The following is a 55,429-nucleotide window of genomic DNA, read 5'->3' as shown; positions in this document are numbered from 1 at the left end:
CTCGTCGGCCAGGTCCTTGGCCTCGTTGTCGTTGTCTCCCAGGTCGGCGAGATCGTCGCTATCGAGGACCTCTTCGGCTACGTCCTCGGCGCGCAGGGCGGTCTCGCCCTCCGCGAACACGACGATCTTGGTCTCCTGTCCGGTCCCGGACGGGAGGACCACGTCCTGGTCGACGCGGTTCGACGGATCGTCTAAGTCGATGTCGCGCAGATTTATCGCGAGGTCGACCGTCTCCCGGAAGTTCCGGGGCGGTGCGTCCTCGAGTGCACGAGTTACTGCGTTCTCTATTTCCTGATCTGCCATTGTTCACCTCCGTAGTACGCCAACGGCTCCTACGGGTCAGTGAAACAGGCAAAGCCTGTCTCACCTGTGGGGACGCCGATGCGAAACTTAAACCCGTCGAAGCGAACGAAGGCCGTCACTCCGTGCCAGCCCCGGGCGCGGCTCCGGACCGACGAAAACCGCCGAAGAAAACCGAACCGCTCGTTTTGGGAGCCTTCGCCTCGAAGCGGCCTGTGCGGCCGCTTCGTCGGCAAAAACACCGTCAGACTCGCAAAACTCGTCTGACGAGCCTTTGCGTCCTCACCCGCTGCTTACGCAGCGGCCTCGTCCGCAAAGACGTCGTCGTACTCGCCCTCGTCGATCCGCTCTTTGAACTCGCGGGGGTTGTTGCCCTCGATGGTGACGCCCAGCGAGGTGCAGGTCCCGACGACTTCCTTCGCGGCGTTCTTCAGGTCGTAGGCGAGCAGGTCCGGGTGTTTCTGCTCGGCGATCTGCTTGACCTGTTCGGCCGAGAGGTCTGCGACGAAGGTCTCCTGGGGTTCGCCGCTACCCGTCTCGAAACCGGCCTCGTCTTTGATGAGCTCGGCCGTCGGCGGGACGCCGACCTCGATCGAGAACGAACCGTCGTCCTCGTAGTCGACCGTGACGGGGACTTCGGTGCCGTCGAACGCTTCGGTCTGGTCGTTGATCTCCTGGACGACTGCCTGCACGTCCACGGGAGTCGGACCGAGTTCCGGTCCGAGGGGCGGGCCCGGGTTGGCCTGCCCGCCGGGGACGAGCACTTCGATAGTTCCAGCCATACACGTGGAAACCGTCGGGGCGGGTTTAAGAATTGCTTTTCCCGGACGCTCCGTGGCACACCCACACATGTGGGTATCACGCCCATTGTCCCGTCGTCCCTGCCGTACGTACTGCCGGTGATATCGGCTGGAGGCCGTTCCGCCGCCCGGACGACACCCGGGCCGCCGCGTCGAACGAAGGCCGATTGCGTGCTGTAACTACTCTCGTAACAACTAGACAGTACCTATTTCAGTGCTCAGAACAAAGAGGCGAGTGCTGAACGCGGGCCGGTGGCCAAACGTCGCCGGTCCGGGACCACAATGACAAGTACGAACCAGCGAGTCACCGGCCGTCACGTCCAGCCATCCGAACGCGAGGGCGAGGAGTCCGAAGCCGAACGCGACGAGACCGGGGGCGAACGCGAGCGGAACGAGTGTCCAGAGTGCGGCGCGGCGGGGATCACCGACGAGAAGCGCGGGGAGACGGTCTGTCGGGACTGCGGCGTGGTCCTGGAAGAGGACGTCGTCGACCGCGGGCCGGAGTGGCGGTCGTTCGACGCCAGGGACAAGGCCCAGAAGAGCCGGGTCGGGTCGCCGACGACGGGGATGCTCCACGACAAGGGGCTGTCCTCGGTCATCGACTGGCAGAACAAGGACGCCAACGGCCAGGCCCTCTCGGCCAAAAAGCGCGAACAGATGTCGCGTCTGCGTACGTGGGACGAGCGGTTCCGTTCCCAGAGCGCACAGGACCGCAACCTGAAGCAGGCCCTCGGCGAGATCGACCGGATGGCGTCGGCGCTCGGCGTCCCCAAGGACGCCCGCGAGACGGCGAGCGTCATCTACCGACGCGCACTCGACGCGGAACTCGTTCCCGGTCGGTCCATCGAAGCGATGGCTACTGGTTCTCTTTACGCGGGCGCGCGTCAAGCGGGCGTCCCGCGCACGCTCGACGAGTTCGAAACGGTCAGTCGCGTCGAACGCAAGGAGTTCGCGCGCGCCTACCGGTACATCGCTCGCGAACTCGAACTCGCGATGGAACCGACGGACCCCGAGCAGTACGTGCCTCGCCTCGTCTCGGACCTGGGTCTCCCGGACGAGACCGAACAGCGCGCCGTCGAACTGCTCGCCGCCGGCAAGCGCGAGGCGGTCCACTCCGGCAAGAACCCGGTCGGCCTCGCCGCCGCGGCCATCTACGCGGCGGGCCGGCTGACGAACGTCGACGTGACCCAGCATCAGGTCGCCGACGCCGCGGACGTCTCCGCCGTGACGATCCGCGACCGCTACACCGAACTCCTCGACGCCGACGACCAGGTCGTCTGAGGTGGTCCCCGTGTGGCCAGCCGACGCCCTCGTCCCCGTCGCTGTCCATACCGCTCGAATCGATCGTTCGCGCCGCCACGTAGTCGACCGGCGTCAACGACCACCGTTATGCCACCGTCGGTTCAATGTCCGCTGAGAGACCCCCCGAATCTATGTCAAACGACGAGTCCGCCGCCGGCCCCGACGGAGACGACATCGTCGCCGAGACGACGTCGCTACTGGAGACGTTCGGGTTGACGACCTACGAGGCGAAGTGTTTCGTCGCCCTGACGCGCATCCGCCACGGTACCGCCCGGGAGCTCGCCGAAGTGGCCGACGTACCGCGCCCGCGCGTCTACGACAGCGTCGAGTCACTGCAAGAGCGCGGCCTCGCCGACGTCCAGGACTCCAAACCGCGGCAGTTCCGCGCACCCGAGCCGCGCGACGCGGTCGAGACCGTCCGCCGGGAGTACGGCGAGCGACTCGACCGACTCGAAGGACTGCTCCCGCGGTTGCGGTCGCCGGAACCGCGCGACGAGCGGGCGGGCGTCTGGGTCGTCGAGGGGAACGACGCGGTCAGCGACCGCCTGGCAGGGCTCGCGGACGACGCGACCGACGAACTCCTGGTCGTCGTCGCCGTCGAGAGCCTGCTGACCGACGAACTGCGCGCGTCGCTGTCGGCCGCCGACGACCGCGGCGTGGCGGTCACCGTTGGTTCCCCGAGCCGGGCGATCAGGGAGACCGTCGCCGACGTCGCGCCCGGGGCGACCGTCGTCGAGACGTGGACGTGGTGGGAGGACCACCCGATCCGCCCGGGCGAGATCAGTTCGATCCTCATGGCCGACGGGAGTCAGTTGCTCGTCAGTTCCGACCTCGAGACCGACCTGCCGGGCGTCGATCGACACAGCGCCGTCTGGACGGACGACGAGCGCGCGCCGCTGGTCGGGCTGATGCGACCGCTCCTCGCGAGCGCTATCCGGTCCGGTTTGGTAACTGACGGATCGACGGCCGACGGTTCGGCGTAGCCGACCCGATCCGGTGTCGTCCGCAACGGCCGTATCGACACGAAAAACGATCGTTCGACAGACCGATCAGGCGACGGAGATCCCGTTGCGCGCCAGGAAGTCGCTCGCGCCCTTGATCTCGACAGGGCTCCCGATGATACGCACCCGACACTCCTCCTCCCGGATCGTCAGCGTGAACCGCCGTTCCAGGTCGTCCTGCAGTCCGTCGACTGCACCCGCCGGCAGGAGGATCTCCGTGCTGTCACGGAGTCGCGTCGGGTCAGGCATGATCGATCCTGTTCGGCTCTCGTCGTATTAGTTTGTCGAAGTGATTCATCCGCGCGCGAAATTAGTTCTCGCGGACACGACCGGCTATGCGACCGCGACGAGGACGGAGACGCGACCGCGGTACCGAGGGGACCGCGTCCGCTCCGGAAGAACACCTTTTTCGGTACCGCTTGCCGACTCACTCCTAATGGGGCTCGAAGAGGAGATCCGCGAGATCGAGGAGGAGATCGCGACCACGCCCTACAACAAGTCCACCGAGAGCCACATCGGTCGACTGAAAGCGAAGCTCGCGGAGAAAAAGGAGAAACTGGAGAACCAGTCTTCGGCCGGCGGCGGGTCGGGGTACGCCGTCGAGAAGACCGGCGACGCGACCGTCGCGCTGGTCGGTTTCCCCAGCGTCGGCAAGTCCACGCTCCTGAACGCCCTCACCAACGCCGAGAGCGAGGTCGGCTCCTACGAGTTCACGACGCTCGACGTCAACCCCGGCATGTTGCAGTACAACGGCGCGAACATCCAGATGCTCGACGTGCCCGGCCTCATCGAGGGCGCCGCGGAGGGGCGCGGCGACGGGCAGGCCGTCCTCTCGGTCGTCCGCACGGCAGATCTGGTCGTCTTCGTCCTCTCGGTCTTCGAGATCGACCAGTACGCGCGCCTGTCCGAAGAGCTGTACAACAACAAGGTTCGCATCGACACCGAACCGCCGCGCGTCACCGTCCGGAAGAAACACAAAGACGGGATCAACGTCACCGCGAGCGCCGATCTCGACCTCGAAGAGGAGACGATCAAGAGCGTCCTGCGCGAGCGCGGATACGTCAACGCCGACGTGAACATCGGCGAGCAGGTCGACATCGACCGCCTCCTCGACGGCGTGCTCGACAACCGCGAGTACCTCCCCTCGCTGGTCACCGTCAACAAGGCCGACCTCATCGAACCCGACTACCTCGACACCGTCCACGAGCAACTGCGCGAACACGACATCGACCCCGAGGAGACCATCTTCATCAGCGCCCAGGAAGAGAAGGGCCTCGACGCGCTCAAGGAAGCGATCTGGGAGGAACTGGGGCTCATCCGGATCTACATGGACAAGCCCGGGCGCGGGGTCGACTACGACGAACCGCTCGTCCTGCGCGAGGGCGACACTATCGAGGACGCTTGCGAGAAACTCGGCGGCGAGTTCGAGGAGCGCTTCCGGTTCGCCCGCGTCTCCGGCCCGAGCGCGAAACACGACGAGCAGCAGGTCGGGATGGACCACGAACTCGCCGACGAAGACGTGCTCCGAATCCTGACAACGCGATGAGTCGACGGTTCGGTGCCTGGCCGACCGAAGCCGCGTCACCGCGAGTCCTCGCCGTTCTCGCCGCCGGGCTCGTTCCCTGGCTGGTCGTGCCCTACGAGGGCGGCGTCAGTCTGACCTTCTCCGTCGCGCTCGTCGCGCCCGAGACCCTCTCGGTGACGTCCGTCTACCACTACGTCTTCGTGTACACGCGCGACATCCCTCGGGCGCTGCTCGCCTGGCCGATCGCGACGCTGCTCTACGGCACCGGTGTGGTGAGCGCGACACTGGCACGCGTCGACCGCGAAGACCGGCGCGTGACCGCCGGGCTGTTCGCCCTGGCGGCGTTCGACGTGTGCTACGCCGCGATCGGCTTCTCCTCGGCCCGCGCCGGCGTCTTCGCCATCCCCCTTGGGTCCGCCTTTCTCGCGCTGGCGGCGTGGACGAGCCGGCCCTGAGTTCCGGGTTCGGTATCCTTTTCGAACTGGCTACCCAGAATTCGGACATGGACGGAACGCTTGACCACGTAATGATGCGGGTCGAAGACCTCGACGAGTCGCTCGAGTGGTACCAGACGCACCTCGGCTACGAGGAGAAGGGCCGCTGGGAGGCCGACACCTTCACCAACGTCTTCCTCGGTCCGGAAGACGTCCACGACGACGGCGCGCTGCTCGAACTCACGTACAATCACGACGGCCGGTCGTACACGATGGGCGACGGCTGGGGCCACATCGCCGTCCGCGTCGAGGACGTCCACGACGCCTACTACGAACTGATGGACGCAGGCGTCGAGGACTATCGCCGGCCCGAGGACAACCCCGGGTACGCGTTCGTCAAGGACCCGGACGGCCACGAGATCGAGATCGTCGAGCGCGACTTCGGTGCCCGCTGGAGCATCGACCACACGATGGTCCGCGTCGAGGACGCCGACGAGCACCTCGGGTGGTGGACCCGGAAGTTCGAGTACGAGCACACGGGCCGCTGGGAGGCCGACACGTTCGCGAACTACTTCATGGAACCCGCGGACGCCGCCGACGAAGCGATGGCCGTCGAACTCACGTACAACTACGACGGGCGCACGTACGAACTGGGCGACGCCTGGGGCCACCTCGCCGTTCGCGTCGACGACCTGGACGAGGGCTGGGAGTCGCTGATGACTCGCGAAGCGGAGGACTACCGCGACCCCGAGAGCTGCGACAACAACTACGCCTTCACCAAGGACCCCGACGGACACGAAGTCGAGATCGTCACGTCGTAGGGGAGATTGAACGGCCGCGAACGAAGTGAGCGGCCGCCTTTTTGCCCCATCTTTTTGCACGAGTGGGTCGCGAGCACAGCGAGCGACCCCGAGTGGAAAAAGGTGGTCGGGAAGGACCCCGACGGACACGAAGTCGAGATCGTCACGTCGTAGACCGGCTCGGTTCCCCGCCGCGAACGACCCGAGTGGAAAAACGGGGCCGGGTCGGAAAGGGAGTCCCCATCGGCGACTCCGGTTGACTCGTCGACAGACACCATATCCATCCGGTAAGCCCTACTTACGGGGCGATCTCGGTACTTAATACCCCTGCCCGTCATCCCCCTGTGGGACAGGCGTCTGACACATCTCTGGGTGCACGTGAATGTGTCACATACGCGTTCTACGGGCCGATTTGCGGGGCGAGACGCCCGTTCCTCCCGGTGCCGTGACCACAAAGCATTTATAACATCCGACGCTCGTTCATACCGTACCCCTACCCATGGCTGCAGTATCGAGTACACCACTGCTGGTTCGGCGCGGCCGACTACCGGTCGCGTGTCCGCGTGGTAGGAAAGTTGCTGTGGCCGCTGACAGAAGTTCAAACAAACTATGACAGGAACCAACGACAAACTTCGCAGTTTGTTCCTGACGGTGCTGATGGTCGTGTCCGTATTCGCGGGCACCGTCGCACTCACAGGAACAGCCGCTGCCGTTGCCAACGCTCCTGGCGTTAACTCCGCCATCGAGGACGAAGGCAGCGACAACGGTGATATTCGTATCGAATTCAACCAGAGCGTGAGGAAGTCCAGTTCCGCCGGTGCGACCGCACTTGACGAGAACGACTTCACCGTCTACGTCCGCCAGGCTGGGACTGACGACTTCACGGAGTACAACGCCTCCACCCGCGACGAGGTCGACGAGCAGTTAGACAGTGCCGATGTCACGCACGACATCAACACTGACGACACCGTCGTTACCCTCGAGGGTGACAACACTTGGGGCGACCTGAGCCCGGCCGACGAGGTCGTGGTCAACGTTGGCAACAACAGCGAGATTGCCAGCTTCGACGGTCCGCTCGGTAACACGGACAAGAGCAACTACATCGCGAACGCCACGATCGGCAACATCACGGTCGAGACGGCGTCCGGCGAGCTCGACCAGAGCGATGCCAGTTCTCACAACTCCCGAAGTAGCGCCCAGCGCGTCTACCAGGGTCAGAACGTCCGCTTCAACGCGGAATCTGCAGACACGCCGATCCTGCTCCGCAACGTCGAGACCGGAGAGATCGTCCTCGACGGTAGCACGGGCGAGAGCAGTTCCATCGTCTTCGACAGTGCCGACCTCGAATCGGGCACGACGTACCGCCTGATCTTCGACGAAGGCGACGCGACTGACGAAGCCTCCAAGTTCTTCAACGTGACGTCGCTCCGTCTCTCGGCCTCGCTGGACGAGGACGGAACGATGTTCGAACACAACGAGGACGCGGAGATCACTGTCAGTGGCAGTGCTATTCGCGGCGACGCGCCCGTCGCCATCACCGTTGAAGGTGAGGACACGGAGCGCGAGCGGATCAGCTTCGACAACCGCGGCGAGTTCGAGGAGACCTTCAACTACCAGACTGACCTCAGCGCCGGTGACTACTCGGTCACCGTGACCGACGTCCGAACCGGTGCCGAAGTCACCGCTGGTGAGTTCTCCGTCGACAGCTTCCCGACCGCGAGCTCCGCCTCGTTCGGTGGCGGTGTCTTCGAGGAGGAACGCGGTGACGTCGTCGAGATCCCGATCAACCTTCGCAACAGCGAAGAAGGCGCTCAGGCTACCGTGCAGGTCGGTAGCAAGGGCGAAGTCAACTACGTGACGAACGTGACGGTTGCCGACGAGGACGGAGACGGTGAGGTCGTCCTCGAGTGGAACACGTACATGTCCGGCACGAACATCTCTGAGCGGATCTTCTCCGCGCAGGGTGCGGACAACGTCACGAACTTCGGTAACGAATCCGGCCAGTTCGTGCAGGACCTGCGCGAAGCTGCGCTGGAGAACGACGAGCTGAACCTGGCCAACGCTGACGACCAGAACATCAGCTACGCCCAGGTTGCGACTATCGACGCGGCCTCGTACGACCTCGCGGTCGTCGCGAACGACGAGGACGACGACCTGAACAACTTCAACTTCACTGACGTCGACGAAGACGACGTCGGTGCGGTCTCGATCAACTCCCGCTCGACCGAGAGCAGTGACGTGTGGGTCGTGCCCGCGGGCAAGACCGACCAGGTCGACGCGCAGTTCATCGACGAGAACACTGACAACACTGAGGACGACATCGACGGCAACCTCACCCAGTCCGACCAGGCGACCACCGACGAGCTGATCGTCCACCAGGTCTCCGCCTCGGGTCTGGAAGGTATCCTTCGCAACCGCACGGACGCGGGCGCGAACGCCACGGTCGCGTTCCTCAGCGAGGACAGCAACTACGTCAACGACCAGGGCCTCGAGAACAAGCTGCCGGCATTCGACGCTGGCTTCGAGGAGCTGGACGTTCAGGCGAACCGTGAAGCCCGTTCGTTCAACCTCGACAAGTCGAACACGCTGGTCATCCCGGACTACCAGAACGACACCTACTACGTCGCTGTGAAGCTCAGCGGCGTTGACGAGGACCTTCTGGTCAACAACGAGGGTTACAACGCCAGCTTCGGCTTCGAAGAGTACGACTCGATCGGCCCGGTCCTCGGCGGCGAGGGCGGCGGCACGGTCGACTCCGAATGGACCTACTACGAGGCAGACGCCTCGCTGATGACCAACGCGGACGACGAAGTCGTCATCCGCAACCAGGACGGGCAGACGCTCCGCGGCGACACGAACGTCGCTCCGGGCACGAAGCTCGGCCTGCGCATCAACAGTCAGTCGGACACGAGTCCGTTCCTGACGACGCTGAACACCCACGTCGACGAGGACCGCACCTTCGCGGCGACGGGTGACTTCAGCGAGCGTGGTGCGGGCATCAACTTCACCGTCAACGTGCGCCGCGGCGGCGACACCATCGGTGGCCCGTACGACGGTCGTATCCTCGCCGAGCCGACTTCCTCGGTCTCGTTCAGTGACCAGGCTGTCGCCGAGGAGAACCAGGAAGTTCGCGTCGAGTCTGTCACGCTCTCCGACGGTGGCTTCGTCGCCATCCACTCGGGTAGCGCGAGCGGCGACGTGATCGGTGTGAGCGGCTACCTCGAGGCCGGCACGCACTCCAACGTGCGCATCGACCTCGACACCCCGGTCAACGACACGACCACGCTGGTCGCGATGCCGCACCTCGACGACAACTCGAACAACCTGTACGACTTCCCGGAGGCCGACGCGCCTTACTCGGTTAACGGCACGGCCGTGACCGACAGCGCCGAGGTCTCGCTGGACACCGAGACGCCGACTCCGACGCCGGAGCCGGACACGGACACGCCGACGGACACGCCGGAACCGGACACGGACACGCCGACGGACACGCCGGAACCGGACACGGACACGCCGGAACCGGACACGGACACGCCGGAACCGGACACGGACACGCCGGAACCGGACACGCCGACGCCGACCACCGCTGACGGTGGCCCCGGCTTCGGTGTCGCCGTCTCGCTCATCGCCCTGCTCGCTGCTGCGCTCCTCACGGCGCGCCGCCGCGACTAAGGTAGAATCATCGGGCTGACGCCCGACTCGACCCATTCGACATTTTTTCGATGCAACGTCGATAGCGACGGCCGTACGATTGCGATCTGTTCTGGCCAGCCGCGCCCGTGCGCGCGACGGGCACGTAACGACAAAGCATATAGCCGCGATCACAGTAGATGGGGATAGACAGATGATCGGCGGCGTACTCGCGGGACTGGAATGGGCCACGCAGTTCTCCGATCCGCTCGCGTGGCTGGTCCTCGCGGCGTTTCTCGTCACTGCGGCGCTCGACTGGCACGGCGAGCGGGAAGCCGCCCGCTACGCGGGCGTCGCCGGATGGGGGCTGTTCGGCGTCTTCTGGTTCAGCCTCATCTACCACTTCGCGTTCGTCCAGAAGAGCATCATCGAGGGAGTCGGATCGCTCGTGGCCGTTCCGGCGGCCTTCTACGTGGGGTACCTCCTCTGGCAGGGGCGGGACTCGCTGTTCGTCCTCTCGCGCGCGGTGTTCCTGATGGGCGTCGTGTTCTTCCCGTTCGAATCGATCCCCGTCCTCCGACAGCTCCTCGTCGAGACGGTCACGCGACAGACGGAGTTCCTGATGGCGCTGACGGGCCACCACCCCGAAGTCGTCAACGGAGCGCAGCTAGATCTCCCCGGTATCGACCCCGACCCGTACCGCAACACGTTCGTCTTCGTGAACGACCTCCCGTACACCGCGGGCGAGGAGAGCCATCGGATCACGTACACCATCCTCCTCGCCTGCACGGGCATCGGGAGCATGTCCATCTTCGCCGGGCTGATAGCGGCGGTAGAAGCGCCGTGGCGGCGGAAGTTCCGCGCACTCGCCGTTTCGCTCCCGGTGATCTACGTGCTCAACCTCTTCCGGAACGTCTTCATCGGACTGACGTTCGGCGAGCAGTACCTGCACGTGTTCCCCGACCTCGTGTTGACGCTCTTCGGGAGCGAGGAACTCCCGCGCGTATCGTATTTCGTGGGGGACCGCATCGTCGCCCAGAGCCTCTCGGTCGTGGCGCTCGTGGGCATCACCTATCTCGTCGTCCGGGAGCTCCCGGAAGTGCTGGCGATAATCGAGGACCTGCTGTTCGTCGTCACGGGCACGGAATACGACCTCGGGACGGCGCTGGAGGCCCCGTCGGCACCAGCCGAGGCGAGCGCCGAAACGCCGTCAGACGACTAGTTCTTCGAGCGCTTCGGTCGGCGCGTCGGCGAGCGCGGCGAGTGCGTCCCGTTCCATGAGGTGGAGGTCGCCGGGGATCACGAGCAGGTGGAGCGGGTCGCCGAACGATTCCTCGGAGAGTGCGGAGAGTCGGTCGGCCCGGACGACGGGGGCTGGACTCCCGGCGCGGGCGACGACGACGCCGAGGACGTCGTCGTACGCCTCGGCGAGACGGGCGGTGGCCTCGTCGGCGCGCATGTAGTCGTCGTTCGCGGCGTCGATGTCGAGGAAGATCAGGGTGTGGAGCCCGCGTTCACGGTTGTCGTCGACCGTTTCGAGGACGCTCTCGGGGAGGGCGTCGCCGGCGTGCGAGCGCTCGAACGGGAGCGTGGTCGCCTTGCCGAAGCGGTAGTTCTGCAGGCCGGTGAGCGAGCTGGCTGCGGCCTGTGCGGTCGTCCCGTGGACGACGCGCGTCTCGATGCCCCGGTCGTGGGCACGGAGTCGGAGGTCGGTGTGCGTCGTCGAGATCATCGTGTCTCCGGCGGTGAGGAAGACCACGTCGGCGTCGACGGCGTCGTCGAGGATATCGTCCGGTTTCTGTTCGACGCCGGCGCGGTCGCGGACTTCGATCTCGGTGTCGTGGTAGGCTTCGAGGTCGGCGACGGTCGCGCCGGCGAGCTTGCTGGTGTAGAACTCGGCGACGACGCGGTCGGCCGCCCGGATCGCGTCGCGGCCGGCGACGGTGACCGAGCGCTCGTCGTAGAGCCCGAGTCCGACGAAGGTGAGCATACCGTGGGTCTCTCGCCGAGCGGATTAAGCCCCCCGAACGACGGCAGCGACGGAGTGAGCCGCGTTCGGTGGGTCCCGAGCCGGAAGCGTCAGGCTTACCGCTGAACGCCGACCAACCCACGGTATGGACGTCTCCTGCGTTCGGGTGCCTCGCGAGGACGGCGAAGCGACCCGTCGACGCCTCGCCGACGCCGACCTGATCGCCGAGGACTACGAGATCGAGGTCGCCGACGGTGCCCTCTACATCCCGGTCAGCGACGAGGCCGCGGTCCCAGACGAGTTCGAGATCGTCGTCCGGGGGGCCGAACGGCGGGAGACGCAGACGATGCCGGCGGACAGTCTCTCGTTCGACCCGACCTACGAGCGACTCGGCGACGTGGTCATCGTCGACGAGGACGACCCCGAGCGAGCGCGGGCGCTCGCGGACGCGATCGTCGAGTCGGACCTGCCGGTGAAGACGGTCGTGAACCGCGCGTCGAAGGTCAAGGGTACCGAACGGGTCCGTGACTGGGAGGTGCTGGCCGGCGAGAGCACGGAAGCGGTCCATCGCGAGTACGGTTGCGAGTTCGCGCTCGACCTCTCGACGGTGTACTTCTCGCCGCGACTCGCGACCGAGCGCCACCGCGTCACCGAGCAGGTCGCCGAGGGCGAGCACTTCTTCGACATGTTCGCCGGTGTCGGCCCGTTCGTGATCCCCGCCGCCAAGCACGGGGCGACGGCCGTCGGCGTCGACATCAACGAGGCCGCGATCGAGTACCTCCGGGAGAACGCCGAGCGAAACGGGGTCGCGGACCGCGTGACAGCCATCTGCGGTGACGTACGCACGGTGGCCGATGACTACGAGGGGTGGGCGGACAGACTGGTGATGAACCTGCCCCACAGCGCCGACGAGTTCCTCGACGCGGCGGTCGCGCTCGCGGGCGCGGAGTGCGTCGTCCACTACTACGACATCCAGCACGAGGACGACCCGTTCGGTCCGGGCGAGCGTGCGGTCCGCGAGGCGGCCGAACCCGAGTACGACGTGACCGTCGAGACGCGCCACACCGTTCGGTCGTACGCCCCTCACGAGGAGAACGTCTGCCTGGACGTGCGACTGACGCGAGCGGAGTGAGTCTGGGTCACAGACCAGTCCCGATTCGCAATCCTTATTGCGGTTATCGGCGCTACGTTGAGGTGGAGCGAGGCGCTGTGCCCCGAACGCGCCGGTGTAGCTCAGACTGGCTAGAGCGAATCCTTCGTAAGGATTAGGCCGAGGGTTCAAATCCCTCCACCGGCTTCCTGCTGCGAACGAACGTGAGCAGCGGACGCCGGCGGATTTGAATCAGGGAACGGAGCGAAGTGGAGTGACCGTGGTTCACTCCCCCCACCGGCTTCCTGCGTCGTCGCGAACGATCGTGAGCGACTGCTCGGAGCGGCGAAGCCGCTCCGGTGAACGAACGTGCGGAGCGAAAGCCGGGTGCGGGATTTGAATCTGACCACGAGCGGCGGCCGGGAGCGGCGTGAACGTGGTTCAAGTCCAGTCACCACAGCAGAGTCCGATGTTCGCCCGTCACAGGACCGAATCGCGGCGTGGACGTTCGGGTAGCTCCGACCGGTACCATCAAGCGGGTTCGGACGCTCGTCGAGAGTATGCGGTCAGAGGACGACATCCGGGAACGGATCGCCGAACTCGAAGACGCGTACGACAGAACGGACCCGCCGACCTCGGAGCTGGAGGACGAGGCCGAGGTCGCCATCCTCCGGGCTATCGAGGAACTAGAGTGGGTGCTCGAAGAACACGAGGCCGACGCCGGCTTCACGACCTGACGCGGCCCGTGAACGGTACCGGACAGCGGCCGCGTCGGACGCACGATTCGGCTGTCGACCCGGAACCGCGTCTGCCGTCGGTCGAACAGTGCTCACCGTGATAGGGATGCGGCGCGACGCGTCGCTCGCAGCGGCGAGTGGAGTCGCGCTGCTGGCCGTTCTCGCGGTCACGGAGTCGCTTTCCCTGCTGGCAGAACCACGGAGCGCCGCAGCTGGCGTCGCGGCGGCACTGGCCGTCGAAGCGCTGTTCGTCGCCGAGACGCCCGCTGGCGACCTGTGGGAACGACCCGTGGTTCAGATCGGCAGCCTCGTCGCGCTCGTGGCCGGGGGCGCAGTGGCAGTCGCCGTCGACGGTCACTGGCTCGTCGCCGCGGCCTGCTGGGGCCTGGCGACCTACTTCGTCCTGCTCGCGCTCCTGGTTGCGGGCGTCTGGAATCCGGCGGCGTCCTGAGAACCGGCGGAGGCGATCAGTGAGTGAGCAGCAGGATCTGGTCGTCGGTGCGGACGACGCAGAAGGAGGTCCCGGGGTCGCCGAAGGTGTTCTCCCGTCGCTCGGAGACGAACAGTTGCTCGAAGACCTCGCCGCAGGCGGGACAACCGAACTCGTCGCGGTTTTCGAGGTGCATCGTCCCCCGATCCTGCTTGCGGAGCTTCAGGCCGTGGCGGTAGTCGTGCACGTCGAACCCGTCTTCGACGTCGAGTGATTCCATGTCCGCGAGAAGGGGAGAACGGGCCTTGAAACTCCCGCTCAGAGCGTGGCCGCGGCGCCGACGTAGAGGACGACGACCAGGAACACCCAGACGACGTCGACGAAGTGCCAGTACATCGAGACGGTGCTGACCGAGGTGTGGCGGTCGGCCGAGTACTGGCCCTTGAATCCGCGCAGGAAGACGATGCCGAGGAGGACGGCGCCCATGGTGACGTGCAGGCCGTGGAGGCCGGTCAGCCCGTAGAAGGCCGACGCGAAGGCGCCGCCGGTGAGCGTGAACCCTTCGTTGACGATGAACTCGTAGTACTCCAGGACCTGGCCGCCGATGAAGATGATCCCGAGCACGAGCGTGAGGCCGAGCAACTGGAGGAACCGCGAGCGGTTGTTCTTCCGGAGCGCGACGTGCGCGAAGTGGAGCGTGAAACTGCTGACGATCAGGATCGCCGTGTTGGCGAGCACGAGGCTGCTCAGCAGGTGCGGGAGGTGCTCGGGCGGCCACGTCCCCGCGCGGATGAAGAAGTAGTAGACGAAGCCGGCGCCGAACGTGGCGACCTCCGTCACGAGGAACAGTATCATCGCGAGCCGGAGCGTGCCGCCGCCGTGCTCGTCGGTGCCGCCTTCCCAGAAGTTGACGATGAACGCGTGGTACAGCCAGCCGTAGAGGCCGACGAGGAAGAGGAGGACGCTCGCGATGGCGGCCCCCGGGCCGAGCATCGGCCCGACGAGCGGTTCGTCGCCCCGGCCGAGCACGAACAGCGCGGCCGCGACGTAGATGCCCGCCGCGCCGACGGCGGTGACGAACGGCCACCAGCTCGCCTCGCCGAACCCACGCGGCCAGTCCTCGACCGCGGGCAGGTGGTGACCGCCGTGGTCCCCGTGGTCCTCTGTCGTATCGTCCGCGAGACTCATACGTCTCGCTTGCGCCAGCAACACTAAAAACCCTCTCAAACCGTCCGCGGCCGGCCGCACTCTTACGATCGTTCGTGTGAGATCCCGAACTCGTTCGGCCCCCGCGGACAAACAAGTTCGGGTCGGGCGCGGTCGGTATGCTGACTCGCGTCGGAGTGCTCTCGAAGGGTTTCGATACTTTCAGGCGACGGGGGAGCGAACCCCCGGCAGATGGGACGACGCACGCGCTGGTCGGGGCTGGTCGGGGTCGCGCTCGCTGCGCTCGTCGCGGTCGCGACGCGGCCGGCGCTCGCACACGGCGGGTCCCTGGGCGGTGCCGCCCGGGAGTCGCTGACCGTCCCGACGTGGCTGATGCTCGCCACTGGCGGAGCGGTCGTCGGGGCCTCTTTCCTGCTGGCGAGTTTCGCGACCGACCGCGAAGCCGTCGACGCGCTCGTCGACCGACGCTGGACCGTCGGCCTCCCGGCCCCGACGGCACTCCGGTGGGCCGCGGGCGCACTCGGTGTCGTGGTCCTCGTCGGCATCGTAGTAACGGGGTTCGTCGGGCCGAGCGACCCGCTGTCGAACCCCGCTGTGGTGATCGTCTGGGCGGGCTGGTGGGCCGGGTTCGCGATGAGCACGTACCTCCTCGGCAACGCCTGGCCGGCGCTGAACCCGTGGCGGACGGTCGTCGCTGCGCTCCCGGAGCTGGGCCGGACCTATCGGTGGCGCTTCGGCGCGTGGCCGAGCGTCGCGGGCCTGCTCGCGCTCGTCTGGATCGAAGTGGTCAGTCCGCTGGCCGACGAACCGCCCGTCCTCGCCGTGACGGTCGTCGCGTACTCGGTCGTGACGCTCGCCGGCGCCGTCGTCTACGGGACCGAGACGTGGTTCGGCGAGGTCGACCCGGTCGCCAGGGTGTTCCGCTACTACGGCGCCGTCGCGCCGATCGGCCGCGGCGACGACGGGTCACTGAGCCTTCGTCTGCCCGGCGCCGCGCTCACCTCGGACCTGCTGGACGGGGTGGACGACGCGGCGTTCGTCGTCGCGATCCTCTGGGTGACCACCTTCGACGGGTTCGTCGCCACGCCGGCCTGGCGCGACCTCGCACGCGGTCTCGTCGGCCTCGGCTACCCGCCGGCACTGCTCTACCCGGGGGCGATGATCGCCGGCTTCGCGCTCTTCCTCGGCGTCTACCTGCTGGCGTCCCGGCTCGCCCGCCGGACGGCGCCCACCTACGTCGCCAGCGCGACGCTCGCGCGGCGGTTCGCCCCGCCGCTTCTGGCCATCGCCGCCGGCTACCACGTCGCGCACTTCCTGGGCTACTTCCTCTCGTTGATCCCGGCACTGTTCGCGGCGGTGACGGCGCCGCTCGCGACGGTGAACCCCGGGCTTATCGTCGTCCCCGGCTGGTTCGGTGGCGTCGCCATCGCGGGCGTTCTGGGTGGTCACCTCCTGGCGATCCTCGCCGCTCACGCCACGGCCTTCGATCTCTTCCCCGGCCGCCTGCAGGCCATCCGCAGCCAGTACCCGTTCATCGCCGTGATGATCGGCTACACCATGGCGAGCCTCTGGATCGTGACCCGACCGGACGTGCCGCTCCCGTACCTCTCCTGACCAATGACCGACGAACAGACCACGTACGACGTGCCGCCCGATCGGACGCCAGTCGAGTGCGAGTACTGCGGCCGCCCCCTGGAGAACGAGGGGTTGCTCGCGCTCCACCGCGGGCAGGTCCACGCGGACGTCATCGGCGACGAGGAGCGCGCGGCGTACGAGTCGACCCACGAGGCGGAGACGGGCCAGCTGCGCCGGTTCAGGCTCAAGGCGCTGGCCGTGCTGATCCTCGTCTACTTCGGGCTGTTGATGGTGTACGCAGTCGTTTGAGGCGGCTCCGGGGACAGGTGACGGCGCGGGCGACCGGAGCGACGTGTGGTCACGGGCCGAGCGGTGTGGTCGCGAGCCGTGTAGCGTGTGGTCGTGACCTGAGCCGGGTGCGGTCGCGAGCCGAGTGGCGAGTATCTGGGGCGGGAACGTAAGTTTGATGCGCGCGAACGCGCTGGATACGGGTATGGAACTGCGGGTCATCGAGAAAGAGCCGACGATGATCTCTATCGAGATCGCGGGCGAAGACCACACGTTCATGAACGTGCTGAAGGGCGCGCTGCTGGAGACGGAGGGGATCACAGCGGCGACGTACGACGTGAACCCCGAGCAGTCAGGGGGCCAGACCGACCCCGTGCTGACGATCAAGACCGACGAGAACACCGACGCGCTCGACGCGCTGGAGACCGGGGCCGACCGCGTCATCGAGAAGTCCGACTCGCTGCGCGAGGCGTTCGAAGCGGCCGCCTGAACGACTGGATTTCCCGCCGGTCTCCGCATCGCCCGCGAGTCGCGACGTGCGTACCCTTTTGACTCGTTCTTTCCTACAGCGGTGCATGGACACGGGACGAGACGACGCGTCCGGGGCGGCCGCGAGGCGTGCTGACGGCGGCGGCGACCGCGAGACCGGACGCGATCCGGACGAGGAGCCCGACATCGACGACGTCCTCGACGACCTGGAGGTCCTCGAAGAGATGGTCGACTCCCGGGAGGAGCGCGAGCAGGTCCGCGAGGCGATGCGGACCGCGCGACGGGCGGGCCGGCCCCGAGTTCTGGGTCGGATCCGCGACTCGTTCGACCTCCGGGACGCGGGCGAAGCGGTCGTCGGCGCGTTCGTCTTCGGCGTCCCGATGATAGTCGAGGGTGGGACCCTGGAGATCGGCGAGTCGATCGCCGGGTCGGTCCCCGAACTCGCGGTGACGGCGCTGTTCGGACTCGTCGTCGCGCTCGGCATCCTGTACGCCGCGCGCTTCGAGGAAGTCGAGTCAGACCTGCTGTTCGGCGTCCTTCCGCGGCGGTTGCTCGGCATCCTCGCCATCGCCGGCGCGATGTCCGTGGGACTGATGACGGTCTGGAGCCGCGTGGACTGGAGCGAACCCGACGTCGCGTTCGCCCAGTGTCTCGTGACCGCCGTGGTGATGGTCGTCGGCGCGTCCCTCGGCGACGTGCTCCCGGAGTGACCGCTCGCGGCGACGCTCAGTCGGTGTGCTGCGGGTCGGCCACTGTGCGTTCGTCGTAGGCGTCGAGCGGCTCGTCGTCGTTGCCGATCCCGGTCGTGACGATCATTCGCATCCCCTCGCGGACGCTCATGTCCGTCTCGTGGATCTGCGACTCGGGCACCATCACCAGCCGCCCGGCTGTCGGGTTCGGGCTGTTGGGGAGGAACACCGAGTACGCCCGTTCGCCCGCGACCTCGTCGATGCTCGCCCGACCCTCGCCGGTGACGAGGCCGATGGAGTAGACGCCCTCACGGGGGTACTCCACCAGGACCGTCCGCTCGAACTGCGACCCGCTCTCGACGAGCGAGGTCGCCACCTGGCGGACGCTCCCGTAGATGGTGCTCACGAGGGGGACGACGTTGATCGTCCGCCCGAGGTTTCCGAACAGGTGTTTGCCGACCGACCACTGGGCCACCAGTCCCAGGGCGGTGATAACGGAGACGATGAGCAGGACGGCCAGGATCTGCGCGGCGAGTTCGACGTTGGCCGCCGTCTCGATCAGGCCGAATTCGCTCACGACGGGGTTGATGAACTGGAGCGACCACGAGACCAGGATCTGCATGATGTAGAGCGTGACCGCGAGCGGCGCCACGAGGATCAGCCCGGCGACGAAGCTCTCCTTGAGTCGACTGGTCGGGCGCATACCCCCAGGTTGGCGCCGGCGACCAAAAGGGTGTGGGCGAGCGGTATCGGGCGCTTACCGCCCGATCGACCGCTCGTTACCGGTGCTTTTTCGAGCGTTACCTCCCGATTCAGGCCTACTACTACCGGGTGATCCCCGTGAACGGTCGGGGTCGGTTAAGAGCGTCGGGTGGTTTGCCTCCCCACGGTGACACGAGATCGCACGCAGCCGAGGGAGGAACCAGCCTTTTCCGAGTGGATGGAACGAACGGAGGAGCGCTTCGAACGCGCGAACACGCGACGGGTGACCGTGTTCGTCCGGTCGATGCTCCCGCCACTGGGCGCGAAAGGCGCCCAGGAAGCGCTGATCCGCGGACTGAACGAACTCGAAGCCGACGGGGAACTCGACGAGGTATCGGTCGAGGTCACGGGGGACCGGCTCTGTCTCTGCGAGACGTGCGTCGAGACCGACGCGGGATCGTCGCTGCTCGAATCCGTCGGCGAGCTCGACGGGTGGGGCCGGGAGTTCGACGCCTCGGTCAGTCGCTTCTTCGAGCGGCGCGAGCTCGATTCGACCATCAGCGGCGAGACCGCCCGCGCCCTCGTTCCGCCCCGGGTCGCGGTCGCGCTCTACTGTGACGGGACGCTCGCCGGCGCGTTCCCCTGCGAGATGGGCGACGCGGCGGTCGCGACCGGCGACTTCGTCGATGCGCTCGCCCAGTTCTGCGACACCGACACCCCGACATCGGGCGGTAAGCGCCCGTTACGTGTCGATCCGGCCCCGAACAGCCCGAACTGACAGCGGATCGACGAAGCCGTCGCGACCGCGGATTCGGCGTCCCTGTACGGGTCACTTACCCGACGCGCCCACGCGAAAAACAGCTACATAACAATACTGTACTCTCGGGTAAGCGACCGTATGGAAGAGTCGGCTGTCAGAGACCCCGCCGCGACCGCGTTCGACGAGTCCGAACCGCTCGAAGAGAGGTGGCGCTGATGTGCGGTATCACCGCCACCGTCGGTGCCGACGACGCGGTGTCGAGACTCCTGACCGGCCTCGAGAACCTCGAGTACCGGGGATACGACTCGGCCGGCGTCGCGGTCGCGAACGGGAGCGGCGTCGAAGTGGTCAAACGGGAGGGACAGGTGGAGGAGCTCGTCGACCTCCTCTCGTCGACGTCGATCGACGGGAGCGTCGGGCTCGGACACACCCGCTGGAGCACGCACGGGCCGCCGACGAACGCCAACGCCCATCCGCACACGGACTGTCGCGGCGAACTCGCCGTCGTTCACAACGGGATCATCGAGAACCACGCCGAACTCCGCGAGCGCCTGCGAGCCGCCGGCCACACGTTCACCAGCGACACCGACACCGAGGTCGTCCCGCACCTCGTCGAGGAGTACCTCGCGACCGGTGCGGGCATCGAAACGGCGTTCCGGCGCGCGGTCGCCGACCTGTCGGGGAGTTACGCCATCGCGCTGATCCACGAGGACGAGGACGCGGTCTACGCCACTCGACAGGGCTCGCCGCTGGTGTTCGGCCTCGCGGACGATACTCCGGGATCGTCGAGCGACGAGACGTACTATCTCGCCAGCGACGTGCCCGCGTTCCTGGAGTTCACCGACTCCGTCGTGTATCTCGAAGACGGCGACGTGGTCCGCGTCGCTCCCGACGGATACGACATCACGGACCGCGAGGGGGCGCCCGTCGAGCGACCGGTCGAGACCGTCGAGTGGTCGTCCGACGACGTGGAGAAGGGGGCGTTCGACCACTACATGCGCAAGGAGATCGACGAACAGCCGACGGCCATCGCGCAGGCGGTCCGCGGCCGGGCCGCCGACGGCCGCGTCGCGTTCGAGTCGCTGCCCGACGGGGCGTTCGCCGACGTCGAGCGCGTCCAGTTCGTCGCTTGCGGAACGAGTTATCACGCCGCCCTGTACGGCGCCCAGCTGCTCCGTGAGCGCGGTATCTCCGCCCGCGTGTTCCTCGCGAGCGAGTACGCGATCACCGCCCCACCGGCCGACGACGGGACGCTCCTGGTCGGTGTGACCCAGAGCGGCGAGACGGCGGACACGCTCGCCGCGCTCCGTCGGGGCCGCTCGGAGGGACTCCGGACGATGGCGGTGACCAACGTGGTCGGGTCGACGGCCGCTCGCGAGTGCGACGACGTTGTGTTCATCAGGGCCGGTCCCGAGATCGGCGTCGCGGCGACGAAGACGTTCTCCTCACAGGTGGTCACGCTGGCGCTGCTGGCCGAGCGGATCCTCCGGGACGTGGCGGGCTCGCACAGCGAGACGGCGCCCGAGCTACTGGACGCGCTGTCCGACCTCCCCTCCGCGGTGAGCGCGACGCTCACGGACTCCTCGGCCGAGGCCATCGCCGACCGCTACGGGGACAGCGACGCGTACTTCTTCATCGGTCGGGGGACCGCACACCCGGTGGCGCTGGAGGGGGCACTCAAGCTCAAAGAGATCTCCTACGAACACGCCGAGGGGTTCCCCGCCGGGGAGTTGAAACACGGGCCGCTCGCGCTGGTGACGGCGAACACGCCGGTGTTCGCCGTTGCGACGGGGGCACACACCGAGAAGTTACTCGGGAGCATCGAGGAAGTGAGTGCGAGGGGGGCGCCCGTGATCGCGGTCGCCCCGCGATCCGAGCGCGCGGTCGCCGAGGCCGCCGACGACGTGTTGTGGGTGCCAGACTCCCATCCCGAGCTCGTCGGCCTCCTGGCGAACGTCCAGCTACAGCTACTCTCCTATCACACGGCGACGTTGCTCGACCGACCGGTCGACAAACCGCGCAACCTGGCCAAGAGCGTCACCGTGGAGTGACCCGTTACGGCGTTGTCCGAGACGGCCTCGCGACCGGGGGTTCGTATCCCGCCACAGCCGTGGAGCGACCGAAGGGAGCGAATCAGCACGGCGGGATTCCCGAACCAGGGAGGTCGCTGTTTCGCGAGCGGAGCGAGTGAGGAAGCGTCCGACCGAGAGTCGAATCCATACACGCGGAGGCTCATCGCTTGTCCGTCAGGTCGCACACCGAACCCTTGTCCGAGACGATGAAGGCGTCGTCGCGGAGCTGGTCTTCCGAATTCGGCAGGAAGATCACCTGATCGGGGTTGTCGACGACGTTGATCTTCTCCCACGCGATCATCTCGTAGCCGAGATTCTCTTCGAGGTCGGGGTCGACCGGCTGGTCGCGCCAGTTCGTCGGCAGTTCGGTCTCTCCCCGCGTCGTCTGTTCGTCCGTCCACATGTCCGCGTTGTCGTCTTCTTTGGTCATGGTTCCTCGTACACTCGTCCCGGGCCGACCGGCCGTCGCCCGCTTCGACTCGGGGTCACGTTTCCGGTAATGCCCACCTACTCGTATAACGCTACTGTCCATATGAAACCTGTTGGCCTGTACGAATTCCATACTTTGTACCCAGATACGTGCGTGGTACGTACCACGATTCGTGGTACCGTGACACACGAACGGCGGACGAGAACGACCAGATTATCGGGCGGACGAACGAGCGTAGCACCGCCCTTCCCGCGATAAGCGGCTCTTACCGCCGAGTTGAGACAGTTTACTGTGATTCACCGCGGCCGGTGCGCCCGCGGAATCAGGTCGGGGCCGCGCCTGCGACGCCGGTCAGGTGTTTGTTCGATCGCTTATCCAGAGCCATTGCCAGGACGAGGAAGATCAGGCCGAACGCGAGGGTCGGGACCGCCGGCACGTCGAGGTCTGTCAGGACGCCGACGGCGCCGCCGACCGTTCCCGTCGTGAGGGCGCCGAGCGCGAGGACGTAGCAGAGCGCGACGGGATGCATCCGTTCGGAGAGGTACTTCGACCGGATGCGCCACAGGAAGTTGCGGAGCAGCATGCCCGACACCCGCGGGACGTACGAGGAGTAGTCGATGTCGCTCTCCTCGTCGCCGTACACCGCCGGCGTCGGCACGTCGACGACGCGCATGTCGGCGACGTTGAGTTTGACGAGCAGGTCGTTACAGTAGCCGTAGAACTCGTACATGTCGTCGACGTCGGCGGCCTCGATGGCTTCGCTCGAGATGGCCGTGTAGCCGTTCTGCGGGTCGCCGATCTCCCAGTAGCCGCTGGCGATCCGCGTCAGGTACGTCAATACGACGTTCCCGACGTACCGAAATCGGGGCATCGAGTCGGCGTGGTCGCCGAGCAACAGCCGGTTGCCCTTGGTGTAGTCGGCGCGGTCGTCGACGACCGGCTCGATGATCCGCTCGATGACGTCCGGGTCCATCTGGCCGTCGCCGCCCATGACGGTGACGACCTCGATGCCGTCCGCGTGAGCGCGCTGGTAACCGGTCTTTATCGCGCCGCCGACGCCGCGGTTCTCCTCGTGCTGGATGGGGACGACGCGTCGCTCGGTGCCGCCGTCCCCGACGAGCGCGGCGGTCGGAGGGTTCTGCCTGGAGGCGTGTTCGAGAATCTCTTCCCACGTCTCGTCCGTGGAAGCGTCGTCGACGACGTAGATCCTGTCGACGAACGCCGGAATAGTGTCGATGACGTCGCCGACGAACCCCGCTTCGTTGTAAGCCGGAACGACGACGCCGATTGTCGAGTCCTGATACATAAGCGTGTCTGGTGGACGCGCTGTCATACGGGCACAGCGTGTTTTGTTATACCGCCCATACGACCGGAACGTGCCGGTTTCGCCCGCTCGCGCCCTCAGTTCGTGACGCTCGCGCGTTCGACGAGCGTCTCCAGGCCCTCGCCGAACGAGAGCGACGGCTCGTAGCCGAGCTGGCTCCGCGCGCGCCCGATCGCTGCACGACTGTGCTTGATGTCGCCCTCTCTCGGGTCGCCGTACGCGATGGAGCTGTCGGAGTCGACGAGCCGAGTGACCTGCTCGGCGACTTCCTGGATCGTGGTCGCGGTGCCGGTGCCGACGTTGTACGCCTGGCCCGTGTCGCTCGTCGTCCCCGCGAGCAGGTTCGCCTGGACGACGTCCTCGACGTGGACGAAATCGCGCGTCTGCGTGCCGTCGCCGTGGACGGTCAGGACCGCGTCCGACCGCGCGCGGTCGAGGAACGCGCTCACGACGCCGCTGTATCCGCCGTCGGTCCGCCCCGGCCCGTAGACGTTGAAGTAGCGCAAGGCTACGGTGGGCAGACCGTAGAGATCCTCGTACGCTCGCGTGTGCTGGTCGGCCGCCAGCTTGTCGATGCCGTACGGCGACGACGGGGTCTTCCGGTCGGACTCGTGGATCGGCAGGGTGTCGGGCTGGCCGTAGATCGCCGCGCTCGACGCGGTGACGACGCGGGCGTCCTCGCGACGGGCGGCGTCGAGCACCTTCACCGTTCCCGACGCCGTTCGGCGATGGGCCTCGACCGGCGACCGGACCGACGTCCGCACGTCGGCCAGCGCCGCCTGGTGGAAGACCACGTCGACGCCCTCCATCGCGGTCTCGACGTCGACGGAGTCGCGCACGTCGCCCTCCACGAACTCGGCCTCCCCGGGGACGTTCGCCGCCTCGCCAGTCGAGAGGTCGTCGAGAACGGTCACGTCGCAGTGGTCGGTCAGCGCAGCCGCGAGGTGACTGCCGATGAATCCGGCCCCGCCGGTCACGAGCACCGACTGACCGGCCAGATCGCTCGCGGGATCACTCGGCACGGTCGCTCACCCCCGACGCTCGACGAGCGATCGTCGTCGGTCTCGCCACGCCGTCGCCGTCGTATCCGGTCCGTCCGTGCGGAGTCACCGCGTCAGTCTCTGGCATTGAGGTGAGTGGCGACGGTCGTCCTCATTGTTATAGATCTCCTTTCCGAACCGTAGCCGCCGCCTTCGGTCAGATCACGAACTGATACCGGCAATTTCGGGCGTCGAGCGACGACTCGAAGACGCCAGCGATCCCTTCGACGGGGGGTCGGCGACGGTCACGGGAAGTACGCAGCGTCGGCGACTTCCCCAGCAAGGACCCGGGCGTCGGCGAGGGCTGTCGGACCACCCCGTCCGTCACCGGAGTCAGTCTGTCGCCACCGTCCGGGGTTCGCCCCGGGTTCGCGCGGCGACCTCGGCCATGGTCTCGACGGGGACCTCCTCGCGACGGGCGTCGATGGCCCGGAGGACCGCTTCGATGCGCCGGACCTGGGGCGCTCCCACGAGGTTGTTCGGGTGTAACCAGAGGTGCAAGACTCCATCGCCCTCCGCGGCGGCGTCGAGCCCGCGTTCGACGAGTTCGACGACGGGGTCGCCGACGACGGGCTTCGTGGCCCGGAGCGCTATCCCCTCGAAGCTGTAGAGGAACAGGGACGCCGGGACGTTCACGAGGCCGTGATCGTCGACGGCCGGCGTCACGATCGGCGGCGCTCCCGTCCCGAATGCGACCGTCTTGAGCTTCTCGGGGAGCGACCGCCGCGGGACGGGACGGCTCCCCCGGTACGCTTCGAAACCGTGCTCGGCGAGCTGCTCGCGATGACCCACCTCGTTCCGGGGGAACACGAACGACGTCAGGTCGATCCCCCACTCGTCGGCGAGAGCGCGACAGCGCGACAGCTCCGCTGCGGCGACCTCGCTCGTCGTGCCGTCGTCCCCGAACAGGACGTGCGAGTACGTGTGACAGCCGATTTCGTGGTCCGGGCCCGACTTGCGCACGCGCTCGATCAGTTCAGGACCGCAGGTCAGGTCCGGGCGGTCCCCCCACAGGTCGCGCTCGGGGGCGAACCACGCCGGTCCGGCGGGGTGGTCGGGATGGCGGCCGTCACACGACTCGTGGAAGAGGTGGCCGACGACGGCCCACGTCGCGGGCACGTCGTAAGCCTCGAAGAGCCGGCAGAGCGTCCGCCAGCCGGATCGCGCGCTCTCGACCCGATCCTCGGGCGGGGACTCGAAATCGACGAAGCCCCACCCCAGTTCCGCGTCCACCGAGACGACTACCGATCCCACGGCTCACTCCGCCCGTTCATGTCCCCGTGCAGACCTCGTTCGGTGTTTGTTATGTCGTCGCTACCGGACCGCGGGCCGCACGCCGCGGGACGCGAAACCGGTCCGGGCCCCCGATCCACCCGCTGGATCGACGAAACTATCGTCTTTCAATATATGATATCAAAAGTATATTAATACGGTCCCAATTCATGCGTTTACGAAGGTTTAGTCACTAGGTTTCGGTTTGTCCTGGTTGACTCAGTATATCGGCTAGGAAATCTCCTAATTATCCACTTATATCGAGGATTTATCTCCTAACCAAAAATAACACGCTGACTGCCGCATATGCCATCAAAATGGGCCTGTAAGCGGGTGTAGGTAGACATCGGTAAGAGAGGTGATAGGCAGGTAATATGAGAAATCTTATAATACCGATATAGAGTATGCAAAGAGTAATGTCTCCCGTGTTCGTCTATCGTGCGATCGGAATCGGTGCTGTCGCGTGACGGATCGGCCGGTCGGCACCCGGGCGGCCGGTATCGAGCGCGATACCGGGTCGAACGGCGTTCAGCGACCGCATAACAATACCCCGGTGCGGTCACGCTGGGGGCATGACCGGACTCATCGGAACCACCGCGGGTGACGAACGGCTCGGGGAACTGGCTGCGGCGGCCCACCGGGAAGACTGGTACGAACTCGAACGGGCCGCCGACGGCGAGGCGGCGGCGGGCGTGCTCGAACACGGGAGTCGCGACCCCGACGCGAACGTCGTCTGGCACGGGGACGGACTGATCGGCGTCGTCTACGGCGTCGTCTCCAACCGCGACCGGCTGTCGCTATCCTGGGGAGACCTCTTCCGCGGCGTCGCCGACGAGTCCCGGGAGACGCTCGCGCGCCTCGACGGGCCGTTCGCGCTGGCCTGTCTCGACGCCGGTGCGGGCGAGGTGCACCTTGCGACCGACGCGGCCGGGAGCAGACCCATCTACTACGCGGCCGGCGACGGGATCGACTTCGCCTCGGCACTGAGCCCGCTGCTCTCGGCGGTCGACGACCCGTCCCTCGACCCCGCGGCGGTGAGCGACCTGCTCCTGGCCGGCGGCGTCCTCGGCGAGCGGACGCTGGTCGACGGCGTCGCGAGTCTGCCGCCGGCCACCCACCTCGTGTTCGACGGGAGCGTCTCGACGAGCCGGTACTGGGCGCCCGAATCGGCCGGCCTGGCGCCCTCGGGCTACCCGGACCGCTGGCTCGACGCCTACCGTCGGGCCGTGGGCGACGTCGCGGCGACGACGGCCGACCCGTCGCTGTGGTTCCCCGGTGACCCGGCGAGTCGCATCGGCGCCGCGGTCCTCGCCGAGCGAGGATGTCCGGTCGAGACGCTAACCTGCGGCGGGCCGGACGGCGGCGACAGGGAGTCGGCCGCGCAGGCGGCCGCCTACCTCGGCCTCCCGAACAGGCAGGTCCACGACGACCCCGACGGTCACCTGGTCGACGCCGTCGCCGACGCGGTCGCCGCGACCGACGCGATGGTCAACTGGGCCGCGGTCGACGGCCTCCCGTACGTCACCGACCGACTCCACGACGACGCGGACGCGCTGGTGTTCGGCCGCTCGCACCTGGGCGCGCTCCCGTGGGCCGGGACGGTCGCCGCGGACGACTCCCCGGTCGCGGCGCTCTCGGAGAACGAGTGCGCGCTCCCGCCCGAGGCGGTCCGGACCCTGCTGTCGGCCGACCGCGACCCGGTCGAGTCCCTCGACGACGTGGTGGCGGCGAGCGTCGACGGCCCGGCCGAGCGAACCGCGGTCGACGCGGCACTGCAGGTCAGGGCCGCGACGGAACTGCGGAGTCGAGCCGTCCAGCGCAGTCGCGTCGGCACGCGCTCGCTCGCGTCCGGTGCACTGCTCGACACCGCCGCGCGGATGCCCGCCTGTTACCGACTGGGGACCCGCCCGCTGTCCGACCCGACCGGGACCGGCGATCCACCCATCGATCGGGCGGTGGTCCGCCGACTCGATCCGAACCTGGCGCAGATCCCATCAGGGGCAGAGGGACGGAATCGGACGCGCTCGACCGGGCTCCGGGCCGACGGCGCCGGCGGATCGGACGGCCGCGCAGCCGACGGCGACGCGTACGTCCGCCGGTACGCGACCGACGACCGCTTCCGCCGGTTCGTCGACGACCTGCTGGAGCGGGTTCGCGACCGCGACCCGCTCGACACCGACGGCGTGGCCGCGCTCCACGACCGGCTCGCGGGCGGCGACCTCACGTCGTTCACGCCGGTCGCGGCGCTGACCGGACTGGAGCTCTGGGCGGGTCGTCACCTGGACGGGACGCCCAGCGCGACCGCCGGCGTCGAGGTCTGAACGGCGACAGTCGCGGACGAATCACGGAATCGGCGGCGAGAGATCGAGGATTTTCGCGTTCTCAGTGCACCTGATAGAGAGCGAGCGCGTCGGCGATGGCCTCGCGGTCGGCGTCGGTGAGACCGGGGTGGACCGGGAGCGAGAGCACCTCGTCGGCGGCGCGCTCGGCGACGGGGAACCGCTCGTCGACGTGGTCGTAGGCCGGCTGCTCGTGGATGGGCGTCGGATAGTAGACGCCGGTGTCGACGCCCGTATCGCCGAGGTGGGTCGTCAGGCGCTCCCGGTCGGGCGCCCGGACGGTGTACTGGTGGAACGCGTGGTCGACGTGATCCGGGACCGTCGGCGGGTCGATCGGCGTCTCGTCGAGCGCGTCGGTGAGCGCGGCGGCGTTGTCGCGACGGGCGCGGACGAACCGGGAGAGCCGCTTCAGCTGGACGCGACCGATGGCGGCAGCCATATTCGTCATCCGGAAGTTGTGTCCCAGTTCGACGTGTTCGTACTGGTCGTTGCGACCGTGGTTGACGAACCGCGCGGCGCGGTCGGCCACCTCCTCGTCGTCGGTGACGATCATCCCGCCCTCGCCGGTAGTCATGTTCTTCGTCGGGTAGAACGAGAAGGCCGCGGCGTCACCGAACGACCCGACGGGCTCGCCGTCGAGGCGGGCGCCGTGGGCCTGGGCGGCGTCCTCGATCACGGCGGCGTCGTACTCCGCGGCGAGGTCGCAGATGGCGTCCACGTCGGCGGGCAACCCGTAGAGGTGGACGGGCACGATCGCGTCGACGTCGCCACCGCGGATCTCGATGGCCTCCCGGGCGGACGTGGGGTCGAGGTTGTACGTCTCCGGGTCGATGTCGGCGAACACCGGTTCGGCGCCGCAGAAGCGTACGGCGTTGGCGGTCGCGACGAACGAGAACGGCGTCGTGAGGACGGTGTCGCCCTCGCCGATACCGCAGGCCCGGAGGGCGGCGTGGAGCGCGGCGGTCCCGTTGGCGACCCCGACGCCGTGGTCGACGTGGCAGGTCGTCGCGAACTCGCGCTCGAACGCGCGGACCTCCTCGCCGTCGGCGAGCATGCCGCTGTCGAGCACTTCTTCGACGCGCTCGCGCTCCCGTTCGCCGATAGCGGGCGAGGCGATGGGGATCTGGCGGTGGTCCTCGAGGTTCATCGCAGTCGATTTCCTCCCTGGAGCTCTTCGGGCAGCGGTTCGTGGCTCGCGGGCGACCCGACCGCGAGCGTCTCGGCCGGAACGTCTTCGGTGACGACCGCGCCGGCGGCGACGAACGAGCCCTCGCCGACGGTCACGCCGGGGAGGATCGTCGCGTTCGCGCCGACGGAGACGTCCGATTCGATCGTCGCACCGACGAGTTCGCTCGTCGGCCGCACGGGATAGGGGTCGTTGGTGACGACCGCGTGCGGCCCGAGGAAGACGTTGTCCCCGACGGTGGTCTCGGGCGGGAGGTAGACGCCCGTCTGACAGCTGACGTGTGACCCGATCTCGAGGTCGCCGTCGAGGACGGCGTGGCTTCCGACGAGGACGTCGTCGCCGACGGTCGTGCCGCCGCGGACGAGCGCGTGGTGGCCGGTCGAGAAGTCGTCGCCGATGACGACGTCGGTGTAGACGATCGTGCCGCCCCGGATGGTCGCGTCGTCGCCGATCAGCGTCTTGGCGTCGCTCTTCCCGCTGGGCTCGCCGACGACTGCCGTCTCGGCGATGTCACACTGCACCCCGGTCCGCACGGTCTGGAGGTCGTGCTCACTCATGTACCGGTCGGGACTCTGCCCGGACCGGCCTTTGTTAATGAGCGCTTGTCGGCCCGCCGCTCGCGGGCCCTCACTCCGCCGAGAACTGATCCATCGCCAGTTCGAGGTACGGCACGGCGACGTCGGTCGCGTCGGTCGGTCGCACCGTCCTGTCGCCCGGGTCGTAGTCGACGAGCCCGGCGTCGTCGAGTTTCGGCAGGTTCGAGTGAACCAGCCGCGTCGCGACCTGGTTCCGGAAGTCCGCGGTCGAGAGTCCGTCGGGCGTCCCGCCGGTATCGACCACGTACTCGACGAGGTCGTCGTACGGGATGGCCCCGTCGACGCGGACCAGATACGCCAGCGCGTAGCGGTTACCCGGTTGGGAGAGCAACTCGAACAGCTCGTTGATCGACACGGGACTCTCCGTGCCGCGTGCGGTCTCGCGTTCCCCTCCGTCGTTCCTTCCGCGCTCTACGTCCTTCCCCTCGGGGGTACGGCGTCCGTCCGGATCTCCCCCCGGAGATCCGTGCTGCCGCCGGTCGTTGTCACTCGACCGACTCTCCTGCGGGTGCTCTGACCCCATACCTTCACTTCTCGCTCGACTGTTATATATTCTCGCCCGGCCGGCGAGGCCGCTCGCTCAGCGCTCGACCACCCGGTCGCCGAACGGGCTCCGCGGCAGGCCCGGCCGGCCGTCGCGCAGCCACAGCCAGGCGGCCGCGGCGAGTAGCGATAGTTCGCCCAGCAGGTAGAGCGCCCCGAGCGGCGACGCGAGGAACGCGGCGAACTGCGCGGCGAGTTCGAACACGTGCGGGAGGGCGGCGGTCGGATCGGTCGTCGGCGCGGGGCGAAACGGCCAGAAGAGGAACCACGTCTTCGGACCGCGGCCGAGGACGACCGGATACAGCACGTCGGCGGGGAGGTGGCTCAGGTAGCCGACGACGAACGCCAGCGCCGGCCGCTCGCGCCCGAAGACGGCGCCCGCGGCCAGGACGGCGAGACTGAGGGGGACCGCGGTCACGAGCGAGTGGGCGAGCGTCGTCCCCCCGGGGAGGACGCCGAACCACCACCCGAGCGGTTTGTCCACCAGGTCGGGGAACTGGCTTCCGAACGCCACGGCGATCGCGGCGCCGCTCGTCACGGGTTCGCGCCAGGCGACTCTGCTCGCGAGCGCGTACGAGAGGTACCCGATCGCGAGGTGTTCCCACGGCCACATCTTACCGACGCCCGCCCTGGCGGCGTTCGCTCGGCGCGGAGCGTGGACCGCCGGCGCGTCCGAACTGGGCCGGCCAACCGACCGAACCCCCGGGTCGGCGACCGGCCGTGAGACCGCTCCGAGCGCGCGTGGATTCCATGCGCGGGTGACCGAGAGGGATCCGGTTTGTTATGCCCTCGTTACGGACGAGCGCGGCCCGTCAGGCTATTCGTTCGTTCGACCCTAATCGCGGTACGGAACGCGAAAAATCTGGAGCGTCGAAACCTCTTTACGTGGTAGCCGACTCGGTGTGAGTACAGCGGAAAGTGGGACGCAAGCGAGTCCCGCTGACAACAGCCGCGTTCGTTCCCGGTCAGTGACCGGGAAGCGGACGAACGCGACAACACCTATCCGGCAACTTCCGCAACAAACAATGAGCACAGATTGGGACGACGTCAGCTTCGTCATCAGTTCGCGCTACCGCGTCGCGGTCCTCAAGCGGCTCGCAGACGGCCCGTCGACGCCGTCGCAGATAGCGTCGGACGAGGACGTAGGTATCGCACACGTCTCGCGGGCGCTCCAGCGCCTGCGGGAACGGGAACTCGTAGACCTCCTGGTCTCCGACGACCGCAAGAAGGGACGCGTCTACGGCCTCACCGAGCAGGGACGCGCAGTCTGGGACAAGATCGAAGCCGAAAACATGGTCTGAGCACGCCCCGGGTCGGCGACGGCTGACGCCGCGCTTCAACGACTCACGACAGCTCGGCATCGCCGCGAAATCCCGACGATCGCCTCGACGGACGCCCCGTCTGCACCGCGACCCGACGCGACCGAGCGCGCGGGCGCTGCGGACGCCCGTGTGGTCCCTTTCTCTCACCGGACAGTAAGCAGTGGCAACTATCCGGTACGCCCGGCGTACTCCGCCACCCGATACCCGGCTGCCCGGCAGCCGCCCGTCGCGTCACCGCCCGGCAATACTGGCTGCCTTTACAGGCATAGGTCTGTAATACCAGGCCCCGGTAAGGCCCTGCTACGAACAGTTTCGACCGGGGACGTCCCTCCCCAGCTGGTCCCGACCGGCCAGTTCGATGCAGGGCGTCGACCCGCTACAAACCTCGGGCTCGCACCTCGTTGGCGGAAGGCGCTCTCCAGTCCCCGACGACGACTCCCGGGCGACCGGCGTCGAACGCATCGGCTGCTGGGACCGTTCGCTCCACCACCAGAGTCGATACCGTCCCACCCCCCGAAGCCGTTCACTTCTGTCCGGGAATGCGGTCTATTCGAGCGAGAGATCCGCCGCCTCGGTGTTCATCTGGTGGGGAGAGGCGATCGAACGGGGAGGAAACGGAGTGACCGGCTGCGGCCAGTTACCCCCGAACCGAACGCGGTATGCGACGCGTCGCCGGCGAGGGAAGGGGTTCTCTTCGGGACTGCCGCGGGAGCGGGGCCCGACGCGCGTTCGTTGCCAGTAGGCGTCGTATGGCTGCGACGTACGGATCTGATTCAGTACGAATAGTACCGCGTTCGGATCGGCTACGTGCCGGTTCGGGGCCAGAGACCCCATTCTCGGTCCCGAGTCGCGAAGCGGCTTTAGGGGATGGATTACTATGCAGTCGTAGGACGGAGTACGAGTCGATGACGGAACACATCTCTGACAGCGACCTGGAACGGATCGCCCAGTTCGTGGACACCCCGGCGTACAAGCGGGAACCCGAACAGCTGCTGCCAGAGGGCGTCGACGACGACTGACCGCCGGACCCGCTCCCTGCACGGCGACTCTGTTCCGGTCCCCGCTCTTCTCGCGCGGCGAGTCGACGACACTCGCCGCGTCCCGTCGGGATCGGCCCGCCCTCTCGTTCTTTCGCTGACTCGCCAGGAGCACCGCCTGGCAGGAACGCTTCGGGCAGCGCTCGCCAGGCGTGCCTCGATCCGCTCTCGCCAGGCGTGCCTCGATCCGCTCTCGCCAGGCGTACCTCGACCCGCTCTCGCCAGATGTCCCCTCGTAGTTCCAGGCGTGGACGCACGCACGTGCGCTCGCACTCTCTCCACAGACCGGTCAGCTGTAGCTCTCAGGCTCGTAAGGAGGGTTGCCGGGCGTGCTGGTGCCAACCACCTCGAACGACACAGCCCAGTCTGCGACGCTTCGAGCGGCCGCTGACGGGCACTGTGCGCGTTACCGAGGACGGGTTCAGGTCTGTCGGCGGAGGTCGTCGGGGACCTGGCGTCGGTTCATCGTCCAGACGACGATGTGCGCGCCGACGGTGAGGAGGAAGCCGGAAAAGATGATGACGCCGAGGGTGGCATCGGTCATGTTCCCGAAGATCCAGACGTTCAGGTTCGTGAGGGCGACCAGCGCGATCCCGAGGATCGCGAGTGGGAGATAGAGGTACTGCCAGGGAACCTCCCGCTCGCCCGGATTGAGGTACTGGTCGACGTCGTTGGCGGCCTGGGTCAGCTCTACTTCGCCCGTGTCCTGGTCGTAGCTCACGAGGCCGGCGTCCTCGAGCTTGGGGACGTGGGTTTGATACAGCGATACGTAGACTCGTTTCCGTTGTTGTTTCGTCAGTTCATCGACAGTCGTATCGTTCTCCCAGGCGGCGACGTCCTCGGCTAACTCCGTCAACTCGACCGGGGCGTCCTCGGTTCTGAGCAGGTAGAGAACGTACCGCCGTCTCGCGCTACTCAGGATGTCGAAGACGACGTCCTGCGTCAGGGTTTCGTCCTCTATCGACATCCACCATCAGCCCTCGCGTCGGTCTGTCGGCGGATTGCCACTACTGGCAGCCACCCCGTTGTCGTATCTCGACACAGGCAGGGAGATTAGTGGGTATCACTTTGTTACGAACCGGTTACCGGGCCCGCCCGCTTTCGGGGACCGCGGATCCGCTGGACGGCGCCTCATTCCCCCGGCATCGGCCACCCTCCGGCGGTCGTCAGGCGGGGGTTTCACCCGTATCGACCCGCTACTGGCCAAAGGAGACGTATAACAAAGCCGACGCTCGGTGCTACAATCGGGTGATTCATGAGCCACGGACGGTCGACTCCGGCGACAGCAGATACGCCGCGGAACCAGCTCCCAGCATCGACGGGAGACGGGCCTGTACGCGTGGTGAGGTCCGCCTGCCCCTCCAGCGAACGGTCGCCACGTCGCCGGTCGTCGGTCGGACGCGGCCCGACGGGAGGACGCGAGAGATGACCGATCGAGTCCGTGCCGGCGTCGTCGGTGTCGGGAGCATGGGGCGCCACCACGCCCGCGTGTACAGTGAACTCCCCTCGGTCGAACTCGTCGGGGTCACGGACGCCGATCAGGAAAACGCCCGAACCGTCGGGGCCGAGTTCGACACGCAGGCGCTCGACCGCGACGAACTCTTCTCGCGGGTCGACGCCGTGTCGGTCGCCGTCCCGACCCGCTATCACGAGGCAGTGGCTCGTGCCGCGATCGAATCGGGAACGCACGTCCTCGTCGAGAAACCGTTCGTCGACGACCCGGAAGTCGGCCGGTCGCTCCTGGCGGCCGCCCGCGAGCGTGACCTGGCGGTCCAGGTCGGTCACATCGAGCGGTACAACCCGGCCATCCTCGCCCTCCAGGACGTGATCGTCGAGGTCGACCCGATCGCCTTCGCGGCCCGCCGTCAAGGGCCACCCGTCGACCGGGACAGCGTCGACAGCGTGGTGTTCGACCTCATGATCCACGACATCGACGTGGTCTGCTCGCTCGCCGACGGAGCGGTGTCGGACGTCTCCGCGGTCGGCGCCGCGGACGGCGACCACGTCATCGCCCAGCTCGAGTTCGAAAGCGGCCTCGTCGCCTCGCTGACGGCCAGCCGCGTCACCCAGCAGCGGGTCCGCGACCTCGCGGTCACCGCCGATGACTGCCACGTCGACGTCGACTACATGGACCAGTCCGTGCAGATCCACCGCCACTCGCTCCCCGAGTACGTCGCGACCGACGGCGACGTCCGCTATCGCCACGAGAGCGTCATCGAACGGCCGACCGTCGAAACCGGTGAGCCGCTCAAAAACGAACTCTCGTCGTTCGCCGAGACGGTCCAGGAGGGGAGCGAACCCCGGACCACCGGCGAGGACGGCATCCGCGCCGTCGAGATCGCCGCGTGGATCGAGTCGGAGATCGAGGCCGAGTCCGAGACCGCGCCGCCCGAGGTACCCAACCTATGAGCGGCCAGCGGCCGGAACCGGCGGGACTGTACGGTTCCGACGCGAGCCGATCGAGGCAGCGACGCGCCTTCACCGGCGGCGCCGTGCCGGTCGCGGTCTACGGCCTCGGCAAGATGGGCCTCCCGCTGGCCGCCGTCTACGCCGACGTCTGCGGAAACGTGACCGGCGTCGACATCGACGCCGACGTGGTCCGGGCGGTCGACGCTGGCAGGTGTCCGGTGGAGGGCGAACGTGGTCTCCCCGAAGCCGTCGACCGCCTCGCCGGTGACGGGTCGCTCTCGGCGACGACCGACGCGACCGCCGCCGCTTCCGACGCTGCCGTGCACGTCGTGATCGTCCCGACGCTCGTCGAGGACGACCAGCCGGACCTCTCGGCCCTCGAAGCGGCGGTCCGCTCGGTGGGCGCGGGCCTCGACGAGGGCGACCTCGTCGTCGTCGAGTCGACGGTCCCGCCGCGGACCTGCCGCGACCGGGTCCGCCCGTGGCTCGCTGCGGAGAGCGGGCTCGAACTCGGCGAGTTCGGTCTCGCCTTCTGCCCCGAGCGGACGATGAGCGGTCGCGCGCTCGAAGACATCCGCGGTTCGCACCCGAAGGTCGTCGGCGGTGCCGACGCGGAGAGCACGCGCGTGGCCGAGTTGATCTACGGAGAGATCACCGACGCGGAGGTGATCCCGGTCGCCGACTGCACGACCGCAGAGTGCGTGAAAGTGTTCGAGGGGCTCTACCGCGACGTCAACATCGCCCTCGCGAACGAACTCGCGACGCTCGCCGGGGAGTTCGGCGTCGACGTGACCGACGCCATCGACGTCGCCAACACCCAGCCGTTCTGCGACATCCACACGCCAGGCCCCGGCGTCGGCGGTCACTGCATCCCCTACTACCCCTACTTCGTCATCTCGGAGTTCGAAGGGGAGACGCCGCTGCTCCAGACTGCGCGGCACGTCAACGAGTCCATGCCGACGTTCACGGTGGAGTCGGCGGCCGACGCCCTGGCCGAACGCGGCCGGGACCTGGCCGACAGCACCGTCGCGGTGTTCGGACTCACTTACCGACCGGGCGTCGACGAGACGCGGGCCTCACCGGGGGTCGCGGTCGCCGAGGAGCTCGCGGACCGGGCCGAGACCGTCTACGCGGTCGACCCGGTCTGCACGAGCGCGCCCCCGGAGGGCGTCGAGCGCGTCTCGCTGGACGCGATCGGGGCGAGAGAGCTCGACCTCGCGGTCGTCACGACCGCCCACGACGAGTTCGCCGAGATCCCGTGGACGGCCTTCGAGGACCTGGTGGTGTTCGACGGGCGCCGCATGCTCGACGACGGGGACACGTCACACCCGGTCAGTCGGCTCGGAGACGGGGTGGACCAGAACTAGCGGGGTTCGACGCGGCGGACGAGGATGTCGCCGTCCGAGTGGACCGTGATCTCGTGAGCGTCGAAGTCGAAGACGACGCGACCGGAGACGCTGCTCTCGCCGTCCGTGAACAGGCGGTCGAGCGCGTCGGGGTCGACGACGTCGTACAGCGGTTGTTCGATGTCGATCGGGGTGACTCCCTTCGCCTCGGCCAGCGATTCGATCACGGCGACGCTCAGGTCGGTCCCGGGCGCGCGCTCGTTAGCGGCCGAGTAGACCACTTCCGTTCCGGCGTCGAGCCGATCCGTCCGCTCGCCGTCCTCTGTCGTTCGTTCCGCCATCGTCACACCTCGTCGGTCCGTCCCGCGTAACTTCCAGTAACCATTCGAGTACACCTCCACGCACTCGACCGATTTACAATGAATCTTCGGGTTCGTCCCTGTCACCGTCGACTGATCGACGGGCCAATCGCCTCGATCGGCCTGGTCGTGAGCGGTCTGCACGCGAGCATTCCCCGGCCCCGTCTCCCCGGATCGCCGCTCACTCCATGCGAGGGGAGGCCGGCGAACGCGTCTTCGGGTAGATCGGTCGCGCGAACGTGTGCGAATTCAGATAACTAATTCCGCGGGTGAGACCGGTCCGAGTAAGATAGGGTTGACTCAGCCGGATGCACGCGAGCGGACCACCGCTTAGAAACGGCGCGCGCGGCCGGGACGATCGCGCTGACCGGGCCGTGGACCCGCCGGATCGTCACTATCGCCGAGAATACACTCCATTACTGGCGGAATTGGAGCAATAACCGCCGACGCTGCGTGACAACCAGTCCCTACTGACGCTTCGTGCGGCGCCGTTCGCAGTAATGGCTCCGTTATACAGCCGCGGACGATTGTTCAATCAAGAAAGATTAAGTAGCCGTGCCCCCCAACAAGCAATCGGCGCAACAAACTCTGTGGAGGGGTCTCCAGCGCCGGGGGTACGGACACATGAAGGCAGACAATTCCCACGAATCGGCCGCGAATCGAACGCCAATTACCCTCGAGAGGGGGACCGTCACTACCGGGCGGGCGAGGTATGAGTAACTCCTCGGCCGTCACAGTGACCCACGGGGTCGCGAGCGCGTCTCGCGGTCACCAGCATCAGGAGGTGTGGAGCTGATGTCTTCGGCATCACAGCAGGCGAGCGACCAGGACGTCGTGCCGGAGGAGACGGAGGCAGACGCGGATCAAGCCGCGCCTACCGACGCCGAGGAGACGCAGCCGGAGGAGGAGTCGAGCTCGCAACTCCCGCTCGACCACGTCTTCGAGATCCTCAAAAACGAGCGACGGAGGACCGTGTTGCACTACCTCCGTGAACACGGTGGGACCGTGGCGCTCGGCGAGCTCGCAGAGCACGTCGCCGCTGTCGAGAACGGAACGACCGTCGCGCAGGTGACGTCCAACGAGCGCAAGTGCGTGTACGTCGGCCTGTACCAGTGCCATCTGCCGAAGATGGACGACATGGACATCGTCGAGTTCAACCAGAACCGAGGCCGGATCTCGCTGGGCCCCAACGCGGCCCAGCTGTTCGAGTACCTCGAGGAGTCGGACGAGGTCGACCCGGCCCTGGCCGCTGTATTACGGATCGCTGACCGCCGTCGGTGCCGTGTTGCTCGTCGCGAGCCAGCTCGGTGCCGCCGCCGTCGGACTGACGGCGACCGTCGTCTCGACGGTCGTCCTGCTCGGTCTCGTCGGCGTCGCTTCGGCGCAGACGCTCGACCAGCGCTCGGCTGACTGACGGCGGGCTCCGGCCGCCGCCGGTCGTTTCTTCGGATCGTCGCGTGACTCCCGTCGATACCAGCAGTCGATCAGCGGCGGGAACGACCCGGTCGAAGGGTTGTTTCTGACCCGGTCGAAGGGCTGTTTCTGACCCGATTCCCCGGGTTCACGGCCCCGTCACTGGGCCGCCGCCGCCGCTCGGCCCGTTCGGTGGACGGCCGGCGAGAACGGATCCCGGTGAGCGGGGGCTGCGTCCGCTCCAGATATGAGCCGCGAAAAAGAGGCGTCGTACGGTGAGGAGTCGGCCGTCAACGGACGGCGTCGAGTTCGACGAACGCCGGCTCCGTCGCCGAGATCCAGGTCGCCATCCGCTTGTGGTCGTCCACGCCCGCGGGATAGATCGTGCACTCGTCGGGGGCGTCCTCGTACCGCTCGACGACCGCTCTGAGTTTCCACGCCGCCTCTTGGCCACCGCGTCCCTGACCTTTCGGTTCCGTCGACATGGACTACCGTACCCCCCAGACGGCCATTGTAATTGATCCGCTACAGCCGCCGTAGAGACCGTATATCTCGATATGCCGGGAGAAACGCGGGCGAAACTGTCGAAACTGTCTCCGAGCCGCGACGAGCACCCCGGCTCGGCGAGGCCGAGACCGATCTCCCTCAACTGTCATGCGATTTCGGGCCGCCGTGACAGTGATACACGTCTCGGCCGGCGACGAACGCTCGGGTCACGGTCGGGACCGGGTCCGGGTCGACGACCACCAGGTCGGCGCGAGCGCCGGCAGCCAGTTCGCCGCGGTCGTCCAGTCCGGCGACGCGCGCCGGCTCGCTGCTCACGCGGGCGACGCGTCGTTCGATCGGCTCGCCGGTGTCGACGAACACCGACGCCAGGAGCGCTTCCGGCCGGTAGTCCGAGCAGAGAACGTCGACGACCCCCTCCTCGATGGCGTCGCGCGCGTCGAGATTCCCCCAGAGGCTTCCGCCGCGGACGAGGTTCGGCGCGCCCATTGCGGTGGCCGCGCCGCGCTCGGTGGCGCGCCGGGCGGCCGCCAGTGAGATCGGGTACTCGCAGAGGTCGACGCCGTGGTCGACCGCGTGGTCGACGGCCGCCGGATCGGCGTCGTCGTGTGAGGCGAGCGTGACGTCGGCCGACGCGAGGGCCTCGACCAGGTCCGAGCGGCGCTCGCGCAGCGTGGCCTCGGCGACCCCGCGGCGGTCCCGTCCGGCCTGGGCCGCCTCGTCTGCGACGGCGCCGCGTCCGTCGGTGTATCGCTGCGCGAACGCGTCCTCGTCGTCGAACTGGCCGCGTCCGGGGACGTGGGCCATCAGCGAGACCACGTCGACGATCGGCCGGTCCGCGAGTTCGCCCACGCAGGCGACGGAGGCGGCGTCGGTGAGTTCACAGCGGGCGTGGACCCGGTGGTCGGCCGCGAGGCTCGCGCCGTCGGCCACCGCGTCCAGGAGCTCGGTCGCGTCCTCGATCGACCTGTTCTTCTCGGGGGAGTCCTCGAAGGCGATGGCGTCGAACTTGGTGGTCACGCCGGCCGCGAGCGTCAGTCGGTCAGCGGTCGCGAGCGCGGCGGTCGGGTCGACCCGTTCGCCGGAGCGCGGATAGAGGTACCGCTCCACGTCGTCGCCGTGCAGGTCGACGAGGCCCGGCAGGACGTACCTCCCAGTGGCGTCGATCCGCCGAGTTGCCCCCTCCGCGCTCACCGGCGACCCGGCTGGATCCGCCGTCGGGTCGACGTCGACGATGCGGTCGCCCTCGATAACCACACGTCCGCCCTCGTGCGTCTCGTGCGGGGTGACGACGGTACCGCCGTCGACGACGACGGTGTGTTCGTCGGTCCGTTCGATCATTGACAAGGTACCAGGGCATCGAATGCGATAGTTATGGGTCGGCTAAGGACGGTTCGGTCCGGGGTCGGCCTCCTGGCCAGTTCTCTGGGACGAACGAGAGGGAGCCGGCCGGCGATCTGACCCCTCAGTGACGAGCGGGTGGCTGGCGTTCCGGGACGAAAGAACGAACGGGGCCGTCAGGACGGCCGACCGGGTCGGACGGACCCGGTCACGACGGCGAGCATCGGCGCGGCGGACGGACAGCTTCGGACTGGACTGCGCGGGGCGTCTCCCCTGACCCCCCGTTCGACGGGTGGCGTCGAGCCGACTTCGTTATACCCCGCATAAGCCTGTTTCGGCCCGTTCGGTCGAGCAAGCATCTTGCACGTACCCGCGCGTGCCGGCCGCTCGCCGTGAAATTCGTCCGTCGGAGCTGGGTCGGTCTACCGGCCGCTCGGAGTGCGCGTAGTTTCGGAGAAACGACCGGCTGTCGGCCTGTAGCCGGCGTTTACTCCGTTCGACCGGCCGTGAACGATAGCGCCCGTTTAACCGTCCTACCCCCCATCGTTTCGATGCCGTCGACCCATCGACCGGCACCACCTGACACGCCCGAACCCCTGTGCATCGCCGACGCGGCTCCCGTTCCCGTCGGCTTCCCAGCCCACCGGTCGGCCGCTCCTTCGGAGTGCGCTCCTGCCCGGGGCGCCACTGGGGAGACGGCACCGTCTACCAGCAGTCCGCGGCCGCCCGTCGGCTCACCTGCCCGTGACCCACCGGGCCGGCGGGTTGCGTAATTTCTGGCGCGTTCCGACGACGTAGCGTCGGCCTCGTCGCGGCGGCCACCTCGCGTCCGGGAGTCTCGACCACCGACAGGCGTAAGTCCGTTCCGGGAGTGTCCGTGTCGCATGGAGTCGGACGATTCCGGCGAGACTCGTAGCAAGGTCGCGCGGATTATCGCGGCGTACGACCTCGAGGGGATGGGCGACCGGCTGGTCGCCCGCTGGACCGGGGCCGACGGCGAACGGACGAGCCTCCGCGACCTGGCCGACGATTTCAACCGGGAACTCCTGCGGACCGCGATGCGCGAAGCGGGGCGGAACCCGATGGAACGCGTGGTCGAACAGACGTACGAGACGCTGACCGCGGCCGACGTGAGCGAGGGGAGGAAAGCGGAAGTCCGCAACGAACTCTCCCGCGACGGCGTCGACGTCGACGCGCTCTGCCAGGACTTCGTCTCCCACCAGTCGATGCACACGTACCTCACGACCGTGCGCGACGCCACGGCGCCATCGACCGACGCCGACCCCGTCGAGACGGACGTCAGGACGATCCAGCGGTTGCTCGGTCGGACGGCGACGGTCGCCGAAGACACGCTCGAACGCCACCGCAACGCCGACCGCGTCGACCTCGGCGACTTCGACGTGTTCCTCGACCTGCGGGTGCTGTGTCACCGCTGTGGAACCGACAGGGACGTCGTTGCGTTACTCGAGAACGGCGGCTGCGCGTGCGACGAGTCGGTAGAAGCGTCCGCCGACTGAGCGAACCCCGACACCGCGACGAGGCCGTCTCACGAACCCCTCACGGGAATCTCGGGGGACTCGGATCTTCTTCGGGATCGGACTCGTCGTCGGCTGATGCACCAGTCGGTCGCTCCGTCGACGCGAGATCCGGGCGTCCGGTCGTCATGCGATCCTCCGTTCGTTCGTCGGATCCGCACCGGCTTCGAGTTGGACGACCTCGTTCGTGCTGTGGTCGACGGCCCGGCGGTCGATCGTGAGCGTCGAACGGTGGCCCTCGTCGCCGGTCGGGTCGATTCGCTCGGATTCGACGCGTTCGGGATCGAGCAGGACGCGCGCTGTGTCGCCGTCGACGCGGACGATCGTCCCGACTGCCGATCCACCGGTCGTGATCACGCGTTTTCCTCTGTCGGTCCCCTGGAAGTTCCGGTTCATACTGGTGCTCCGATCCGCCTGTCCGCGCCTGCGGACGGGGATTCGTCTCACACTTACCGAGTTCACTACGTAAAGGCGAACACCCGTTCCACCGGTGCCGGACCGTTTCGACCGTTGCATCCGTCTCAGCGACCGGTAAGGTACTCCTTAAACGGTCAACGTGGACCTGCGCTCCTTCCACTGGATCAGTGTTCGACTGCGACCCGCGGTCGGGCAATCCAGTCGACGATCGTGATACCATCTGGACCGAATCACCGTACGATACGTTCGGTGATACTATCGATCGGGAGCGACGAAAACACCGACACCAACCGAGAATCGTGAATATCTACCGCCACAGCGTTCGAACAGCCGATCATCTCGATTTGGTGTGTCGGTAGAGTAACTGCCAGAGAATGAGAGAATAGAACCTAGTAGCTCCGCGTTCTTCATATTCGGCCGTCTAGTCGTACATCTAATCATTCGCAGAGAAACTATATATCGTGTTGATACGACTGCGGTTTCGAGGTCGGCGTGCACCGGACACGGCCACGATTCCGAACCCGCAATCGAGAGCCGCCGTCCGTCCACTCGGGGGGTCGGTCAGGGTGCGCCCGCGAGGACGAACGTGCTCTCTTCGCTCCCGTTCTCGATCTGTCGGCGCTCCTCGGGGACGATCCGGAGCGCGTCGCCCGCCGACATGTGGACGTCCTCGCCGTCGACTGTGACGGTCGCCTCGCCTTCGACGAGGACGTACACTTCTTCCTGCTGGTCGTCGGCGTGGTCGTGGGGTTTGCCCGTCCACCCCGGTTCGCACTCCAGGACGGAGACGCCGAGGTTCGTACAGTCGAGTTCGTCACGGAGGAAGTGGAGGCCGCCACCGACGGCGTCCACGTCCTCGTAGTTTGCCTTGTTCGGTGACATCTCGAGGACGTACGCGGACCGGCCTGAAGTTTGTGTTGGCGGGAGCGGGGCCGGCGCGTGACTCGCCGGAAACAGGCCCGAAACGGCCGTCAGTCGTCGCCGAGGACGTCGGTCGTCATCGTCGAGTTCTGGCTCAGCGAATCGAGCCGGACGGTCTCGGTCCCGGCCCGGGTCTCGACGGTCGCGGTGACCGCGATCGTCACGTCCGACGTCTCGCCGCGGCGGACGTGCGTGACCCACCACTCGTCCATCCGCCGGTTGTCGAGCGTCATCGTGAAGCCCACCGATTCGGTCTCGCCGGGACCGACGGTGTGGCTCTCGGGCGCAGTCCGGTTCGCGAGGACGACGTCGTTGAGGGCGACGCGATACCGGATCTCGGTCACGTTCACCGGCGTCGGTTGCTCGTTCTCCAGGGTCGCTGCCACGTCGATGGGGGCGGTCTCGGGCGTCGCTTCGCCCCACTGGACCGACTCGGGACGCACGACGAGGGCGTCGTGGCCGTCGATCCTGACGGTCTCGGCCTCCCCGTCGCCCAATCCGGCCAGCAGGTCGGTCTCGAACTCGCTCGTCCGGTCGGTCACCGTCACGTCGAACTGACTGAACCCGAGGTCGGCGCGAACGTCCGGCATCGTGGTCACGGTCGAGGTCTCCCCGCGGTTGACGTGGCGCGCCCACCAGACGGGGACCTGCGAGTTGTTCATCGTCGACGCGAGTTCGACCCTGGTCCGGCCGGGGTCGAGTTCGTCGGTCCGGTGGCGTCCGGTCGCGACCGGGACGCCGTTGACCGCGGTGCGCTGGGCGACGCGGAGCGAGAGCAGGTCGTTGATCGCCCCGTCCCGGTTGGTGTTGTTCAGCGCGACGGTCGTCAGTATCTCCGTCGTCTCGTCGTCGACCGCGCCCCACTCCCGGCTCGTGTCGTCGATCCGCGGGCGTTCGAACGCGACGTCCCGCTCGGGTCCGTCGCGGGCCGACACCGAGGTCGAGCCGCCGCCGAGCACGTCCGTCTCCAGGTCGATCGAGCGCTCGTAGATGCGGATCGGGACGCGCTCGTACTCGCCGTCGCGCTCGACCAGACCGTAGAGTTCGACCGAGAGCGTGCTCCGCTCGCTGTCGTTGACGTGGTTGGCCCACCAGTCGGCCATCCGCGCGGTGTCGAGGTCCATCCGGACGTCGAGGGTGCCGGTTTCACCGGGGTCGACGGACACACCCGAGAGCTGTCGGTCGGCGGCGAGCGTCACGTCGTTCATCTCCACCGCGTACGCGACGCCGTCGAGGGTGACCGGGTAGTCGTGGACGTTCTCGACCGTCGAGGTGACCGAGAGCGGCGTCACGGACCCGTTCGCCTCGCCCCACTCGGCCGTCTGTTCGCTCACGGTCAGGAACGGGTCGCCGCGGAACCGGACTGTCCGCTCCCCCTCCGACGCGAAGCCGCCGAGCAGATCCGTCTCGATGGCGGAGTGCTGGGCTGGCACGTCGCGCGAGAATCCCGGCCCGGAGACCGTGGCGTCGACCCGGAGCGTCGACGTCTCGCCGCCGTTGACGTGGGTGACCCACCAGTCGGCGATCTTCGCGTTCGACATCTGCGTCGATAGCTGTAGTTCGTTCGTCCCGGGGCCGAACCCGACCCCCGTCTTCTCGCCGCGCGCGAGGACGACGTCGTTGAACCGCGCCGAGTAGGCCACGTCGACGACGCCGGGGACGCCCACGGGGTTCGGATTCGTCACCGTGGCGGTCGTCCGGATCTCCGTCGACGCGGAGGTGACCGCACCCCAGTCGCTGTCGACGGCGCCGACCGTCGGCGCAGCGAGGACGCCCGTTCCAGCGAGGGCCGCGATACAGACCACGAGGACGAGAAACACACCGAGAGCGGCCGCGGCGATCCGACGGAGACGGGCCCGGGAAATCATCACCAGAAGCAACTCCCGAACGGACAAAAGGGTTTACCTCCGAGTCTCGGCATCGATAGACGGCAACCGACTCGTTCGGGGGTCGGAGAGGGAGACGTTCGGGCGTGGGGATGGAGGCGTTCGGGCGTCGGGGATGGGGACGTTCGGGCGTCGGGGATGGGGGCGTTCGGATGTGGAAGGTGGAGACGGTCAGGCGTCGGGGATAGAGACGTCGTGTTCGAGCGTGCCGACGCCCTCGATCTCGATCTCGACGGTGTCGCCGTCCGAGAGCGGGCCCACGCCGGCGGGCGTCCCGGTGATGATCACGTCCCCCGCTTCGAGGGTCATGTAGGTCGTGATCTCCTCGATCAGTTCCGGGACGGAGAAGATGAACTCCGCGCGGGAGGAGGACTGCTTCGTCTCCCCGTTGACGCGGAGTTCGACGCTCGCGTCCTCGGGGACGTCCTCGGGCGGCGCGATGGCGGGGCCCATCGGCGCGGCGCCGTCGAAGGCCTTCCCGCGGATCCAGTTCTGTTCGACGCGCTGGTCGTCGCGGTTCGAGAGGTCGTCGACGCAGGTGAACCCGCGGACCACGTCCATCGCCTCGTCGGCGTCGACGGCCTTGCACTGGCGGTCGATGACGACGCCGAGTTCGGCCTCCCACTCCAGTTTCTCCTTGCCCGCGGGCAGTTCCACGGTCGACCCGTGGCTGGCCACCGCGTTCGGCGGCTTCAGGAAGAGGAGGGGACGGTCGGGGATATCCATGCCCTCTTCCTCGGCGTGGTCGGCGTAGTTGAGGCCCACGCAGACGATCTTCGTCGGTTCCGTGGGCGCGAGGATGTCGACCTCCTCGGCGTCGTAGGTGCTGTCGCCGAAGGTGACTGTGCCGTCGTCGTAGCTGCCGGTGCGCTCGGCGCCGGCCGGGTCGCGGAATCGAACCTGTCGCATACGTGCGCCGAGTGGCGAGGGCCCGCCAAAATCGTTCCGTTCCCGGCCCGAGCACTGCGGCTTCCAGTCGTCACCGGCGCCTCCGTGGCCGGATCCGCACGCCGGGCCGTCGGCCGGACGGGTCCGAGCGTCGACGTGCTGGAGCGATTCGACCGCTGAACTGCGAGGGGAGGTCGGCCGCCAACTCGCGAGGACGTCCTCGATCAGAACGTCTCCGGGATATCCGGGTCGTGGCCGTCCGCGTCGTCCTCGACTTGCTCCTCGTCGAACAGCGTCCCGCCGTAAGGGCGGAAGTCGAAGTCGTAGGCGGCGGTGACGCGCTCCAGTTCGTCCTCGCGGCGGGCGATCTGGCCGGTGTCGAACGCCGACTCCTCCACGGCGGAGACGAGCTCGTCGTCGCCGATCCGGCCGTCGGCGTACGCGGCGGCGATGCCGTCGCGAAACGCGTCCGCGTTGCGTCGCAGACGCCTGGCCTCTTCGAAGGCCGACCTGACGTCGGGCGTCGGTTCGGACTTGTTCGTCGGGATGCGCTCCAGTTCGTCCGTGGCCCGCCGGTCGTACTCGGCCGCCTGAGCGAGCACCTCCACGGTCTGCGCCGCCGCCGAGAGGTCGTCCCACGCGTCGCGGGCGGCCGGGGCGACCATCGCGTCGACCACGTCCTCCCACGTCGTCGACCGTTCGGGGTCCTCGAACGCCTCGGCCACGAACGCCCCGACGTGTTTCTCTGGGATCGGGACGCCCATCGCCCCGCCGTCGGCCGATCCGTCGCCGTTTGGTCCGTCGGAACCGCCGTCACCGCGGTCGGTCGTTTCGGGCTGTGCCCCCAGTGAGTAGGTCTCGCCGTCAGTCGATCGATTCGATTGGTCACTCACGAGTCGTCACCCCCGGTATCGTCTGTCGAGCCGTCGCGCCGTTCGCCGCCGTCGCCGTCGGTCCCCGGATCGCTGTATCCCTGCGGTCGCGGGTCCGGACCGGGGTGGGAGCCGACTCGGCCGGTGCCGCCGTCGACCGGCGCGGCGCCCGGTCGAGGGGCGCCCGGTCCGTCGTCGAGGCGGCCGGGCGGCGCGTCCGACCCCCCGGGCGGTCGGCCGGTCTCGGGTCCGCCGGGTCGGCCCGGTCCCGATCCGCCGACCCCGGACTGCCCGGCACCGGCGTCGACGTCGAGGTTCTCGGGGTCGACCCCGCGCGAGCGGGCGAGCGCCCGCTCGGCCGTCCGGCGCACGTCGTCGCTCCGGTCGTCGATACCGTGCCTCTCCAGCGCCTCTTCGGCGCGGTCAGTGCCCAGGTCGCCCAGTCCGTCGGCGGCCTTCGCCCGGACGAACGACCCGGGGTCGCGCGCCAGCACGGCGGCGAGCAGGCGGACGGCCCGCTCGGTCTCCGCTTCCCGCGGCAGGAACTGGACGGCGTACTCCCGGACCGCCGGCCGGGGGTCGTTCTTCAGCCGGTCGACCAGGACCTCCGCGCCCGCGGCCTCCGTCTTCGCGAGCGCGATCAGGGCGTTGCGCCTGACGGCTGCGTGTTCGTCCTCCAGCGCTTCGCGTAGCGGTCCGTTCGCGCCCGGTGCTGCCCGCGAGAGCGCGACGACGGCTTCAGCGCGGACCCACTCGTCGGGGTCGTCGAGCGCCTCCCGGATCGTCTCGCGTTCCCGGCCCGCGACGCCGAGCGCCTCGACGGCGAACTGTCTGGTCTTCGCGTCGTCGGTCGTGCGGGCGGTCTCGACCAGCGCGGCGACCGTCGCGTCGGCGAGCCCCGATTCGGCGGCGTCGACCAGCGCCAGTGCCGCCTCCCGCTTGCGGGGTTGGTCCCCTCCGAGCGCCTCGCGCAGACCGGCCTCGTCGTCGGCCGGGGCCCGGCCGCGCGCGCTCCAGTTGGCGTACTCGTCGGTCATCAGATCAGCCTCCAATAAGCCACGAACCAGACGAGGAGCGCCGAGAGGACGATCCCCCCGATGAATCCGGGGATGGCGAGGGCCCGACCGTCGCTCCCACCGCCGTCACCGGAATCGCCACCGCCGACCTGCACGACGCTCCCGCTCCCCGACCCTCCGCTGTCGGGCACCGAGAGGTTGCCCGAGGAGGGGTCGAGCGTCGAGAACTGGAGCGTGATCGACTTCTGGCCGTTGACCTCGTCGGCGCTCCCGTTCCAGACGGCGAAGGCGAGGTACACCTGCTCGTCGGTGATCGGCGCGTCGTACTGCCCGGCGCCGCTCCGGTTGCGGACGAACGTGACCTCCCAGCCGTCGTCGGTGCGCTCGCCGCTCGCCGCGACCGGCTGGTCAGGCGCGTAGCTGAGCGACCCGAATCCCTTCGCGTAGTAGTTGTGCGCGCCGTTTTCGAAGTCGGCCTGCGAGATAGGGTTCCCCGCCTGTCGCCCGGGCATGGTCACCGAGTCGTTGTGCGGGTAGGCGTACATGTCACCGGCGCCCTCGCTGTGCTCGGGCCCGTGTCGCCAGCTCGCCCGCCAGTACCAGACGTTGACCGGCGTGTTCGCGGCGCCCATGGTGATCGGCGGCTGGTCGCCGGTCTTCAGCATCACCGCCGCGCCGTCGCTGAAGTTCCGCGGCTCGGCGATGTCGGCGTCTCGCGTGGGGTCCGCCCACGAGAGCCGGACCGCGATGTGACTGTCGTTGGCGGCGGTCTGTACGTCGAGTTCGTCGACGCTCCCGCCCCCGAACGGCGGCGCCATCTGCTGTTTCGACAGCGAGACGGTCCGGGTCTCGGCCTCGTCCCACGCGCTCGCCGTCGGCTCGGTCGGCACGCTGTCGACGCTCGCCACCGGCTGGCTCCCGCTCGTGACGGCCGCGGCCACGGCCGCCTGGCCGGCCAGCAAGAGCGCGACTGTCACGACCGCCAGGGTCGTCGCACGGGCGGCCGCGCCCCTGTCGAGCGGGAGTCGCGGCCCCCGCTCCGAACCGCTCTCGTCGTCGCGCTCACTCGCCATCGTCGCTCACCTCCGCTGTCTCGGCCGCCGCGTCTCCGTCGGTCTCGCCGCCGTCGTCTCCGTTCCGGACGGCGTTGTCGCGCCTGACCAGTTCCGCGGCGAGCGCTGCGGCCGCGCGGTACGCGCGCCGGCCAGCCGCGCCGTCGTCGCCGACCGTCCGCTCCACGTCGTGGGCCAGCGCGGGGACGAACCCCCGGAGGTGTTCGTCGAGCACGGTCGCCTCGGCGTCGGCCAGTCGGTCGACGGCCGCGTCGTCGCCCTCGTGGATCGCGACCGCGCGCTGGGCCGCGATCACCTGCATCAGCTCCAGTTCGGCGGCGACGTGGTCCTGTCGTTCGGCGAAGTCCTCGCCGGGCTGGACGCCGAACGTCTCCATCAGGCCGACGACCGCCGCGATGCGACGCTGGGACTCGCCCACGTCCGACCCCGTCGTGTAGTGGGCCTCGTACGGGATCACCGGGTACTCGCCCCCTTCGGGGAGACCGAACAGTCCGTTGTACGCCGATTCGAGGTCCGAGACGGCGGCGTCGGCGAACGCGTCCAGGAAGCGCTCGGCCTCGACGCGGAGGCCCAGCCGCTCGGCGGCCTGCAGGACGCCGTCGCGAGCGTCGTGGGCGGTGAGCGTCGCGCGCAGCGGGGTGTCCGGGTAGCAGAACGCGCCGCCGACGGCCCCGTAGAGCGTCGCCCGCGCCGCGTGCAGTGCCTTCGCCGCTTCGGGGTCTCGAACGCCGTCGCCAGTAGCCGGTGCGTGGTCGCGGTCGTCGCCGTCGTCGAACGCGCCGCTGCCGGCATCCGTCCCGCCGGCCGGTTGCGCGTCGGTGCCTGTCGGTGCGGACGTGTCGTCCGCTTCGTCGAGCCGGGTCATGGTTGGTTGGTCCACTGCTCGCCCTCGCGAACTTCCAGTTCTTCCTCGAAGGGCAGGTCCGCGACCTTCTCGCCCTCGCGGTTCCAGCCCCTGACGCGCTCGTCGGTGACCTCGTAGGTCTCGATCAGCTCGGTCGTCGCGCCGAACAGCTGGAGGATGCCGAGGACGTGATGGGAGGGGTCGCGCACTCGCTCCTGGACGATCTCGATCGACTCCCGGTAGGTGTCGCCGGGCCAGTCGTTGCGCTTGACCTCGGTGTTCGGCGTGAACATCTGGGTCAGGAACTCCGGCGGCACGTGGTACGGCGGCATGTAGAACACCTGCGGGCGGGTGCCGAACTGCGGATAGAGGGGTAGTGCCACCTTCTCGTCGGAGTGGACGAGGTAGTTGATCGGCGAGCGGCCGCCGGGCGCGTCGCCGCCGGGCGATGGGGCGTCGGGCCCGCGATTGATGTTTCCGTGCAGGCGCGTCTTCCCGATACAGGAGGAGACACACCGGGGGACGAAGCCCTCCTCGATGCGCGGGTAACAGCCGACGGGTTTCTCCGAGACGCCCGTCTCGGGGTTGTACATCGGCTTGTGGTACGGACAGCCCTTCACGCACTTGCGGTAGCCCCGACAGCGCTCCTGGTCGAGCAGGACGATGCCGTCCTCGTCGCGCTTGTAGATGGCCTGGCGCGGACACGCCGCGAGACAGGCCGGGTTCTTGCAGTGGTTACACAGCCGCGGCAGGTAGAACTGCCAGATGTCGTGGTGTTTCCCCTCCTCCAGATCGCTCTCGACCACCTCGCCGGTGGGGTACTCGCCGTGGACCTGGTCGTCGCCGAGGGCCGGGTACTCCCACTCCTCTTTGTCGGCGATGTACCCGCGGACCGTCTCGCCCTGTTCGGTCGCTTCGAAGATGGTCTCGCCGGCGTCCAGGTCGTCGAGCAGGCGCATGTCCCAGCCCATCGGGTAGCCGCCGTAGGGCTCGGTCTCGACGTTCATCCACCACATGTACTCCTCGCCCTTCCCGCTGGTCCAGGTGGACTTGCAGGCGAAGGAGCAGGTGTTGCAGTTGATACAGCGGTTCGTGTTGATGACCATCCCCCAGTGCCAGTCGCGCTCTTCCTCGCGGTGTTCGTAGGGGTAGTCGTGTTCGCGGCCGAGTTGTGGGTTTGCTACCTTCGGCATCAGTCGTCACCTCCTGTCGCAGCGCTGTCGATCATCAGTCGTCACCTCCGCTCGCCGCACCGTTCTGCAGCGATCCGCCGACGTAGTCCTGGAAGGCGTCGTCCTTCCGGGCGTCGGCCGGTTTCCAGTCCGCCTCGGCGTACTTCTCGACGTCGACGAGGTCGTCGCGGTTGGTGCCCGTAGGCGCCCAGACGGTCTCCTCGTAGCCGTGTTCGAGTTCCGCGCCGTGCCAGACGATCTCGTCGTCGATCTCCTCCGAGACGTTGGGGTCGCCGAACACGCCCTTGTGGACGAGGTCGTCGGTCTCCTGGAGCGGGTCGAGCCAGATGTTCGTCGTCGTGTTGTACCCCTTGATCCCGTCGGGGTCGTCCTCGTCGTCGGGGAAGTGCTGGGGCCACCAGCCGTGCCAGATAGTCAACTGGCCCATGTCCCCCGCCGACCGGGGTCGCTGGCGCTCGCTGACCATCGCACGGACGACGAGGTCGCCGCGCTTGCCGGTGATGCGGACGTAGTCGCCCGTCTCGACGTCGATGTTCGCGGCGTCCTCGGGGTGGATCTCGACGAACGCTTCGCCCAGTGGCGGCGCGTCCTCCGTCTCGCCGTCGCCGGTCGGGAACGAGAAGTCCTCGACCAGTCGCTCGGTCCCCTCGGGGTCGGCGTTGACGCTCCCGAAGTCCCGCGCCGACCAGATGAGGTTCCAGTCGGTCATCCCCCACGAGGAGTGGGTCCGGTACTTCGGATGGGGCGTGTTGTAGTAGAACTGCTTGTCCTCGTCGTGGTACAGCGGGTTCTCCTCGTCCTTGGCGTCTTCCCACTTCTGGTTGACCCCGTAGGGGGTTCCCTCGACGCTCTCGACGTGGTCCAGGTCGTCGCGACCGAGTTCGACGAACCGGTCTTCCTCCTTGTGGAACTCCATCCGGCCGGTCTTGGTGTAGAACGGCCGGTCCTCGTGGATCTGCGAGTAGAAGGGGATCCGCGGGTAGGTCTTCAGCTGGAGCCGTTCCGGTCCGTCCCGGAGGTCCTCGACGTCGATGCCGCGGGTGGTCATCCCGCGGTCGAACGTCTCCTGGATGTAGTTCGTGACGTCCCCGTCCTCGTCGAGGAACTCGGCGAAGTACTCGCGGTAGGAGTCGACGTTGCGCTCCTCGGGCGGGATCTTCTCGTCGAGCTTCTCGGCGACCATCGCGACGGCTTCCCCGTCCTGTTTCGTGTCGTAGATGGGGTCCATCACCCCGTGGTCCATGTGGACGAACGGGTTCTCCGGCCCGATCGTGATGTCCGGGTACTCACACTCCAGCCACGAGGGCACCGGGAGCACGATGTCCGCGTGTCGGGCGGAGTACGTCATGTGCATGTCCGAGACGATGAAACACTCGTTGCCCGTGTCCGGGTGTTTCACGAAGTTCTCGATGACGTGCTCCTGGTGTTTGGTCTGGTTCAGGAGGTTGCAGTTCATCGTCCAGAGGACCTCCGGCTTGGACATCGTGTACGACTCCGCCTCGGTGGGCATCACCGGCTCCTCGGCGTCGCCCTGGGGCACGAGTTCAAGCTCGCGGTCGAAGTCCCCCCGGATCTCGTGGGGGTCGAGCTGCTCGCCGCCGAAGAAGGCGAAGGCGTAGCCCGGGTACATCCCGTGAGCCGCGTGGCCGTCCGGGTTGACGTAGTGGGGATAGCCGTCCAGCAGTTCGATCTTGTACTGGCCGGAGTAGTTGTAGTAGCCCTGGCCCACGTCGCCGATGTTGCCGAGCATCGACTGGACGAAGAAGATAGTCCGCTGGAGCGAGTCGTTGGAGTGGAACCAGTGGTTGATCCCCTCGCCGGTGAACCACTGGCCCTTCTCCGCCGCCGCGAACTCGCGGGCGGTCTTCGTCAGCGCGTCGGCCGGGATGGTCGTGATGTCCTCGACGGTCGCGGGGTCGTAGTTCGCCATCACGTTGTCGCGCTGGCGCGCGAAGTCGCTCCGCACGGCGACGGTCGACCCGTCGGCCAGTTCGACCTCCCGGTCGACGTCGAGTCGCGGCGTCGTCGGCGTCTCCTCGCCCACGTCCTCGCGCGTCACCGCGACCAGCTCGCCGTCCTCGCCGACCGCGACGAAGTCGCCCCAGTCGTTCTCCTCGTGCTGTTTTTCGGCGTCCTCGGGCGGTGCCTCGTGGTCCGCGAACACCTCGTGGGCGCGGAGGTACTTGCCGTCGTCCTCGCGGACCAGCAGCGGCAGGCTGGTGTACTGCCGCATGAACTCGGCGTCGTACAGCTCCTCGTCGATGATCACGTAGGCGATGCCCAGCGCGAACGCGGGGTCGCTCCCCGGCCGGACGGGGAGCCAGCGGTCGCACTTCTGGACCGTCGGCGCGTAGTCCGGGTACACCCCGACCATCTTCCCGCCGCGCTCGCGGGTCTCCTGCAGGAAGTGGTTGTCGGCCAGCTTGTTGTGGATGAGGTTCTTCCCCTGGATGATGGTGTAGTCGGCCTGGCGCCAGGCCGACGCGTCCGAGTCTGAGGTCTGGTAGCCGGTCGTGATGACGTGTCCCGGCGGCAGGTCGGCGTACCAGTCGTACTCGGTCCACTCGCAGCCGCCGAAGACGGAGGCGAGCCGACGGCCGGAGCCGTGGCGGGTGAACAGCCCGTCGGCCTTGATCGCGTTGAAGATGTGGAACCGCTTCTCGTCCTCCAGGTTCGCCATCTTCTCGGCGACGAGGTCGAGCGCCTCGTCCCAGGTGACCCGCTCGAACTCGTCCTCGCCGCGGCCCTCGGGGCTGGGGTCGTCGGGGTCCCAGCCCTTGCGGACCATCGGGTACTTGATCCGCGAGGGCTCGAACGTCCGGCGGTGGAGCGTCAGCCCCTTCATACAGCCGCGGGGGTTCCAGTGCTGGCTGACGCCGGCGTCCTCGTACCCGGACGGACCGACCGACGGGTCCTCGTTGTGATAGACCTGCTCGGCACGGATCGGGACGCCGTTTTTCATGTAGAAGTTCAGCGCGCACGACTGGGTACAGTTCGGGTGGCAGACCGTCCAGTCCACCTCGTCGTAGTCGTAGATGTCGTGGTAGACCTGCTCCCAGTCTCGATTCGGATACGACTTGAGCGGGTTATCGACCGACGTGACGGGGTCGACGGCCTGCGTCGCGCCCCAGGCCGTCCCGACGAGCGCGCCGACGCTCCCGGCGCCGGCGGCCGCCAGGAAGTCGCGTCGCGATAGTGTCACGTGCGGTCACCTCCTCGATCTCTCGCCACTGTCTGGCGCATACCAGTGGGTCAGTGCCCGCCTATCTCAACCCACGAGGGCGTTCTTACCCCGCAAGAATCGACGCGAAAGTGTTCCCGTCCCCCACGGTCCGTCGTCCCCCGATGTCGAGGCGGTTTAAGAATCGTCGACGACGCCCAAAACGCAGGTGTTCGGCTCTGTTCTCAGCTTTTGGGATCGCGGTTCCGTTTTCTTAGGTGGGTATATCGTTCTCTCGGATATGGGAGCTGAACCGACAGGCGGAATCCAGGTCAGACTCGCGGTCGAGACGGCCGACGCCTGCCCGGTGGCGGCGTCGACCGGCGGCGACACGATCGCCAGATCCGCCACGTGGAGTCGCGCGGACGAGGGCGGAGACGTGGTCGAGGAGTTCGACGTCGTCGGTGGGGCCGACGACGCCGACCTCCCGGAGGACGCGTCCGTCGTCTTCGAGACCGACCGCGCCGAACGGGTACGGTTCACCCGTGACCAGAGCAACTGTATCTGCGAGACGGTCGAGCAACTCGGGACGCCCGTCAGCGACGTGTCCGCGTCGCGGGGGACGCTCCGCTTGAGTTTTCACGCGACCGACGTGGAGACGATCCAGGCGGCCGTGGACGTGCTCGACGATACGTACGGTACCGTCCGGATCGACCGCCTCGCCCGCACCGGCAACGGCGAGGACGACGACCTCGTGCTCGTCGACCGCGGGCGGCTCACCGACCGCCAGCAGGAGGTGCTCGAGACGGCGATGGAGATGGGCTACTTCCAGCGTCCGCGGTCCGCGAACGCGACGGAAGTCGCCGAGCGACTCGACATCACCCCGTCGACGTTCGCGGAACACCTCGCGTCGGCCCAGTCGAAGGTGCTCGACTCGCTGCTGGAGGGGTCGGCGTGACGGGTCCGTCGGCGGGGGAGTGGCCGGCGTCGTCTCGGACGCTCCGGCGGACTCACGGGGGAGAATAGCGATGCGCACCAGGACACTCCTCGTCGTACTGGTCGTGCTGGCCGTGCTGGTACCGACGTGGTTCGTCGCGTTGCAGGGCGAGCCCCCCTCGGAGGAGATCGCTATCGACCACAGCGTCAGCGAGATCCGACCGCTCGACGGCTTCGTCGACACGCCGAACAAGCTGTCGCCGAGCCAGGTGGGCGTCGTCGTCTGGGTCGCCTTGCTGGCGTTGCTCGGCGTGCTGGCCTTCTTCCACCGGTTCATGGACAGGCTGGCAAGACCGCCGGAGGCCGAGGCCGAGGCGGCCGTGACCGACGGAGGTGTCGCGAGCGGCGGGAGTGACACCTCCTCGGAGGGGCACACCGACGGCGGGATCGTCACGTTCCCGTGGATC

The 55,429-nt window shown here is 67.8% G+C and carries 53 protein-coding genes, 1 tRNA gene and 1 pseudogene (2 of these 55 cut by a window edge); 26 read left to right on the top strand and 29 right to left on the bottom strand.

Annotated features, from left to right (window positions below; all coding sequences use genetic code 11):
• Both ACMGFE_RS20845 and ACMGFE_RS20840 read right to left on the bottom strand, forming a co-directional pair.
• Positions 1–303, bottom strand: the 5' portion of a protein-coding gene (locus ACMGFE_RS20845) for a 50S ribosomal protein L1 (RefSeq protein ID WP_436927214.1). Its footprint begins 336 nt before the window's first position; only the first 303 of its 639 coding nucleotides appear in the window; it begins with the start codon at positions 301–303; its stop codon lies beyond the left edge, outside the window.
• A 290-nt stretch (positions 304–593) separates the two neighbouring features.
• Positions 594–1,082, bottom strand: coding sequence for a 50S ribosomal protein L11 (locus tag ACMGFE_RS20840; RefSeq protein ID WP_436927213.1), 489 nt, complete (start codon positions 1,080–1,082; stop codon positions 594–596).
• Between the two features lie 300 nt (positions 1,083–1,382).
• Here ACMGFE_RS20840 and ACMGFE_RS20835 point away from each other — a divergent pair, with 300 nt between their 5' ends.
• Entirely contained in the window at positions 1,383–2,381 is a 999-nt protein-coding gene (locus ACMGFE_RS20835; RefSeq protein WP_436927212.1) for a transcription initiation factor IIB, read from the top strand.
• A 152-nt stretch (positions 2,382–2,533) separates the two neighbouring features.
• Positions 2,534–3,385, top strand: a complete 852-nt coding sequence (locus ACMGFE_RS20830) for a TrmB family transcriptional regulator (RefSeq protein ID WP_436927211.1) — start codon at positions 2,534–2,536, stop codon at positions 3,383–3,385.
• 66 nt (positions 3,386–3,451) lie between these two features.
• Here ACMGFE_RS20830 and ACMGFE_RS20825 read toward each other — a convergent pair whose 3' ends face one another.
• Complete coding sequence (locus ACMGFE_RS20825; protein WP_436927210.1) at positions 3,452–3,652, bottom strand: VNG_1110C family protein; 201 nt, start codon at positions 3,650–3,652, stop codon at positions 3,452–3,454.
• Between the two features lie 187 nt (positions 3,653–3,839).
• On the opposite strand from ACMGFE_RS20825, the gene ACMGFE_RS20820 reads away from it, so the two are divergent.
• The 6 genes and pseudogenes from ACMGFE_RS20820 to artA all read left to right on the top strand — a co-directional run bounded on the left by ACMGFE_RS20820 (position 3,840) and on the right by artA (position 11,014).
• Positions 3,840–4,949 carry an OBG GTPase family GTP-binding protein gene (locus tag ACMGFE_RS20820; protein WP_436927209.1) on the top strand — a complete coding sequence of 370 codons (1,110 nt, stop codon included), beginning with the start codon at positions 3,840–3,842 and terminating at the stop codon, positions 4,947–4,949.
• On the top strand, positions 4,946–5,383 hold the full coding sequence (locus ACMGFE_RS20815) for a TIGR04206 family protein (protein WP_436927208.1): 438 nt from the start codon (positions 4,946–4,948) through the stop codon (positions 5,381–5,383). The genes ACMGFE_RS20820 and ACMGFE_RS20815 overlap by 4 nt, the downstream gene beginning before the upstream one ends.
• Before the next feature lie 47 nt (positions 5,384–5,430).
• On the top strand, positions 5,431–6,183 hold the full coding sequence (locus tag ACMGFE_RS20810) for a VOC family protein (protein ID WP_436927207.1): 753 nt from the start codon (positions 5,431–5,433) through the stop codon (positions 6,181–6,183).
• Between the two features lie 588 nt (positions 6,184–6,771).
• A pseudogene (locus tag ACMGFE_RS20805) lies at positions 6,772–6,864 on the top strand (surface glycoprotein); the annotation flags it as partial.
• 93 nt (positions 6,865–6,957) lie between these two features.
• A complete protein-coding gene (locus tag ACMGFE_RS20800; protein WP_436927272.1) occupies positions 6,958–9,834 on the top strand; it encodes a DUF7282 domain-containing protein in 2,877 nt (958 codons plus the stop codon).
• 172 nt (positions 9,835–10,006) lie between these two features.
• Complete coding sequence (artA, locus tag ACMGFE_RS20795; protein WP_436927206.1) at positions 10,007–11,014, top strand: archaeosortase A; 1,008 nt, start codon at positions 10,007–10,009, stop codon at positions 11,012–11,014.
• On the opposite strand, the gene dph5 is transcribed toward artA, so the two are convergent.
• The gene (gene dph5, locus ACMGFE_RS20790; protein ID WP_436927205.1) at positions 11,003–11,782 is read right to left on the bottom strand and encodes a diphthine synthase; all 780 of its coding nucleotides are present in this window, start codon (positions 11,780–11,782) and stop codon (positions 11,003–11,005) included. The two genes, artA and dph5, sit on opposite strands and share 12 nt — an antisense overlap.
• 124 nt (positions 11,783–11,906) lie before the next feature.
• Between dph5 and ACMGFE_RS20785 the strand changes: the two genes are divergently transcribed.
• The 4 genes from ACMGFE_RS20785 (at position 11,907) to ACMGFE_RS20770 (ending at position 14,039) form a co-directional block, all read left to right on the top strand.
• Positions 11,907–12,893 (top strand): class I SAM-dependent methyltransferase, encoded by a 987-nt coding sequence (locus ACMGFE_RS20785; protein WP_436927204.1) that lies wholly within the window; start codon positions 11,907–11,909, stop codon positions 12,891–12,893.
• A 90-nt stretch (positions 12,894–12,983) separates the two neighbouring features.
• A tRNA-Thr gene (locus ACMGFE_RS20780) sits at positions 12,984–13,058 on the top strand.
• Positions 13,059–13,411: 353 nt separating this feature from the next.
• The gene (locus tag ACMGFE_RS20775) at positions 13,412–13,588 is read left to right on the top strand and encodes a hypothetical protein (RefSeq protein ID WP_415381201.1); all 177 of its coding nucleotides are present in this window, start codon (positions 13,412–13,414) and stop codon (positions 13,586–13,588) included.
• 88 nt (positions 13,589–13,676) lie between these two features.
• Positions 13,677–14,039, top strand: a complete 363-nt coding sequence (locus tag ACMGFE_RS20770) for a hypothetical protein (protein WP_436927203.1) — start codon at positions 13,677–13,679, stop codon at positions 14,037–14,039.
• A gap of 16 nt (positions 14,040–14,055) precedes the next feature.
• Here the strand turns inward: ACMGFE_RS20770 and ACMGFE_RS20765 are convergent, their stop codons facing one another.
• Both ACMGFE_RS20765 and ACMGFE_RS20760 read right to left on the bottom strand, forming a co-directional pair.
• Complete coding sequence (locus ACMGFE_RS20765; RefSeq protein WP_436927202.1) at positions 14,056–14,298, bottom strand: DUF7385 family protein; 243 nt, start codon at positions 14,296–14,298, stop codon at positions 14,056–14,058.
• A 38-nt stretch (positions 14,299–14,336) separates the two neighbouring features.
• Positions 14,337–15,206, bottom strand: a complete 870-nt coding sequence (locus tag ACMGFE_RS20760) for a cytochrome c oxidase subunit 3 (protein ID WP_436927201.1) — start codon at positions 15,204–15,206, stop codon at positions 14,337–14,339.
• Between the two features lie 210 nt (positions 15,207–15,416).
• On the opposite strand from ACMGFE_RS20760, the gene ACMGFE_RS20755 reads away from it, so the two are divergent.
• The 4 genes from ACMGFE_RS20755 to ACMGFE_RS20740 all read left to right on the top strand — a co-directional run bounded on the left by ACMGFE_RS20755 (position 15,417) and on the right by ACMGFE_RS20740 (position 18,247).
• The gene (locus tag ACMGFE_RS20755) at positions 15,417–16,799 is read left to right on the top strand and encodes a hypothetical protein (RefSeq protein ID WP_436927200.1); all 1,383 of its coding nucleotides are present in this window, start codon (positions 15,417–15,419) and stop codon (positions 16,797–16,799) included.
• 3 nt (positions 16,800–16,802) lie between these two features.
• On the top strand, positions 16,803–17,069 hold the full coding sequence (locus ACMGFE_RS20750) for a DUF7410 domain-containing protein (protein ID WP_436927199.1): 267 nt from the start codon (positions 16,803–16,805) through the stop codon (positions 17,067–17,069).
• A gap of 184 nt (positions 17,070–17,253) precedes the next feature.
• Entirely contained in the window at positions 17,254–17,538 is a 285-nt protein-coding gene (locus ACMGFE_RS20745) for a DNA-directed RNA polymerase subunit L (RefSeq protein ID WP_436927198.1), read from the top strand.
• Between the two features lie 85 nt (positions 17,539–17,623).
• Positions 17,624–18,247, top strand: coding sequence for a hypothetical protein (locus ACMGFE_RS20740; protein WP_436927197.1), 624 nt, complete (start codon positions 17,624–17,626; stop codon positions 18,245–18,247).
• 16 nt (positions 18,248–18,263) lie between these two features.
• On the opposite strand, the gene ACMGFE_RS20735 is transcribed toward ACMGFE_RS20740, so the two are convergent.
• The gene (locus ACMGFE_RS20735) at positions 18,264–18,929 is read right to left on the bottom strand and encodes a DUF502 domain-containing protein (protein WP_436927196.1); all 666 of its coding nucleotides are present in this window, start codon (positions 18,927–18,929) and stop codon (positions 18,264–18,266) included.
• Between the two features lie 237 nt (positions 18,930–19,166).
• On the opposite strand from ACMGFE_RS20735, the gene ACMGFE_RS20730 reads away from it, so the two are divergent.
• Entirely contained in the window at positions 19,167–19,706 is a 540-nt protein-coding gene (locus ACMGFE_RS20730; protein WP_436927195.1) for an HTH domain-containing protein, read from the top strand.
• Between the two features lie 197 nt (positions 19,707–19,903).
• On the top strand, positions 19,904–21,739 hold the full coding sequence (gene glmS, locus ACMGFE_RS20725) for a glutamine--fructose-6-phosphate transaminase (isomerizing) (protein ID WP_436927194.1): 1,836 nt from the start codon (positions 19,904–19,906) through the stop codon (positions 21,737–21,739).
• A gap of 181 nt (positions 21,740–21,920) precedes the next feature.
• Here the strand turns inward: glmS and ACMGFE_RS20720 are convergent, their stop codons facing one another.
• The 4 genes from ACMGFE_RS20720 to ACMGFE_RS20705 form a co-directional block, all read right to left on the bottom strand.
• The gene (locus ACMGFE_RS20720; RefSeq protein WP_436927193.1) at positions 21,921–22,190 is read right to left on the bottom strand and encodes a hypothetical protein; all 270 of its coding nucleotides are present in this window, start codon (positions 22,188–22,190) and stop codon (positions 21,921–21,923) included.
• A 322-nt stretch (positions 22,191–22,512) separates the two neighbouring features.
• A complete protein-coding gene (locus ACMGFE_RS20715) occupies positions 22,513–23,496 on the bottom strand; it encodes a glycosyltransferase family 2 protein (protein WP_436927192.1) in 984 nt (327 codons plus the stop codon).
• A gap of 95 nt (positions 23,497–23,591) precedes the next feature.
• Entirely contained in the window at positions 23,592–24,536 is a 945-nt protein-coding gene (locus tag ACMGFE_RS20710; RefSeq protein ID WP_436927191.1) for an NAD-dependent epimerase/dehydratase family protein, read from the bottom strand.
• Between the two features lie 351 nt (positions 24,537–24,887).
• Positions 24,888–25,808 (bottom strand): polysaccharide deacetylase family protein, encoded by a 921-nt coding sequence (locus tag ACMGFE_RS20705; RefSeq protein WP_436927190.1) that lies wholly within the window; start codon positions 25,806–25,808, stop codon positions 24,888–24,890.
• Between the two features lie 590 nt (positions 25,809–26,398).
• On the opposite strand from ACMGFE_RS20705, the gene ACMGFE_RS20700 reads away from it, so the two are divergent.
• Positions 26,399–28,147, top strand: coding sequence for a hypothetical protein (locus ACMGFE_RS20700; RefSeq protein WP_436927189.1), 1,749 nt, complete (start codon positions 26,399–26,401; stop codon positions 28,145–28,147).
• A gap of 61 nt (positions 28,148–28,208) precedes the next feature.
• Here ACMGFE_RS20700 and ACMGFE_RS20695 read toward each other — a convergent pair whose 3' ends face one another.
• The 4 genes from ACMGFE_RS20695 to ACMGFE_RS20680 all read right to left on the bottom strand — a co-directional run bounded on the left by ACMGFE_RS20695 (position 28,209) and on the right by ACMGFE_RS20680 (position 31,103).
• Entirely contained in the window at positions 28,209–29,312 is a 1,104-nt protein-coding gene (locus tag ACMGFE_RS20695) for a DegT/DnrJ/EryC1/StrS family aminotransferase (protein ID WP_436927188.1), read from the bottom strand.
• A complete protein-coding gene (locus ACMGFE_RS20690) occupies positions 29,309–29,908 on the bottom strand; it encodes an acyltransferase (protein WP_436927187.1) in 600 nt (199 codons plus the stop codon). Before ACMGFE_RS20690 ends, ACMGFE_RS20695 begins: the two co-directional genes overlap by 4 nt.
• A gap of 70 nt (positions 29,909–29,978) precedes the next feature.
• The gene (locus ACMGFE_RS20685) at positions 29,979–30,302 is read right to left on the bottom strand and encodes a DUF7344 domain-containing protein (RefSeq protein ID WP_436927186.1); all 324 of its coding nucleotides are present in this window, start codon (positions 30,300–30,302) and stop codon (positions 29,979–29,981) included.
• Positions 30,303–30,527: 225 nt separating this feature from the next.
• Positions 30,528–31,103: a metal-dependent hydrolase gene (locus tag ACMGFE_RS20680; protein ID WP_436927185.1), complete on the bottom strand. Its 576-nt coding sequence runs from the start codon at positions 31,101–31,103 to the stop codon at positions 30,528–30,530.
• Positions 31,104–31,515: 412 nt separating this feature from the next.
• On the opposite strand from ACMGFE_RS20680, the gene ACMGFE_RS20675 reads away from it, so the two are divergent.
• The gene (locus tag ACMGFE_RS20675; RefSeq protein WP_123533274.1) at positions 31,516–31,791 is read left to right on the top strand and encodes a winged helix-turn-helix domain-containing protein; all 276 of its coding nucleotides are present in this window, start codon (positions 31,516–31,518) and stop codon (positions 31,789–31,791) included.
• A 1,479-nt stretch (positions 31,792–33,270) separates the two neighbouring features.
• Here the strand turns inward: ACMGFE_RS20675 and ACMGFE_RS20670 are convergent.
• Positions 33,271–33,816: a DUF7344 domain-containing protein gene (locus ACMGFE_RS20670; RefSeq protein ID WP_436927184.1), complete on the bottom strand. Its 546-nt coding sequence runs from the start codon at positions 33,814–33,816 to the stop codon at positions 33,271–33,273.
• A 458-nt stretch (positions 33,817–34,274) separates the two neighbouring features.
• On the opposite strand from ACMGFE_RS20670, the gene ACMGFE_RS20665 reads away from it, so the two are divergent.
• Positions 34,275–35,258, top strand: coding sequence for a Gfo/Idh/MocA family protein (locus tag ACMGFE_RS20665; RefSeq protein WP_436927183.1), 984 nt, complete (start codon positions 34,275–34,277; stop codon positions 35,256–35,258).
• Positions 35,255–36,625, top strand: a complete 1,371-nt coding sequence (locus ACMGFE_RS20660; protein ID WP_436927182.1) for a nucleotide sugar dehydrogenase — start codon at positions 35,255–35,257, stop codon at positions 36,623–36,625. The genes ACMGFE_RS20665 and ACMGFE_RS20660 overlap by 4 nt, the downstream gene beginning before the upstream one ends.
• On the opposite strand, the gene ACMGFE_RS20655 is transcribed toward ACMGFE_RS20660, so the two are convergent.
• Positions 36,622–36,945: a HalOD1 output domain-containing protein gene (locus tag ACMGFE_RS20655; RefSeq protein WP_436927181.1), complete on the bottom strand. Its 324-nt coding sequence runs from the start codon at positions 36,943–36,945 to the stop codon at positions 36,622–36,624. The two genes, ACMGFE_RS20660 and ACMGFE_RS20655, sit on opposite strands and share 4 nt — an antisense overlap.
• 813 nt (positions 36,946–37,758) lie before the next feature.
• Here ACMGFE_RS20655 and ACMGFE_RS20650 point away from each other — a divergent pair.
• A complete protein-coding gene (locus ACMGFE_RS20650) occupies positions 37,759–38,373 on the top strand; it encodes a DUF7344 domain-containing protein (RefSeq protein WP_436927180.1) in 615 nt (204 codons plus the stop codon).
• A 293-nt stretch (positions 38,374–38,666) separates the two neighbouring features.
• Here the strand turns inward: ACMGFE_RS20650 and ACMGFE_RS20645 are convergent, their stop codons facing one another.
• Together ACMGFE_RS20645 and ACMGFE_RS20640 are read right to left on the bottom strand one after the other, a co-directional pair.
• Entirely contained in the window at positions 38,667–38,861 is a 195-nt protein-coding gene (locus ACMGFE_RS20645) for a DUF7511 domain-containing protein (protein ID WP_436927179.1), read from the bottom strand.
• Between the two features lie 160 nt (positions 38,862–39,021).
• A complete protein-coding gene (locus ACMGFE_RS20640) occupies positions 39,022–40,221 on the bottom strand; it encodes an alpha-D-ribose 1-methylphosphonate 5-triphosphate diphosphatase (RefSeq protein WP_436927178.1) in 1,200 nt (399 codons plus the stop codon).
• Positions 40,222–41,105: 884 nt separating this feature from the next.
• Between ACMGFE_RS20640 and rdfA the strand changes: the two genes are divergently transcribed.
• Complete coding sequence (gene rdfA / locus ACMGFE_RS20635; RefSeq protein ID WP_436927177.1) at positions 41,106–41,738, top strand: rod-determining factor RdfA; 633 nt, start codon at positions 41,106–41,108, stop codon at positions 41,736–41,738.
• 144 nt (positions 41,739–41,882) lie between these two features.
• Here rdfA and ACMGFE_RS20630 read toward each other — a convergent pair whose 3' ends face one another.
• The 10 genes from ACMGFE_RS20630 to ACMGFE_RS20585 form a co-directional block, all read right to left on the bottom strand.
• Positions 41,883–42,152, bottom strand: coding sequence for a DUF8593 domain-containing protein (locus tag ACMGFE_RS20630; RefSeq protein ID WP_436927176.1), 270 nt, complete (start codon positions 42,150–42,152; stop codon positions 41,883–41,885).
• 582 nt (positions 42,153–42,734) lie between these two features.
• Positions 42,735–43,055 carry a cupin domain-containing protein gene (locus ACMGFE_RS20625; RefSeq protein ID WP_436927175.1) on the bottom strand — a complete coding sequence of 107 codons (321 nt, stop codon included), beginning with the start codon at positions 43,053–43,055 and terminating at the stop codon, positions 42,735–42,737.
• An 89-nt stretch (positions 43,056–43,144) separates the two neighbouring features.
• Complete coding sequence (locus ACMGFE_RS20620) at positions 43,145–44,962, bottom strand: LEA type 2 family protein (RefSeq protein ID WP_436927174.1); 1,818 nt, start codon at positions 44,960–44,962, stop codon at positions 43,145–43,147.
• 189 nt (positions 44,963–45,151) lie between these two features.
• Complete coding sequence (locus ACMGFE_RS20615; RefSeq protein WP_436927173.1) at positions 45,152–45,889, bottom strand: fumarylacetoacetate hydrolase family protein; 738 nt, start codon at positions 45,887–45,889, stop codon at positions 45,152–45,154.
• A gap of 203 nt (positions 45,890–46,092) precedes the next feature.
• Positions 46,093–46,761 (bottom strand): hypothetical protein, encoded by a 669-nt coding sequence (locus ACMGFE_RS20610; RefSeq protein WP_436927172.1) that lies wholly within the window; start codon positions 46,759–46,761, stop codon positions 46,093–46,095.
• Positions 46,758–47,777, bottom strand: a complete 1,020-nt coding sequence (locus tag ACMGFE_RS20605; RefSeq protein ID WP_436927171.1) for a HEAT repeat domain-containing protein — start codon at positions 47,775–47,777, stop codon at positions 46,758–46,760. The genes ACMGFE_RS20610 and ACMGFE_RS20605 overlap by 4 nt, the downstream gene beginning before the upstream one ends.
• The gene (locus tag ACMGFE_RS20600) at positions 47,777–48,829 is read right to left on the bottom strand and encodes an ethylbenzene dehydrogenase-related protein (RefSeq protein WP_436927170.1); all 1,053 of its coding nucleotides are present in this window, start codon (positions 48,827–48,829) and stop codon (positions 47,777–47,779) included. Before ACMGFE_RS20600 ends, ACMGFE_RS20605 begins: the two co-directional genes overlap by 1 nt.
• Positions 48,819–49,709 (bottom strand): TorD/DmsD family molecular chaperone, encoded by an 891-nt coding sequence (locus ACMGFE_RS20595; RefSeq protein WP_436927169.1) that lies wholly within the window; start codon positions 49,707–49,709, stop codon positions 48,819–48,821. The genes ACMGFE_RS20600 and ACMGFE_RS20595 overlap by 11 nt, the downstream gene beginning before the upstream one ends.
• Positions 49,691–50,866, bottom strand: coding sequence for a 4Fe-4S dicluster domain-containing protein (locus ACMGFE_RS20590; protein WP_436927168.1), 1,176 nt, complete (start codon positions 50,864–50,866; stop codon positions 49,691–49,693). Before ACMGFE_RS20590 ends, ACMGFE_RS20595 begins: the two co-directional genes overlap by 19 nt.
• 34 nt (positions 50,867–50,900) lie before the next feature.
• Positions 50,901–54,068, bottom strand: a complete 3,168-nt coding sequence (locus ACMGFE_RS20585; RefSeq protein ID WP_436927167.1) for a molybdopterin-containing oxidoreductase family protein — start codon at positions 54,066–54,068, stop codon at positions 50,901–50,903.
• Positions 54,069–54,327: 259 nt separating this feature from the next.
• Between ACMGFE_RS20585 and ACMGFE_RS20580 the strand changes: the two genes are divergently transcribed.
• Positions 54,328–54,984 (top strand): helix-turn-helix domain-containing protein, encoded by a 657-nt coding sequence (locus ACMGFE_RS20580; RefSeq protein ID WP_436927166.1) that lies wholly within the window; start codon positions 54,328–54,330, stop codon positions 54,982–54,984.
• Positions 54,985–55,054: 70 nt separating this feature from the next.
• Positions 55,055–55,429: the 5' portion of a hypothetical protein gene (locus ACMGFE_RS20575; protein ID WP_436927165.1), read on the top strand. 255 nt of this gene lie beyond the right edge of the window; 375 of the gene's 630 nt are visible here — the first part of the coding sequence; it begins with the start codon at positions 55,055–55,057; its stop codon lies beyond the right edge, outside the window.

Source organism: Halosimplex amylolyticum (assembly GCF_051414035.1).
GTDB lineage: Archaea > Halobacteriota > Halobacteria > Halobacteriales > Haloarculaceae > Halosimplex > Halosimplex amylolyticum.
This window is presented reverse-complemented; position numbering and strand designations above follow the sequence as displayed.

Excerpts from the sequence above, each read along its gene's own strand:
- ACMGFE_RS20735 (WP_436927196.1), bottom strand. The coding sequence starts at position 18,929 with ATGCGCCCGACCAGTCGACTCAAGGAGAGCTTCGTCGCCGGGCTGATC.
- ACMGFE_RS20825 (WP_436927210.1), bottom strand. The coding sequence starts at position 3,652 with ATGCCTGACCCGACGCGACTCCGTGACAGCACGGAGATCCTCCTGCCG.
- ACMGFE_RS20810 (WP_436927207.1), top strand. The coding sequence starts at position 5,431 with ATGGACGGAACGCTTGACCACGTAATGATGCGGGTCGAAGACCTCGAC.
- ACMGFE_RS20675 (WP_123533274.1), top strand. The coding sequence starts at position 31,516 with ATGAGCACAGATTGGGACGACGTCAGCTTCGTCATCAGTTCGCGCTAC.
- ACMGFE_RS20665 (WP_436927183.1), top strand. The coding sequence starts at position 34,275 with ATGACCGATCGAGTCCGTGCCGGCGTCGTCGGTGTCGGGAGCATGGGG.
- ACMGFE_RS20630 (WP_436927176.1), bottom strand. The coding sequence starts at position 42,152 with ATGAACCGGAACTTCCAGGGGACCGACAGAGGAAAACGCGTGATCACG.
- ACMGFE_RS20840 (WP_436927213.1), bottom strand. The coding sequence starts at position 1,082 with ATGGCTGGAACTATCGAAGTGCTCGTCCCCGGCGGGCAGGCCAACCCG.
- ACMGFE_RS20580 (WP_436927166.1), top strand. The coding sequence starts at position 54,328 with ATGGGAGCTGAACCGACAGGCGGAATCCAGGTCAGACTCGCGGTCGAG.
- ACMGFE_RS20740 (WP_436927197.1), top strand. The coding sequence starts at position 17,624 with ATGGACACGGGACGAGACGACGCGTCCGGGGCGGCCGCGAGGCGTGCT.
- artA (WP_436927206.1), top strand. The coding sequence starts at position 10,007 with ATGATCGGCGGCGTACTCGCGGGACTGGAATGGGCCACGCAGTTCTCC.
- ACMGFE_RS20715 (WP_436927192.1), bottom strand. The coding sequence starts at position 23,496 with ATGTATCAGGACTCGACAATCGGCGTCGTCGTTCCGGCTTACAACGAA.
- ACMGFE_RS20720 (WP_436927193.1), bottom strand. The coding sequence starts at position 22,190 with ATGACCAAAGAAGACGACAACGCGGACATGTGGACGGACGAACAGACG.
- ACMGFE_RS20690 (WP_436927187.1), bottom strand. The coding sequence starts at position 29,908 with ATGAGTGAGCACGACCTCCAGACCGTGCGGACCGGGGTGCAGTGTGAC.
- ACMGFE_RS20695 (WP_436927188.1), bottom strand. The coding sequence starts at position 29,312 with ATGAACCTCGAGGACCACCGCCAGATCCCCATCGCCTCGCCCGCTATC.
- ACMGFE_RS20820 (WP_436927209.1), top strand. The coding sequence starts at position 3,840 with ATGGGGCTCGAAGAGGAGATCCGCGAGATCGAGGAGGAGATCGCGACC.
- ACMGFE_RS20745 (WP_436927198.1), top strand. The coding sequence starts at position 17,254 with ATGGAACTGCGGGTCATCGAGAAAGAGCCGACGATGATCTCTATCGAG.
- ACMGFE_RS20815 (WP_436927208.1), top strand. The coding sequence starts at position 4,946 with ATGAGTCGACGGTTCGGTGCCTGGCCGACCGAAGCCGCGTCACCGCGA.
- ACMGFE_RS20785 (WP_436927204.1), top strand. The coding sequence starts at position 11,907 with ATGGACGTCTCCTGCGTTCGGGTGCCTCGCGAGGACGGCGAAGCGACC.
- ACMGFE_RS20835 (WP_436927212.1), top strand. The coding sequence starts at position 1,383 with ATGACAAGTACGAACCAGCGAGTCACCGGCCGTCACGTCCAGCCATCC.
- ACMGFE_RS20620 (WP_436927174.1), bottom strand. The coding sequence starts at position 44,962 with ATGATTTCCCGGGCCCGTCTCCGTCGGATCGCCGCGGCCGCTCTCGGT.
- ACMGFE_RS20605 (WP_436927171.1), bottom strand. The coding sequence starts at position 47,777 with ATGACCGACGAGTACGCCAACTGGAGCGCGCGCGGCCGGGCCCCGGCC.
- ACMGFE_RS20680 (WP_436927185.1), bottom strand. The coding sequence starts at position 31,103 with ATGTGGCCGTGGGAACACCTCGCGATCGGGTACCTCTCGTACGCGCTC.
- glmS (WP_436927194.1), top strand. The coding sequence starts at position 19,904 with ATGTGCGGTATCACCGCCACCGTCGGTGCCGACGACGCGGTGTCGAGA.
- ACMGFE_RS20600 (WP_436927170.1), bottom strand. The coding sequence starts at position 48,829 with ATGGCGAGTGAGCGCGACGACGAGAGCGGTTCGGAGCGGGGGCCGCGA.
- rdfA (WP_436927177.1), top strand. The coding sequence starts at position 41,106 with ATGGAGTCGGACGATTCCGGCGAGACTCGTAGCAAGGTCGCGCGGATT.
- dph5 (WP_436927205.1), bottom strand. The coding sequence starts at position 11,782 with ATGCTCACCTTCGTCGGACTCGGGCTCTACGACGAGCGCTCGGTCACC.
- ACMGFE_RS20760 (WP_436927201.1), bottom strand. The coding sequence starts at position 15,206 with ATGAGTCTCGCGGACGATACGACAGAGGACCACGGGGACCACGGCGGT.
- ACMGFE_RS20700 (WP_436927189.1), top strand. The coding sequence starts at position 26,399 with ATGACCGGACTCATCGGAACCACCGCGGGTGACGAACGGCTCGGGGAA.
- ACMGFE_RS20615 (WP_436927173.1), bottom strand. The coding sequence starts at position 45,889 with ATGCGACAGGTTCGATTCCGCGACCCGGCCGGCGCCGAGCGCACCGGC.
- ACMGFE_RS20670 (WP_436927184.1), bottom strand. The coding sequence starts at position 33,816 with ATGTCGATAGAGGACGAAACCCTGACGCAGGACGTCGTCTTCGACATC.
- ACMGFE_RS20730 (WP_436927195.1), top strand. The coding sequence starts at position 19,167 with ATGGAACGAACGGAGGAGCGCTTCGAACGCGCGAACACGCGACGGGTG.
- ACMGFE_RS20830 (WP_436927211.1), top strand. The coding sequence starts at position 2,534 with ATGTCAAACGACGAGTCCGCCGCCGGCCCCGACGGAGACGACATCGTC.
- ACMGFE_RS20750 (WP_436927199.1), top strand. The coding sequence starts at position 16,803 with ATGACCGACGAACAGACCACGTACGACGTGCCGCCCGATCGGACGCCA.
- ACMGFE_RS20650 (WP_436927180.1), top strand. The coding sequence starts at position 37,759 with ATGTCTTCGGCATCACAGCAGGCGAGCGACCAGGACGTCGTGCCGGAG.
- ACMGFE_RS20625 (WP_436927175.1), bottom strand. The coding sequence starts at position 43,055 with ATGTCACCGAACAAGGCAAACTACGAGGACGTGGACGCCGTCGGTGGC.
- ACMGFE_RS20645 (WP_436927179.1), bottom strand. The coding sequence starts at position 38,861 with ATGTCGACGGAACCGAAAGGTCAGGGACGCGGTGGCCAAGAGGCGGCG.
- ACMGFE_RS20765 (WP_436927202.1), bottom strand. The coding sequence starts at position 14,298 with ATGGAATCACTCGACGTCGAAGACGGGTTCGACGTGCACGACTACCGC.
- ACMGFE_RS20655 (WP_436927181.1), bottom strand. The coding sequence starts at position 36,945 with ATGGCGGAACGAACGACAGAGGACGGCGAGCGGACGGATCGGCTCGAC.
- ACMGFE_RS20660 (WP_436927182.1), top strand. The coding sequence starts at position 35,255 with ATGAGCGGCCAGCGGCCGGAACCGGCGGGACTGTACGGTTCCGACGCG.
- ACMGFE_RS20590 (WP_436927168.1), bottom strand. The coding sequence starts at position 50,866 with ATGCCGAAGGTAGCAAACCCACAACTCGGCCGCGAACACGACTACCCC.
- ACMGFE_RS20640 (WP_436927178.1), bottom strand. The coding sequence starts at position 40,221 with ATGATCGAACGGACCGACGAACACACCGTCGTCGTCGACGGCGGTACC.
- ACMGFE_RS20755 (WP_436927200.1), top strand. The coding sequence starts at position 15,417 with ATGGGACGACGCACGCGCTGGTCGGGGCTGGTCGGGGTCGCGCTCGCT.
- ACMGFE_RS20775 (WP_415381201.1), top strand. The coding sequence starts at position 13,412 with ATGCGGTCAGAGGACGACATCCGGGAACGGATCGCCGAACTCGAAGAC.